Annotated in this window: 37 protein-coding genes and 13 pseudogenes (1 of these 50 running past the window's edge); 28 read left to right on the top strand and 22 right to left on the bottom strand. The window is 43.0% G+C overall.

The window, feature by feature from the left end; all coding sequences use genetic code 11:
- From TT12_RS12155 to TT12_RS17660, 8 genes and pseudogenes are all read right to left on the bottom strand, one after another.
- Positions 1–327: the beginning of a formate dehydrogenase accessory sulfurtransferase FdhD gene (locus tag TT12_RS12155; RefSeq protein ID WP_201605264.1), read on the bottom strand. It extends 771 nt beyond the left edge of the window; the window shows 327 of its 1098 coding nt (coding positions 1–327); it begins with the start codon at positions 325–327; its stop codon lies beyond the left edge, outside the window.
- 85 nt (positions 328–412) lie between these two features.
- A pseudogene (locus tag TT12_RS19455) lies at positions 413–2783 on the bottom strand (FdhF/YdeP family oxidoreductase).
- Between the two features lie 144 nt (positions 2784–2927).
- Positions 2928–4234 (bottom strand): annotated as a pseudogene (locus tag TT12_RS12145) (RNA-guided endonuclease InsQ/TnpB family protein).
- Positions 4235–4521: 287 nt separating this feature from the next.
- On the bottom strand, positions 4522–4683 hold the full coding sequence (locus tag TT12_RS17675; protein ID WP_243443668.1) for a hypothetical protein: 162 nt from the start codon (positions 4681–4683) through the stop codon (positions 4522–4524).
- Positions 4684–4697: 14 nt separating this feature from the next.
- Complete coding sequence (locus TT12_RS12140; protein WP_243443667.1) at positions 4698–5489, bottom strand: c-type cytochrome; 792 nt, start codon at positions 5487–5489, stop codon at positions 4698–4700.
- Complete coding sequence (locus TT12_RS17670) at positions 5489–6157, bottom strand: c-type cytochrome (RefSeq protein WP_243443666.1); 669 nt, start codon at positions 6155–6157, stop codon at positions 5489–5491. Before TT12_RS17670 ends, TT12_RS12140 begins: the two co-directional genes overlap by 1 nt.
- Complete coding sequence (locus TT12_RS17665) at positions 6094–6474, bottom strand: cytochrome c (RefSeq protein ID WP_243443665.1); 381 nt, start codon at positions 6472–6474, stop codon at positions 6094–6096. Before TT12_RS17665 ends, TT12_RS17670 begins: the two co-directional genes overlap by 64 nt.
- A complete protein-coding gene (locus tag TT12_RS17660; RefSeq protein WP_243443664.1) occupies positions 6456–6863 on the bottom strand; it encodes a hypothetical protein in 408 nt (135 codons plus the stop codon). The genes TT12_RS17665 and TT12_RS17660 overlap by 19 nt, the downstream gene beginning before the upstream one ends.
- 254 nt (positions 6864–7117) lie before the next feature.
- Here TT12_RS17660 and TT12_RS12130 point away from each other — a divergent pair, with 254 nt between their 5' ends.
- The 3 genes from TT12_RS12130 to TT12_RS12120 are packed head-to-tail and all read left to right on the top strand — an operon-like array spanning position 7118 to position 9936.
- Positions 7118–8860: a PhnD/SsuA/transferrin family substrate-binding protein gene (locus tag TT12_RS12130; RefSeq protein WP_045455218.1), complete on the top strand. Its 1743-nt coding sequence runs from the start codon at positions 7118–7120 to the stop codon at positions 8858–8860.
- A complete protein-coding gene (locus TT12_RS12125; RefSeq protein WP_045455215.1) occupies positions 8842–9222 on the top strand; it encodes an ATP-binding protein in 381 nt (126 codons plus the stop codon). The genes TT12_RS12130 and TT12_RS12125 overlap by 19 nt, the downstream gene beginning before the upstream one ends.
- A gap of 36 nt (positions 9223–9258) precedes the next feature.
- Positions 9259–9936 (top strand): response regulator transcription factor, encoded by a 678-nt coding sequence (locus tag TT12_RS12120; protein ID WP_201605258.1) that lies wholly within the window; start codon positions 9259–9261, stop codon positions 9934–9936.
- 100 nt (positions 9937–10036) lie between these two features.
- Here the strand turns inward: TT12_RS12120 and TT12_RS12115 are convergent.
- The 6 genes and pseudogenes from TT12_RS12115 to TT12_RS12090 form a co-directional block, all read right to left on the bottom strand.
- Positions 10037–10830 (bottom strand): annotated as a pseudogene (locus TT12_RS12115) (ABC transporter ATP-binding protein).
- Between the two features lie 31 nt (positions 10831–10861).
- On the bottom strand, positions 10862–11761 hold the full coding sequence (locus TT12_RS12110; protein ID WP_045446789.1) for an ABC transporter permease: 900 nt from the start codon (positions 11759–11761) through the stop codon (positions 10862–10864).
- 430 nt (positions 11762–12191) lie between these two features.
- Positions 12192–13232, bottom strand: a complete 1041-nt coding sequence (locus TT12_RS12105; RefSeq protein ID WP_045455214.1) for an ABC transporter substrate-binding protein — start codon at positions 13230–13232, stop codon at positions 12192–12194.
- 146 nt (positions 13233–13378) lie between these two features.
- A pseudogene (locus TT12_RS12100) lies at positions 13379–14430 on the bottom strand (ABC transporter substrate-binding protein).
- Between the two features lie 313 nt (positions 14431–14743).
- Positions 14744–16854, bottom strand: a pseudogene (gene metG, locus TT12_RS12095) (methionine--tRNA ligase).
- A 399-nt stretch (positions 16855–17253) separates the two neighbouring features.
- Positions 17254–18667: pseudogene (locus TT12_RS12090) on the bottom strand (GntP family permease).
- A gap of 347 nt (positions 18668–19014) precedes the next feature.
- Here TT12_RS12090 and TT12_RS12085 point away from each other — a divergent pair.
- The 8 genes and pseudogenes from TT12_RS12085 to dcd all read left to right on the top strand — a co-directional run bounded on the left by TT12_RS12085 (position 19015) and on the right by dcd (position 26703).
- Positions 19015–19728 carry a CoA transferase subunit A gene (locus TT12_RS12085; RefSeq protein WP_045455211.1) on the top strand — a complete coding sequence of 238 codons (714 nt, stop codon included), beginning with the start codon at positions 19015–19017 and terminating at the stop codon, positions 19726–19728.
- A 177-nt stretch (positions 19729–19905) separates the two neighbouring features.
- Entirely contained in the window at positions 19906–20535 is a 630-nt protein-coding gene (locus TT12_RS12080) for a CoA transferase subunit B (RefSeq protein WP_045455208.1), read from the top strand.
- A gap of 60 nt (positions 20536–20595) precedes the next feature.
- Positions 20596–21396 carry a 3-hydroxybutyrate dehydrogenase gene (locus TT12_RS12075; protein ID WP_045455205.1) on the top strand — a complete coding sequence of 267 codons (801 nt, stop codon included), beginning with the start codon at positions 20596–20598 and terminating at the stop codon, positions 21394–21396.
- Positions 21397–21567: 171 nt separating this feature from the next.
- Positions 21568–22918 (top strand): annotated as a pseudogene (gene mgtE / locus TT12_RS12070) (magnesium transporter).
- 171 nt (positions 22919–23089) lie between these two features.
- A pseudogene (gene apbC / locus TT12_RS12065) lies at positions 23090–24308 on the top strand (iron-sulfur cluster carrier protein ApbC).
- An 83-nt stretch (positions 24309–24391) separates the two neighbouring features.
- A complete protein-coding gene (locus TT12_RS12060) occupies positions 24392–24829 on the top strand; it encodes a hypothetical protein (protein ID WP_045455202.1) in 438 nt (145 codons plus the stop codon).
- Positions 24830–24851: 22 nt separating this feature from the next.
- Entirely contained in the window at positions 24852–25991 is a 1140-nt protein-coding gene (locus TT12_RS12055; protein WP_045455200.1) for a DUF2804 domain-containing protein, read from the top strand.
- Positions 25992–26127: 136 nt separating this feature from the next.
- The gene (gene dcd / locus TT12_RS12050) at positions 26128–26703 is read left to right on the top strand and encodes a dCTP deaminase (RefSeq protein ID WP_045455197.1); all 576 of its coding nucleotides are present in this window, start codon (positions 26128–26130) and stop codon (positions 26701–26703) included.
- A gap of 107 nt (positions 26704–26810) precedes the next feature.
- Here the strand turns inward: dcd and TT12_RS12045 are convergent, their stop codons facing one another.
- The 6 genes and pseudogenes from TT12_RS12045 to TT12_RS12020 form a co-directional block, all read right to left on the bottom strand.
- Entirely contained in the window at positions 26811–27248 is a 438-nt protein-coding gene (locus TT12_RS12045; RefSeq protein ID WP_045455194.1) for a ClpXP protease specificity-enhancing factor, read from the bottom strand.
- Between the two features lie 254 nt (positions 27249–27502).
- Positions 27503–28117, bottom strand: a complete 615-nt coding sequence (locus tag TT12_RS12040; RefSeq protein ID WP_045455191.1) for a glutathione S-transferase N-terminal domain-containing protein — start codon at positions 28115–28117, stop codon at positions 27503–27505.
- Positions 28118–28312: 195 nt separating this feature from the next.
- Positions 28313–29029: a cytochrome c1 gene (locus TT12_RS12035; RefSeq protein ID WP_045455189.1), complete on the bottom strand. Its 717-nt coding sequence runs from the start codon at positions 29027–29029 to the stop codon at positions 28313–28315.
- Positions 29013–30233 carry a cytochrome b gene (locus TT12_RS12030; protein WP_207804072.1) on the bottom strand — a complete coding sequence of 407 codons (1221 nt, stop codon included), beginning with the start codon at positions 30231–30233 and terminating at the stop codon, positions 29013–29015. The genes TT12_RS12035 and TT12_RS12030 overlap by 17 nt, the downstream gene beginning before the upstream one ends.
- Positions 30234–30255: 22 nt before the next feature.
- The gene (petA, locus tag TT12_RS12025; protein WP_045446807.1) at positions 30256–30840 is read right to left on the bottom strand and encodes a ubiquinol-cytochrome c reductase iron-sulfur subunit; all 585 of its coding nucleotides are present in this window, start codon (positions 30838–30840) and stop codon (positions 30256–30258) included.
- Positions 30841–31294: 454 nt separating this feature from the next.
- Positions 31295–33236 (bottom strand): annotated as a pseudogene (locus TT12_RS12020) (ATP-binding cassette domain-containing protein).
- A 241-nt stretch (positions 33237–33477) separates the two neighbouring features.
- On the opposite strand from TT12_RS12020, the gene TT12_RS12015 reads away from it, so the two are divergent.
- The 11 genes and pseudogenes from TT12_RS12015 (at position 33478) to TT12_RS11980 (ending at position 47712) form a co-directional block, all read left to right on the top strand.
- Positions 33478–33750 (top strand): SlyX family protein, encoded by a 273-nt coding sequence (locus TT12_RS12015; RefSeq protein WP_045455183.1) that lies wholly within the window; start codon positions 33478–33480, stop codon positions 33748–33750.
- A gap of 206 nt (positions 33751–33956) precedes the next feature.
- Positions 33957–35351, top strand: a complete 1395-nt coding sequence (locus tag TT12_RS12010; protein WP_045455179.1) for an outer membrane protein transport protein — start codon at positions 33957–33959, stop codon at positions 35349–35351.
- A gap of 406 nt (positions 35352–35757) precedes the next feature.
- Positions 35758–37137 (top strand): hypothetical protein, encoded by a 1380-nt coding sequence (locus TT12_RS12005; protein ID WP_502685185.1) that lies wholly within the window; start codon positions 35758–35760, stop codon positions 37135–37137.
- 530 nt (positions 37138–37667) lie between these two features.
- Positions 37668–37982, top strand: coding sequence for a hypothetical protein (locus tag TT12_RS18905; protein WP_306304349.1), 315 nt, complete (start codon positions 37668–37670; stop codon positions 37980–37982).
- On the top strand, positions 37967–39055 hold the full coding sequence (locus tag TT12_RS12000) for an outer membrane protein transport protein (RefSeq protein ID WP_306304348.1): 1089 nt from the start codon (positions 37967–37969) through the stop codon (positions 39053–39055). The genes TT12_RS18905 and TT12_RS12000 overlap by 16 nt, the downstream gene beginning before the upstream one ends.
- Before the next feature lie 190 nt (positions 39056–39245).
- The gene (locus tag TT12_RS11995; RefSeq protein WP_045455176.1) at positions 39246–41384 is read left to right on the top strand and encodes a transferrin-binding protein-like solute binding protein; all 2139 of its coding nucleotides are present in this window, start codon (positions 39246–39248) and stop codon (positions 41382–41384) included.
- Positions 41385–42061: 677 nt separating this feature from the next.
- Positions 42062–44932: a HupA family protein gene (locus tag TT12_RS15680; RefSeq protein ID WP_207804068.1), complete on the top strand. Its 2871-nt coding sequence runs from the start codon at positions 42062–42064 to the stop codon at positions 44930–44932.
- Positions 44929–45054 (top strand): annotated as a pseudogene (locus TT12_RS19140) (hypothetical protein); the annotation flags it as partial. The gene TT12_RS15680 and the pseudogene TT12_RS19140, both read left to right, overlap by 4 nt.
- Positions 45055–45159: 105 nt before the next feature.
- A complete protein-coding gene (locus TT12_RS11985; RefSeq protein WP_045455172.1) occupies positions 45160–46023 on the top strand; it encodes a transferrin-binding protein-like solute binding protein in 864 nt (287 codons plus the stop codon).
- A gap of 139 nt (positions 46024–46162) precedes the next feature.
- On the top strand, positions 46163–46420 hold the full coding sequence (locus tag TT12_RS17655) for a hypothetical protein (protein WP_243443663.1): 258 nt from the start codon (positions 46163–46165) through the stop codon (positions 46418–46420).
- A gap of 50 nt (positions 46421–46470) precedes the next feature.
- The gene (locus TT12_RS11980; RefSeq protein ID WP_243443662.1) at positions 46471–47712 is read left to right on the top strand and encodes a porin family protein; all 1242 of its coding nucleotides are present in this window, start codon (positions 46471–46473) and stop codon (positions 47710–47712) included.
- Between the two features lie 85 nt (positions 47713–47797).
- Here TT12_RS11980 and putP read toward each other — a convergent pair whose 3' ends face one another.
- Positions 47798–49297: a sodium/proline symporter PutP gene (gene putP / locus TT12_RS11975; RefSeq protein WP_045446819.1), complete on the bottom strand. Its 1500-nt coding sequence runs from the start codon at positions 49295–49297 to the stop codon at positions 47798–47800.
- Positions 49298–49769: 472 nt separating this feature from the next.
- On the bottom strand, positions 49770–50642 hold the full coding sequence (locus tag TT12_RS11970) for a LysR family transcriptional regulator (RefSeq protein ID WP_045446822.1): 873 nt from the start codon (positions 50640–50642) through the stop codon (positions 49770–49772).
- Positions 50643–51128: 486 nt separating this feature from the next.
- Between TT12_RS11970 and leuC the strand changes: the two are divergent.
- The 6 genes and pseudogenes from leuC (at position 51129) to TT12_RS11940 (ending at position 57651) form a co-directional block, all read left to right on the top strand.
- Positions 51129–52546, top strand: a pseudogene (leuC, locus tag TT12_RS11965) (3-isopropylmalate dehydratase large subunit).
- Positions 52547–52571: 25 nt separating this feature from the next.
- Positions 52572–53036 (top strand): hypothetical protein, encoded by a 465-nt coding sequence (locus tag TT12_RS11960; protein WP_045455168.1) that lies wholly within the window; start codon positions 52572–52574, stop codon positions 53034–53036.
- 47 nt (positions 53037–53083) lie between these two features.
- A pseudogene (leuD, locus tag TT12_RS11955) lies at positions 53084–53733 on the top strand (3-isopropylmalate dehydratase small subunit).
- Positions 53734–53874: 141 nt separating this feature from the next.
- The gene (locus TT12_RS11950; RefSeq protein WP_045455165.1) at positions 53875–54636 is read left to right on the top strand and encodes a hypothetical protein; all 762 of its coding nucleotides are present in this window, start codon (positions 53875–53877) and stop codon (positions 54634–54636) included.
- 311 nt (positions 54637–54947) lie between these two features.
- Positions 54948–56050 (top strand): annotated as a pseudogene (leuB, locus tag TT12_RS11945) (3-isopropylmalate dehydrogenase).
- Between the two features lie 467 nt (positions 56051–56517).
- Complete coding sequence (locus TT12_RS11940; RefSeq protein ID WP_045455162.1) at positions 56518–57651, top strand: L,D-transpeptidase family protein; 1134 nt, start codon at positions 56518–56520, stop codon at positions 57649–57651.
- Positions 57652–57671 lie beyond the last annotated feature (20 nt).

Here is a 57671-nt window from a genome sequence, read left to right as displayed (position 1 = left end):
CTGATGAGGGCTTGCCATCAATACCGCATAGTGAATACCGTTGATAACGATAGCAACCGCCGCTTCCACTGCTAAGCTCGCTGATTGGCAGTCGATACTGATTTTCTGCATATTGGTCTGTGCAATATTAGTCTTAGCAACACGGGTCTCAATAATGTTGTTATGATTATATTTATCTGTCGGATAATGATGCTTTTGCGCCCAATGATTACGTGCAAGCGGCGTTGCAGATGACTTTAGAGTTTCTGATGTTTTATTTGTTAGGGTATTTACCAAAAAATTATCGCTATATTTTGCGTCAGTTTCAGTATCACTTTGGGCAATCATAATACCTCGTTATATCGTATGGTCATTACCAAAATTATCATCTCCTTTAAATATATGCATCATTCAATGATTCGCCCGTTGCTGACTATGCATGATCGGTCGTAACAGCATTTGCCTCAACGCGTTGCAAAACAACGGTCGTCGATTTATACGCTGGTATGTGAGAGTCTGGTGCATGCGTGTCTAAATCAAATAAATCATTACATTCAGGATAATAAGTTGCGACAGCGTTAGCGGCGATATCCATCTCAGTCAATACTAACGGCCCTAGCGTGCGTGGCTGAGCGGTACCGTCTGTGTTATTTGAACCATTTGAGCTGGCATGGCGAGATACCATTACTCGGTCACCTGCTTGCCAACCCAAACGAGTCATTTCATCTGGGTGCATAAACAACACATCACGGCGAGTGGTTTGGCGATAGCGATCTTCAAATCCGAAAATCATGGTATTAAATTGGTCATGGCTACGGACACTGGTCAATTGCCAAATTTTTTGTTCATTGTTTGGCGCACTATTAGTATTATCATTGGGTTTTTTGTCATGGTGAAAGGCTAAAGAGGTCTCTGCCATTTGTGCTGCGACGTAGGTGATAGGGTATTGTGGTACTTCAAATTGCGCTTTGCCACTGTCAGTATTCCACACACGATGCCGCGCAGAATGGTACAAATGAAAGCCACGCTCGGTTTCGCGAATACGCTGATTAAAGTCTTCAAAACCGTCAATCGCTTGGGCGATATAATCACGAACGATGTCAAAGTCTTCACTCATTGCTTGCCAAGGAATGGACGAATCAGCACCAAGCACATGAGTGGCGATATCTGCCACAATTTGTGCTTCAGACTTCAACGTATCGCTGACAGGTTTCAGGTTGCCTCGAGTGGGTACAATCTGACACATGGAATCTTCGATAGTGGCAAATTGCTCACCTTTGGCAGTAATAATACGTTCGGTACGACCTAAGCAAGGCAGAATAAGATTATTCGCGCCGGATACAGCATAGTTTCATTAAGTTTAGTACCGACAAAAATATTGAGCTGAGTGGTGGTTAAAGCTTGTTGAATCGCACTAGTATCAGGTGCTGCCACGGCATAATTACCGCCCATACTCATAAATACTTTTAGCTTACCGGTAATCAATGCTTTCGCACCAGAGACCACATCAAAGCCATTTTCTTGCGGCATCGGACGTTCAAACACACGCTCAAGGCTGTCTAGTAGCTTTTGTGCAGGGCGCTCATGGATGCCCATGGTACGGTCGCCCTGTACGTTAGAGTGACCACGAACGGGAGACGCGCCTGCGCCATCAATACCAATCATCCCCATCAATAATAATAGGTTGGTAATCATCGCTACATTATCATCGCCTTGGACGTGCTGAGTGATGCCCATACCCCACGTGCAAATGGTCGCAGGACTCGCCGCTACCAGTTTTGCTATATTAATGATTTCCTCTTTACTGATACCAGACCCACGTTCCACATCCGGCCATGATTGTTGGCGGAGCCATGCGTCGAGTGCCTCATATCCTGACGTATGCTCATCGATAAAGCTTTGATCGATTTTATTGTTTTTAGTCAGCCACTTAGCGATACCGGTCAAGAGTGCTGCATCGCCGCCGATCTGAATTTGAATGACCTCATCGACCATCTCATCACTTTGACCAGCTGCCATATGCGTGGGCTTTTGCGGATTTCTAAATTTACGTAAGCCTTGTTCGCGCATAGGTTGATTGAGAGGATTCGACAGCCTTGCTCGTGAGCATGAGCAAGCATTTCAAGCATGCGTGGATGATTGGTCGCAGGATTTTGTCCAAACATCAATATCAGTTTGGCTTGCTCAAAGTCTTCCAATTTCACGGTCGCTTTGCCAATACCCAACTGTCTACCGAGCATTACCGACGTTGGTTCGTGACACATATTGGAGCAATCTGGTAAATTATTGGTGCCAAAACAGCGCACAAACAGCTGATACATAAAGGCGGGCTCGTTGGTCACACGGCCTGAGGTATAAAATAGCGCCTCATCTGGCGAATCAAGCTGTCCTAACTGCTCAGCGATACATTGATAAGCAGCTTCCCAAGAGATTGGTAAGTAGCGGTCTTGCGCGGCATCATAATATACAGGCTCTGATAAACGACCACTATGCTCAAGCTCATAGCCCGACCAGCCTTGTAATTCAGTGACGCTATGTCGCGCAAAAAACTGCGCATCGGCTTTTTTTGTCATGGTCTCACTAGCAATGACTTTGATACCATTTTCACAGACGTCGATGGCTTTATGTGATTTGTGGTCAGGCCAAGCGCAGCCCGGACAGTCGAATCCGCCTTTAGGTTGGTTGCTTTTTAGCACACTTACGCTACCCCGTAAAAAAGTCTGATAATCCATCAGCTTACGAGTAGAGGAAATCAGCGCAGGCCAACCGGCAGCAGGGTGGGAGTAGACAGGAATTTTGCGCATGACAGACCTCATAGTAAATGGCGGTAGCGAACTTTGATATACAGCAACTATATAGTGACGAGCGAGAAGTTTGTAGAAGCATTAACTTTGACATACTCCCACCACTCGCCAAGCTCAAGTGGGGGATTCTAAAAGCAGATGCTCTTAGGCGACTTTCTCACGAAGGTCGCTTGTTTTCTGTTTCAACGGGCGACCCTTACTGCATCCTCCCTCCGCAGACAAAACGGCATGTCCTGCCGCTAATATATTACGAGCCGCATTAAAATCAGCGTTCGCAACATACCTACATTTGACGCACTCAAATTTAGACTGAGTTTGTCTATTCTCTTTAGCAATATGCTGACATTGAGAACAGGTTTGACTGGTGTAGTGTGGGTTTACCTTGATCAGTAACCCACCGCGCCATTGCTGTTTGTACTCAAGCATATTAACCATCATGCCCCAGCCTTGATCTAGGATTGATTTGTTTAATCCCGACTTGGCTTTAACATGACGACCTTTGTTCTCCACCGACCCGCTGGCTGATTTCGACATATTAGCGACCTTTAAATCCTCACAAGCAATCATGGCGTGGTTTTTGCTGATGCGGGTGGTGACTTTATGCAAGTAGTCATGGCGAATATTAGCAATGTGGCTGTGTAGCTTTTGAATCTTGCGGTTTTGCTTTTTCCAGTTTTCACTGAATTTTACTTTCTTTGCTAACCTCGTTGCAATTTGGCAAGTTTGAGTTGATTGGTTTTAAAACTGTTTTTCGGTTTGATGTACTGACCGTTTGAAGTGGTGAGTAGTTTGCTGATACCCATGTCCAAGCCAATGGCGCTTGTGGCAGGGTGACGAGGGTTCTCATCCAGTTCTCGCTCCGTACCAAAAGACACGTACCAGTGCCCTGATTTCTTGCTGATGGTGACATTTTTAATTGTACCAATGATGTCTTGCGACTTCCTAAACTTCACCAGGCCAATGCCATTAGGCAGTTTTACTCGATTACCTTCAACACGGCAATATTTATCAAACTGAACCAAGCGAATTGAGTCGCAGCCATCGGATTTGCGCTTAAATCTTGGCATCAACGAGCGTAGCTGGATTTCTGTGCCGTCAGCCAGTTTAAAGAACTTGGGTTTGCGAGGTTTCTTTTTATTGTCTTTTAATCTGGCATGTACTTTAGGATCAAAGAACCGCGACCAAGCCGATGCCAGATCGCGTACTTTTTGTTGTAAAGACACAGCGTTTGAGCTGCTTTTTAGGAAGTTAAAATCAGGATTACTTTTTAAATCTATAATTTTATTAACCAGATTGGTGGCATTAATAAACTCATCTTTAGCAAACATCTCAAATGAGATTGCCAGCATTTGATTCCAAACAAAACGTGCAGAGCCGACAAGATTATTTAAAATAACCTCTTGCTCCGTATTAGGCTCAAGCCTAAATTTATACGCTTTGTTGATTTTCATAAATGCTCGTGGTGAGTTATAAGTATTACAATAATTAATTATTATACTGGATTCAGGCGCATATTATGTAATTTAAACATTGAAAATGATGCGAAATTCACCGCCACCCTAATGTCGGATGGCGTCCTCTTTCGCGGGTTTGATAGATAACAAAAAAACCTTTAAGAAAAATGCATTTTCTTAAAGGTTTATCGTGTCAATGCTCACTCACAAGCGAGCATAGAATGATGTCTGCTAAGTGAAGTCCTCTTAAGTAAAGTCTTTATAAATACCGTCTTCTTAAGATATCAGTAACGCGCGTCTTTAGGTTTTTTACCATTTGGCCAATCATTGACCTTACCAGCAAAGTCAGGGCGCGGCTGATGAGTAAAGAAGTGCGCCACATCGACGGCATCTTGATCGCTCAGCACATTTCCGTGACCCCATAAGCCTTTGGTCTGAATACCCATGGGCATGTTGTATTTTACAAAGCTGCCGCCTTGTAAGTACGTGCCATACCAGCACCGATATTAAAGGATTCATCGCCCCACAGTGGCGGGAACACGATATCGCCGCGACTGTCTTTGATGCCTTCGCCATTATCACCATGACAAGTTGCACATTGAGCTTTATAAATTTGTTCGCCGCGGACAGGGTCTGGGGTTAATGATTCATCCACTTTACCCGTATTTTGGATATCGACTTTTTGCTCTTTTGGGGTGTTTTGCGATAGCCACTTCATATAAGCCAACATTGCCAGCATTTCAGGGGATTCAGGTTTCAACGGTTTGCCATTCATTGAGCGCTGGAAGCAGCCATTAATACGTTTGGTTAAATCAACTTCCTTACCAGATCGTGGCATCACGCGCGGATAGAAGTTATAACTATTGATGTACGGATCACCCAGTGGAATTTTACCTTGTGAAATATGGCAGCTGTTACAGTTCATTTGCGCGCCCACATGCTCTGGCAGTAAGCGCTTAGTTTCGTTTAATAAGCGTTTACCATAAAATATCTCATCAGCATTTGGTTCATCCAAGATAGCCGTATCTTGCGGCAGCACATAAGTGTCGATATCTTCGTTGGCATCATCAGTGGTGACTAAGCCGTACTCAGGTGCATTCTGCTCGATAGGCTCGGGCTGCGAGCAACCACTACTGATAGCGGCGATACTAAGCGCTGAAGCAGTAAGGATAGCGGTGGTTAAGTTGCCTATGGTCATTTTTTGAGAGATAACGCGAGCAATAGTAGGCAAGTTGAGTGGAGATTTTTTCATTATTTTGCTCCTTTTGTTTGCGCGTCAATACTTAAGTCTGGAGCAATATCCGTACTGGTTTTTGGTTTTTTGGCGAGGAAAGCCCGCATTTTTACCACGTCATTGACATCGATTTCAGGCGCTTGGTTGGTCCAGCTATTGCGGACATAATTGACCACTTCTGCCACATCTGCATCGCTAAGATTGCTGAATTCAGGCATAGTAAATGCCATACGGTCATGTGGAGTTTCAGGCATACGACCACCGCTCAAGGTAATCTGTAAGACCGAATCGGCATTGTTAGAATAAACCGCACTATTGCCATCAAGCGCTGGGAAAATACGCGCGACTCCTTTACCATCGACACGGTGACAAATTTGGCAATATTCGGCGTACAAAATCGAACCGCGCGAATCATAGTCACCATCTAGTAATTTTTGCGTAGTGATGTCTTTTTTCGCAGGCAGTGTGGCTTCTTTGTTTGGTGCTGGCGTTAATGTTTTTAGATAAGATGACATGGCGTTGATGTCGTAGTCGGTCATATACTGGGTGCTATGCTCAACCACTTCGGCCATGGCACCAAAGGCAGCAGTGGTATCAGTACGACCAGTTTTGAAGAAGTCATTTAATTCTGCAACCGTCCAAGTGCCAAGTCCGCGATGCTCACCGCGGATACTTTTGGCGCGCAACCATCGATGATGGCACCGCTCAAATACTTGTTAGAATCTGCATTACTTAGAGCGATTTCTTGAAAGCCAATACCGCGCCCAGTATGACAAGAGCCGCAGTGCCCAGGACCTTCGACTAAGTATTGACCACGAGTCAATAGTGCGTCGTCTGTCTCAGGGACAAAGTCACGCTTGCGATCAAATAAGACCTGCCAGTATGCCAAAGGCCAGCGCCAGTTTGCTATCGGAGGTAGCTCGCTTTTTAGATTGGCTTGCTTGACGGCTTTGATATCGGACATAAAGAAAGCGTACATCGCGGCTAAGTCTTCGTCAGGCATGAGCTGGTAAGAAGGATACGGCATAGCAGGTATAAGGCTTTATTATCACTGCGTACCCCATGCTTAACGGCGTTTTTAAAGTCGTCGAAACTATAGTTGCCGATGCCAGTTTCTTGATCGGGTGTGATATTGGTCGAATAAATTGCCCCAAGTGGCGTTAGCATAGGCAGACCGCCTGCATAAGTCTCGCCATCGAGCGTGGTATGACACGCGACACAGTCAGCAGTGCGCGCGATATATTCGCCCTGCTTGATGAGAGCAGGATCAGTGATATTGACCTCGATATCGCTACTGCTGGTGCGCATATTTGGCAGTAATTGCCCAATAATAAAGGCAACCACCAGCCCGATGATGGCTGCTATTATTATAATCAGTGGCCATTTTTTCATAAGCCCGCCCTCCATAAGATATTTTTACCAAGCTTATAATTCATCACCCATATTTCATGAGGTGTATTAACCATTCTTATTGAAATCAAAATTGAAATCGAATATTTGTGATTTAAGCTCAGCGAATTAAAAGTTACACGACTGTCATATAGTATAGGGTAGCGGGTAATATTGTGATATTGTGGAAAACCACATTATAATTAAGGTTTTTACTTATAATGTGCGTTTGCTAGGTCAAATACAAGGCTAGATGTATGCATGAAAAGTCTAAAATTTGGACTATCTTAAAGGCTTGTTTTATTACCGTTGTGGCATCGGCTGCTTGGTTGCCGCTATCTAAGGCAACCGCCCAGACTTACTATTTAGGTGTGTTGGCACCGCAAGGCGAAACAGCCGCACAAAATCGCTGGCAGCCCTGGCTTGACGAGCTTAATGATCAGTTATCAGATGACACCGTGATATTGGTACCTTTGGCGCTGGAGAATTGGCAACAGCAAATAGAAGCACAGCAGTTTGCGCTAGTGCTTGGCCCGCAAGTACAGTTTATAAAAATGAATACCATCAGGTGGCGCTGGCTGGCTACCTTACAAACAGAGACGGCTCAATTAAATAGCAATGCGCAAAACGCTCGTGATAAAAGTCCTCGTGATAAAATTTTTAGCAATCAAGGATTTGATGCTGAGGGTGTTAATGGGCAACAATCGCAAAATCAGCTATCGACGACAGTCACCCTCGCCAATGAATTTAATAAGCTAAATGAATATACGCCATTAAAACAGCCGAGTGCGATGGAAGAGGTCGCCAGTGCTTTATGGGTCGCTGCCGACAGTGATATTTATCGTTTGCAGGATTTAGAGCAACGGCATATTGCTGCCGTCGACACTGACGCATTTGGCGGTTATTTATTGGGCGCGCATTTATTACAGCAAAATGGCATCACGCCAACTCACTATCAAACACAGTTTGTCGGTTATCCGATAGAGCGCACTTTGCATGCCTTGGCTAGCGGCAAGGTAGACGCTGCCATTACGCCGCTTTGTCTGATGGAGGAGATGGCAAGGCGCGGTCAAATCAATGACAAGCAATACCGTCTCATTCATCCAGTCGCCACTGTATCCAGCTGCCACTCTTCAACGAAAATATATCCAAATTGGACACTGGCAGCGACCGAGCAAGCGCCAGATGCTTTGGTGCGCCAGATCAATCAACATCTATTTGGCAAGAGTCAATTAGAGCAGCGCTGGTTGCCAGCAGAATCAAGTAGCGATGCTGAGCGCATCCTTTATGAGATGAATCGTCATCCCGCCCAAAAGCCGCTGAGCGCGCATATGATCGACTGGATAAAGGCGCATCGATTATGGATGGCTGTGATTATTTTGGTTATCCTGATATCGACAGTAAATTATGCTTGGATGAGCTGGCTGGCATGGCGGCGGCAAAAAAAGATAGTGCGGCAAAATAGACTAATCCGTGATTATGATCAGCAGTTACACCAATCAGAGCGCTTTGCGGTCATCGGTGAGATGAGCGGTGCTATCGCTCATGAAATCAATCAGCCGCTAGCAACCATTCAAAATTATGCGCAAGGATTATTGATACGCAGTCAACACGCAAGGTTGTCTAAAAATGCTATCGACATAGCGCCACTTGATAATGCGGCAACAGAGAATGCTCTACAGCAGATTGTCAATGAAACAGAACGCGTCGCTGCTGTAGTGACTAATATTCGCCGCTGGGCTGGACGGTCGCAAGCGAATGAAACTCGTGTCGATATCGCAGCTATCTATCAACAGTGCATCTTATTATTGGGTGAGCAAGCAGTAGATGTCAATTTTTGGCTGGCAAGTGATTATCAGCATTTAACTTTGCCAAATTTGCTATTAGATCAGTTACTGATAAATAGCATGACCAATGCTACGCAGCAAGGGGCGACCAATATCATGCTACGCTGTCAGGCAGAGGAACACGATGGCAAGCAATGTTGGTACTGCATCTAAGCGATGATGCTGGCGGCTTTGATCAAGCTCAGTTGCAGGGGCAGTATTTACCAGAGAACCTACCCAGTCAGTATGCTACTCAATCAACGAAAGCAGGCGGTCTAGGATTAGGACTGATGATATGTCAGCGCTTATGCAAGTCGCTGGGCGGTATGATGCAGCTAAACAATATTGACACCGAGCATGAAATTGAGCAAGTTTACCAAGTAATGAGCAGCGAGCAGCACCGCTTTAAACGTAGCTTAAATGGTAAAATTCAGCTGCTACAAACCAATACTAACTATCAGCTGTCAAACATGGTGGGCGCACAAATATCTTTTTATCTGCCATTATCTTTAGCGAATAATGACGAAAAACTCTAATGAATATCAATAATATATTTAGCCATAAGGTCACATATGACGTCTAATCAACTCTCAAATGAGTCTACGTGCTGTCAAGATAAAAGCAGTCATCTGTCTGATGATTCATCAGGCATTACGCCAGAATCGCTTATCATTCATATCATTGATGATGAAGAAAGTGTGCGCATGTCCTGTGGTTTTTTAATTAGCAGCTTAGGGCTATCGACCCAAGTGTGGGCAAGTGCACTGACGTTTTTGCAACAAGTTAATATCTATCGTCCAGCAGTGATTGTGAGTGATTTGATGATGCCAGAGATGAGTGGTCAAGCGTTACAAGTGCATCTTAGTCAACAGGATAGCTCTATGGCATTGATAGCACTAACGGGAAATGGCGAGATTGCTGATGCTGTCAATATGCTGAAACAAGGTGCGGCTGATTATCTGGAAAAACCGATTAATAGCCGCCGTCTACAAGAAGCGCTTGCATGTGCGCAAGACCTCACTCTAAAACGCGCCACGCTTTATGATATTAAAAAGCTATATGCGCAGCTGACCGATAAAGAAAAGCAGGTTGCCAATGAATTGTTAGAAGGCAATTTGAATAAAAATATCGCTGATCATTTAGACGTTTCCGTCCGTACGGTAGAGGTGCATCGTTCACAAGTGATGAAAAAAATGCAGTCACAACATGTCAGTGAGTTGATTCAAAAGTTAGTATTGCTTGATGCTTAAAAATTAAGACAGTCGTACCAATTAAAGCAGTCATAAAAAAACGCCTGATATTAAACAGACGTTCTATTTTTTCAAGATTTGAAGAATTTTGCTAAGTTATTTAACTCAATATCAAGCTATCATCTTCGACTTTTTCGCCGCGAGTTTGCTCAAACATATCAAGTAAGTCATGTACAGTCATGCCTTGACGTTTATCGCCAGCCACATCTAATACCACTTGTCCTTGATGTAACATCACTGTTCTGGTGCCATGCGCCAATGCCTGCTGCATCGAGTGGGTAACCATCATCGTTGTAAGCTGATTGTCCGTCACAATTTTATCGGTCAATTCTAAAACGAAAGCAGCAGTCTTAGGGTCGAGGGCAGCAGTGTGCTCATCAAGCAATAAAATTTTGGAGGGCTGTAATGACGCATCAGTAGACTGACTGCTTGACGTTGACCACCGGATAACAGACCCATACGGTCGGTCAGACGATTTTCTAGCCCCAATTTTAATACTGATAATTTTTCGCGAAATAAATCACGGTTATTTTGGTTAAGTGCAAAGCTTAAACCACGTTTGCCGCCGCGCTTATAAGCCAGCGCCATATTTTCTTCAATGGTTAATGCTTCACAAGTCCCCGCCATCGGGTCTTGGAAGACACGAGCCACCCAGTGGGCGCGTTGGTGCGCGGTCTTTTTGGTGACATCGATGCCATTTAATAAGATTGAGCCGCTATCGACGCGCGTGGTACCACTGACCGCATTTAAAAAGGTTGATTTACCCGCGCCATTGGTACCGATGACGGTGACAAATTCACCATCAGCGATATTAAGATTGATACCGCGTAGGGCAGGGTTTTCAATGGGCGTTCCAGGATTAAAGGTCAACCGCAAATCTGTAGCTTGCATCATAATAATTATTCCTTATGGTTGCACATTGACATTAAGCCCGAACTTTACGACTTAAAAATTTATTTTTAGCTTTTGGCAAGACCAAGGCAAATACGACGAGTAGCGCTGTAATCAAGTTTAAATCTTGCGGGCCAAAGCCGATACTACGTAGCGTATCGCTCGATAGCGCCACCTGAATAAATAGCTTATATAGCACCGCACCGACGACCACGGCAAAGGTAATTAGCCAAATACGCTTGGCAGGAATGATGGTTTCACCAATGATGACCGCTGCTAAACCGATGACAATGGTACCAATACCAATCGAGATATCTGCGCCACCTTGAGTCTGCACAAACAATGCACCTGCTAGAGCAATCAAACCGTTAGAAATCGCCATACCAATGATGGTCATCCATGAGGTGTTAATGCCTTGCGCCTGTGCCATGCGGAGGTTGGAACCCGTCGCCCGCATCGAAAGACCCGTTTCGGTACTATAGAACCAGTTTAAAAATAACATGGCAGCTATCACCACGACACCAATAATCAGACAGCGCATCCAATAACCGTTGCCATCCGTGACCAAGGTGCTAAAGACCGTGGTTTCACCCAATAGTGGCAAGTTCGGCGCACCCATAATCCGTAAATTGATAGAATATAGTGCGACCATCACCAAGATACTGGCAAGTAGTTGCAGGATGCCAAGTTTGACGTGTAGCCATGCCGTAACAATACCAGCGACAGAACCTGCCAACATACCAAAAGCACAGGCAAGCCATGGGTTGACACCAGCGATGATAGAAATACCGGCGACAGCGCCACCTAGTGGAAAACTACCGTCAGCGGTCAAGTCGGGAAAGTCGAGGGTGCGAAATGAGATCAGCACACCAAGTGCTACTAGGCCATAAATCAGACCGCTTTCAAGTGCACCAAAAAAAGCAATTAAAGACATAAGAGATCAGTAAGTCATAACCAAGCGTTTAGCAACTAACGTTCTAATATCGATTCATAGAATGAGTGCGCGATATAGATCAGCGCTGTCTCATCTATACGTTAATTTTAGCTAAACGACTAAGCGGTGAATTTAACAGATTAAACAATCTGCGGTTAGGGTAAACCAAAACATATCACGATCAACAGCTATCATAAGCTACCTAGGTTCAAAGCTTTGATTAAAAAAAGGGCAAATTTAGAAACGACGCAAATACTTTATATTTAATCAATGTGGTTTAAATAAGAAGCCCAGCCTACTGATTCATAGCTGGGTTTCTGATGTTAAATATTTAGCCTCATCGCATAACGGTAGATGACGGCTGACACCAAATCCATCAAACTCGGTATCTACCTTATGATAGCTGTAATGAGCTAGCTATAAAAGTGCGTTATTCTACCACTTCTTTTGCTTTATCGATAACCGCTTGTGACAAAGTAATACCTTCTTCTTTGGCATGCTTTGGACTAACGTATAGATCCAACATTTGCGGGGTGTAGACAGGTATAGCGCCTGCTTTTTCACCATTTAAAATACGTACCACGATTTTGCCTGTTTCGCGACCAAGCTCGTAGTAATTCACGCCCAATGCAGCAACGGCACCACGCTCAACTGAGCTAGTGTCAGACGCAATCAGTGGAATTTTGCTCTCTTTAGCGACTTGATATAGTGATTCGTAAGCCGATACGACGTTATTATCGGTTGAGGTGTAGATCATATCGACCTTACCTTCGAGGCTACGTGCTGCCATCGCAATATCAGTACTACGCTGGGCAGGCGCTTCGAGTACATTAATACCTAGTGGTGTCAGTTTTTCTTTTAAGTTTTTCAAGATAATCGTTGAGTTGACTTCGCCTGGGCTATAAACGTAGCCGACATTTTTCAGACTAGGAATGATTTGACGCATCAGCTCAATTTGTGGCTCATAAGGAAGCGCATCAGAGCCACCAGTGACATTGGTGCCAGAGCCATCTAGTTTTGTCACTAGTTTGGCGGCAACTGGGTCAGTGACTGCTGAGAATACTAAAGGGATACTGCTAGTAGCAGCAGCTACTGACTGCGCTGATGGAGTACCAATCGCAACGATAACGTCTGAATTGTCTGCGACGAATTGCTTAGCAATCTGTCCAGCAGTGGCAGTGTTACCCTGTGCGCTTTGGAAATTAACCGTTAAGTTTTCACCATCCTTAAAGCCTGCTTCATTAAGCTCGTCGATAACGCCCTTACGGACGTCATCAAGCGCTGGATGTTCGACGATAGCCGTAATAGCGACGGTCTTCATCGCTGTGGCTGCATCGCCAGTAGCAGCTGCATCAGTGGTACTGGTATCTTGTGCTGATTGATTACAGCCAGTCAAGATGGCAGTACAAACGCCACCTAATAATAGTGCTTTACTAAAGTTAAAATGACCAAAACGATTTTGATACAACATGGGTCTCACTCCTGAAAATAATAATGTGTCCGTACATTATTTAATTTATAGATAAAAGGTATAGATGGATAAAGGGTAAAGCGAGCCATCGATATAGAAGCTAAATGTTATTTGTCAGTGCTACTTGTCAAAACTATTTATCCGTATTATTTATCCGAACTCTGCGCTTGTTTGTCGACATTAATGGCATTTTTTAGCAGCTCATCAGTCAGACTGACGCCTTGCTCAGCCGCATGTTTCGGGCTTGCATATAAGGTTAAAGTATTCATCACTTCAGGCTTAATGCTGCTAACTGCTTCGCCATTTAACACACGATACACCATTTTACCTGTGGTACGACCGAAATCATAATCATTGACACCCAGCGCCGCAGTCGCACCACGTCGCACACTAAACTCGTCCGAGGCAATGACAGGAATATCAAGCTCATTGGCAGCACCTGCCATCGCTTCAAAGGCGGATACCACATTATTATCTAGTGAGGTATAAATCACATCAACACGACCAGCAAGGCTACGAGTCGCCATCGCCACATCCGTTGGGCGATTGGCGGTGACGTCTAATATCTTAAGCCCACGCGCAGGCGCAGCTTTTTTAAGTTGATTGAGTACCACCACCGAATTGACTTCACCTGGACTATAAACATAGCCAATGGTTTTTGCATTGGGCGCAATTTTTTGAATATTGTCTAGTTGCGGCTCAATAGGTAGCTCACTAGACAGTCCTGTCACATTAGATTGGATAGGCGTATTGTTCTCATTAATGAGCTTTGCCGCTACGGGGTCTGAAATAGCCGTATAAATAACCGGAACCGTCTTAGTTGACGCAACGATAGACTGAGCTGATGGCGTCGAGATTGCCACGATGGCATCTGGGTTGTCTCCTGCAAACTGCTTAGCAATCTGACCTGCTGTCGCTGTATTGCCTTGAGCACTTTGAAAATTAATGGTTAGATTTTGGCCTTCAACATAGCATTATCCGCCAACTCATCAATAATGCCGCGGCGCATCGCATCTAATGAAGGATGTTCGACGATTTGAGTGATGGCTAATGTCTTGGCAGGCTTATCAGAATCTGCGGCGGCACTGGTATCTGTCGTTGCAGCAGTGTCGGTCGTGTTTGAGCAGCCAATTAATCCAAGCGCGGCGCTCATAGCAGTACCGAATAGGCTGAAGCGTAAAGTAGTAGCAAAGGTCATTTTATTGGGGCTCATAGGTTAGAGAGTGCAGGTTACCCGAGTCAATGTTATGTGCATGCTGAGATAACGGGCTAACATCAAAGTAATCAATCCATTGATCATTACGTCCATATTATGACAGTAATGTAACTTATGGCAATAAGAAATTAAAACACGTTTGTCATTACCTCTATAAAGAACGTGCTGAATCAATATTCATCGATATTATCTTCTATATAAGCACTGATTTTGGCGATTGACCAGCGATAGTTTTGGGACAATAAAAAAGATGCCCAGCTGGACATCTTTTTTGTTTGTTGAGTAAGCCTAACTATTAAGCAAGGACATCGCCAATCACGCAGTTGTCAGGCAAGGTAACCACCGTCAGCTGGGTTTTGGGATTGCCAGTAGATAGCACCATACCTTCTGAGACACCAAACTTCATTTTGCGCGGGGCAAGATTGGTCACGCAAATGACCTTTTTATCAAGCAACTGCTCCGGCTCATAAAACTTACGGATGCCGCTAAACACATTGCGCGGTTTGTCTTCGCCAACGTCCAAGGTAAATTGTAAAAGCTTATCTGCGCCTTCGACATGATTGCAGGCTAAAACGTGAGCGACTTTCATCTCAACTTTGGCAAAGTCTTCGATACCGATATAGTCAGTTTGCTCAGTATTTGTCTCAGCATCTATATCAGTACCAGCTTCTTTTACTGGCTTGTTATCTTTTTTAGCAACGGCTTTGCTAGCCACTGGAGCAGCCGTTTGAGCCAAAGATTCTTTTGAGGCCTCAACCATCGCGGTAACATCTTTTTCTTCGATACGCTGCATCAAAGGCTTGAACTTATTGATTTTATGGCCCAGTAGCCACTCATTACGGCTGGCAAAGCTTAAGTCGTCAATGTTCAAAAACTCTTTGGCATTGGCGGTTAGCTCAGGCAATACTGGCGCAAGATAAACCATTAATTGACGGAAGATATTAATCGCGACCGAGCAAACATCTTGAACTTCTTGCTCTGCGCCTTCAACCTTAGCAAGCGCCCATGGTTTTTTCTCATCGATATATTCATTGGCTTTATCAGCACATTGCATAATCAAACGCATGGCACGTGAAAACTCACGGTTCTCGTAAGCGGCAGCAATCTCATCGCCCGTTTTGGTGATATCTTCTAATAAACTTGGTTCAGCGCAGATCTCTGTGAGCATGCCGTCGTACTTTTTGACCAAGAATCCAGCGCTGCGACTGGCGATATTGACCACTTTACCAACTAGATCAGAGTTGACCTTTTGCATAAAGTCTTCTAAATCAAGGTTGATATCTTCGACTTTATCAGACAGTTTACTAGCAAAATAATAACGCAAGTATTCAGGATGTAAGTGATCAGCATACGTTTCGGCTTTAATAAAAGTACCGCGTGACTTACTCATTTTTTCGCCATTGACCATCAAGAAGCCATGAGCAAAAACACCCGTTGGTGTACGGAACTCACTACCGGCAAGCATGGCAGGCCAAAATAGCGCATGGAAATAAACGATGTCTTTACCGATGAAGTGATACACCTCGGTTTTATGCTCGTTTTCTTGCATCCAATAACGGTCGAAATCAAGCGCCTCGTCTGTACCTGCGCGTTTATCGCACAGATTTTTGAAGCTCGCCATGTAACCGACTGGCGCATCGAGCCAAACATAAAAATATTTGTCTGGCTCATCGCTTGGGGTATCTGGAATCTGAAAACCAAAGTAGGGCGCATCACGGGAAATGTCCCACGTTGCCAGACCTGCTTCAAACCATTCTTGTAGTTTATTGGCGACCGATGTTTGCAAGCGATTGTCACTACGCGTCCAATCTTTCAAGAATTGCTCAAATTCAGGCAAATTAAAGAAGTAATGCTTGGACGTTTTTAGAATAGGCGTGGCATCTGATAGCGTTGAATGCGGGTCTTTAAGATCCGTTGCATCATAGGTGGTACCGCAAACTTCACAGTTATCGCCGTATTGGTCTGGCGCTGCGCATTCAGGGCAAGTACCCTTGACAAAACGATCGGCTAAAAACAACTGTTTTTCAGGGTCAAATAGTTGTTCGACATCTTTTGTACTAATATGCCCAGCATCATTCAAGCGACGATAAATCAGCTCAGAGAAATGCTTGTTTTCTTCTGAGTGGGTGGAGTGATAATTGTCAAAGTTAATCAAAAATTTAGCAAAATCTGCTTCATGCGACGCTTTCACCGAGCAATTTGCTCCTCTGGCGTGACGCCATTGGCTTTTGCTTTGAGCATGATTGCCGTACCGTGTGCATCGTCTGCGCAGACATAAGTGACCTGATGGCCTTGCGCTTTCATGGCACGCGCCCAAATGTCGGTCTGAATATATTCTACAAGATGCCCCAAATGGATATAGCCATTGGCGTAGGGCAGCGCACTGGTTACTAGAATCTCACGCACTTTTATCACCTATATTTTTATATAAACGGGTTGGTTATCAAACGTCTTAAGCGGTTTTGAGCTATTAGACGCGATACTATTAATATCAAACTATCAATGCTAAAACATATTAAGCAAATAAAAATTTAAAAAAAGTGTGCCTATGATACCGTAATTCGGCCAAATTTGTGACATTACCTGAGTAATTAATATAGTCGCTAATAAAGCGATTAACTCTATATGGTATATAGAGTGTCAATCAATTCTGAGAGATAAATAGTCGGTTGTATTTATAGGTAGTAATGAGAAAGTGCCCATAAAAAACCCACCAAGCAATCGCTCAGTGGGCTCTTTGGTATCAAGCAATAATCGTTAAATTTAATTATCTTTAAGGTTTAATAAATGCATCATTCTAGGACATTAGAACGAGCCAAACATTGTCCCTAAAATGATAACGGCGACCACAGCAATAAGTGGAATCACCATCGTTACCATGGCGACGTTTAGATAAGACTGCTTATGGGTCAAACCACAAATCGCAAGTAAGGTGATGACCGCACCACTATGCGGTAACGTATCCAAACCACCTGCTGCCATCACAGCAACACGGTGCATGAGCTCTGGGTCAATACCCGCTGCGACCGCCATTCTTAAATAGTCTTCACCCAACGTCGATAAGGCAATACTCAAACCTCCAGACGATGAGCCAGTAATACCAGCAAGCGTAGTCATCGCCACTGCTTCTGAGATTAAAGGGTTGTCAGGCGTTAGATTTAAGATACTATCACGAATGATAAGGAAGCCTGCTAACGAGGCGATAACCGCGCCGTAACCAACTTCTGAGGCGGTATTAAAAATCGGCAACATCGAATCATAAGTACCACGGTTGATGGTTTTTTGCAGATTATTCCAATGACCGATACGTAGCAAAATTAACACCGCACAAGCCACGACTAACGAGATGATAATTGACCATAAACAGTGAGCCTGCGATATTTAGATCAGGAAACTGAGCTTGTAAGCCGCTAAAATCCACTGATGGAAAGACAGCGTAAGTTAATAAAGCATTTAAGCCAATGACCAACACCAGTGGAATCATAGCAATAGTAAATGAGGTGTGATGCGTATTTAATCCCTCAGTTTCTTTTTTGGTTGCGCCAACGCCGCCCACATCCTCTTCGTCATGCTGACCATAGCCTTCGCCTGCTGCATTGGCTTTTCTGGCGCGTGATTGTAGCCATAACCAACCACAAATAAACATGATGGTACCGCCGATAATACCCAAGATAGGCGCGGCAAAAACGTTGGTATTATAATAAGGAATCGGAATGGCGTTTTGAATGGCAGGCGTACCTGGCAATGCCGTCATCGTAAAGGTGAATGAGCCTAAGGCAATCGCTGCTGGAATCAAGCGCTTAGGAATATCAGCGGCTTTAAACAAGTCTTTGGCGATTGGGTAAATAGCAAATGCCACGACAAATAAAGAGACGCCACCATAGGTTAAAATGGCACAAACTAAGATAACGGCTAAGATGGCTTTGCTGGCACCAAGCTTTTCGACCACGGTTTTGGCAATCGCGGTCGCCGCACCAGAGTCTGCCATCAAACGCCCAAATAATGCACCCAGCAAGAATATAGGAAAAAACTTAAGTAAAAATCCACTCAATGCGCCCATAAACACATCGGTATAGGCCGGAATCGTGCTTAAAAAATCACCTGATAATAGTACGGCTAATGTCGCCATAATCGGTGCTAATATGAGCACGGAATAACCGCGATAAGCAAAAAACATCAATAATAATAAAGTAATGACAATAGCAAAGGTACTAAACATGATCGCCCTCCTTGGCAAAGTTCAATCAGCGAGTATGCAGAGCATAGTGATATTGGTCAATAAAATTACTTAAAATAGCCAATATTTGATATTTTATTAAACATAAATCCTGTCTTAATGAGATATTGACCCATCATATATACCGCTACAGCGCTGGCTTGTATATTCCTATGGTTATTCTCTTCTCGCTACGAGAATAATATGGTAAGTTAGCACAAGATTTTTAATTATGATATATCGATAGAAATTGTATTAATATAAATATGGAAATATTGAGTGATGTCAGTCACTAATAATCATTGATGATAGAAGTTAATAACAAAAAATAGACTTGCAAGGAGATAAGCATGAGTCAATCAAAAGTATATAGCAGTGCCGAAGAAGCGCTAAAAGGTATTGTCAGCGATGGACAAACGCTCGCTATCGGGGGTTTTGGTCTGTGCGGTATTCCTGAAGCGCTCATCGAAGCGTTACGTGATAGCGGGGTTAAGGATTTGACCTGTATCAGTAATAACGCAGGCGTCGATGATTTTGGCTTAGGATTGCTATTGCAAACGCGCCAGATTAAAAAAATGATTTCATCCTATGTCGGTGAAAATAAAGAATTTGAGCGTCAATACTTGGCAGGCGAGTTAGAAGTTGAGCTGACGCCGCAAGGGACTTTAGCGGAAAAACTACGTTCGGGCGGTGCTGGTATTCCTGCTTTCTACACCGCCACTGGTGTTGGCACACTAGTCGCTGAAGGTAAAGAAACCCGTGATTTTGATGGTCGTACTTATATACTTGAGCACTCATTACGCGCTGATGTGTCATTAATCAAAGCACAAAAAGCGGACAAAGCGGGCAATTTAATTTTTAACAAGACGGCGCGTAACTTCAATCCAGATTGCGCCATGGCAGGAAAAATTACCATTGCTGAAGTCGAAGAAATCGTAGAGACAGGCACCTTTGATCCTGATTATGTGCATCTGCCGGGTATCTTTGTGCAGCGTATCGTCTTGAATAGTAATCCTGAAAAGCGTATTGAAAAGACCACGACCAAAGCAGTCGAAGGCACTTAGTTAAAGGCTTTATAGGGTTTTTTCAAAGTGTTAAATTAATAATAGAATATTGTAATACTATTCCTAGAAATTTGAGTGGCAAGGAAAACGAGTGAAAGTGCTACATTTAGTAGACTAAGCGAATTTGACACCGCTCATCATATTTTTTGGGGTCGTTATAAAAATAAGGAAGTTATCATGGCATGGACAAGAGAGCAGATGGCACAGCGTGCCGCACAAGAGCTACAAGACGGCTATTATGTCAACTTAGGCATTGGACTACCAACCCTAGTCGCCAATTATATCCCTAAAGATGTCGATGTTTGGCTACAGTCTGAAAATGGTCTATTAGGTATCGGCGAGTTTCCAACGGCAGAAAATGTCGATGCAGATTTGATTAATGCGGGTAAACAAACCGTCACTGCCGAAGCGGGTGCCAGTTATTTTAGTAGCTCAGAGTCGTTTGCGATGATTCGCGGTGGTCATGTTAATCTTGCGATATTGGGTGCGATGGAAGTGTCAGAAAAAGGTGATTTGGCCAACTGGATGATTCCCAAAAAAATGGTTAAAGGCATGGGCGGTGCGATGGATTTAGTCGCTGGCGTGCAGCGCGTGATTGTCTTGATGGAACAAGTCAATAAACACGGCGAGCCAAAAATCCTTGCCAATTGCGAGCTACCATTGACGGGCAAAGGGGTGGTTGATCGGATTATTACCGAACTTGCTGTACTAGACGTCACTGACAACGGTCTAAAGCTAGTTGAGCTGGCAGAAGGTGTTAGCTTTGATGAGCTACAAGAAAAAACGCCAGTGAGCATTGCTCAATAAGCTTGTTAGATATATTTGGCACAAACCTCTAAAAAACCTATTTATAATGGACTATAAAATATGGCGACCACATTACAACAAGATTTAACCGGCAAAGTGGCATTGGTCACCGGCGCTGCCAGCGGTATCGGACGTGATATCGCTGAGACTTATGCGAAGGCAGGTGCGGCAGTTGGTATTGCTGATATTAATCTTGAAGCCGCTCAGAAAACCGTTGATGCTATTGAAGCGGCAGGCGGACGCGCATTTGCCATTGCCATGGATGTGACTTCAGAGGAGGCGGTAAACGCTGGTGTGCAGCAGCTTGTCGATACCTTTGGTGCTATTGATATTCTCGTCTCCAATGCTGGTATTCAGATCATCGATCCGATCCATAAAATGGCGTTTGAGGATTGGAAAAAAATGCTTGCCATTCATTTGGATGGGGCATTTTTGACCACCAAAGCGGCGATACAGCATATGTATAAAGATGACAAAGGCGGTACCGTCATCTATATGGGCTCAGTACACTCGCACGAAGCCTCACTTTATAAAGCGCCTTACGTCACAGCGAAACATGGGTTACTTGGGCTGTGCCGTGTATTGGCCAAAGAAGGCGCTGAGCATAATGTACGCGCGCATGTGATTTGCCCAGGGTTTGTTAAAACGCCATTGGTCGAAAAGCAAATTCCGCAACAAGCGGCTGAAAAAGGTATCAGTGAAGAATCTGTAGTCAATGATATTATGCTAGTTAATACGGTAGATAAAGAATTCACGACCGTCGATGATATTGCCCAATTGGCATTGTTTTTAGCAGCCTTTCCAAGCAATGTCTTCACAGGTCAGTCTATCGTTGCCAGTCATGGTTGGTTTATGAATTAACTGAGTGGTGAATTAATGGGTTTGCGGGCTGTTTGATTGGTTTAAGAATCATGGGCTTGCTAATAAAAGACCAATCCATTAGCATCTAGTTTTATATTAATTTGAGCCAATTAGATTGGCTCTTTTTTATGAGCGCTTGAATAGCGTTTCGGGTTGCACGGAGTAAGTATAATGAATGATAAGGATTTTGCAAAAACGCTTGCAGTAACAGTAAGCCGTGCTATCGAGCAACAGCAGTTTGAGCAATCAATCAATCAACTTCAAAATTTGCGCCCGATTGATATTGCCGATGTTCTGGCACTCATGGAGCCAAATCTTGCGTGGCAGCTACTTGAGCATCTGCCCAATCGTTCTACCGTGTTCTCCTATTTAGAAACGGATATTCAGGTTGCACTTGCCTATGTATTTCCTCGGGCTGTATTAGCAAAGATAGTAGCGAGATGCCCGCAGATGAGCGTACCGACTTATATAAGCACCTCAATCAGGAGCAGCGGGATGCTTTGTTACCCGCATTGGCACAGGCACAACGTGAAGATATTCGTAAGTTATCTGCCTATGAGGAGCGCACTGCTGGTGCATTGATGACGTCTGATTATGCGACTTTAGCTGCTCATATGACTGTCTCTGAGGCATTGGCAGCACTGCGCCTAGAAGCACCTGATGCCGAAACTATTTATCATGCTTATGTGATTGATGACGAGCGTAAGTTATTAGGCGTTGTCTCTTTACGAGTACTTATTTTAGCGGCTCCTGAGCAGCTGATTAATGACATTATGATGAGCACAGTAGTGTCTTGTAATGTCAATGATGATCAAGAAGACGTTGCGAAAGTCGTGGCTCGCTATGATTTAATTGCGCTGCTATTACCGATGATAGTGGTGCTTTAGTCGGTATTGTTACCCACGATGATGCGATGGATGTGGTGAGTGATGAGGCAACCGATGATTTCCATAAGTCGGGCGGTGTCTCGACCATGGTTGGCAAATTAAAAGACGTCAGCGTTCGAGTGTTATACCGTAAGCGCGTATTCTGGCTAGTGTTTTTGGTATTTGGCAACTTGCTCTCAGGCTTTAGTATTTCCAGTTTTGAAGATGTGATTGCCGCCAATTTGGTATTGGTGTTCTTTTTGCCTTTATTGGTCGACAGTGGCGGTAACGCTGGCTCGCAGTCAGCGACCTTGATGGTGCGAGCTTTGGCGACTGGCGATGTGGTCATGCGTGACTGGTTTTCATTATTGGGTCGAGAGGCGGTGGTTGCGTTGATGCTTGGGGCGACGATGGCGGTGGCTATCTCAATCATCGGTTATGTACGTGGTGATGCAGTGGTGTCGTTAGTGCTGGCACTGAGTATGATGTCGGTGGTGATGATTGGTTGTGTGATTGGTATGAGCTTACCTTTTGTGCTTAATAAACTGGGTTTTGACCCTGCCACTGCCAGTGCGCCTTTGATTACCTCTGTCTGTGATGCCTCGGGTGTACTTATTTATTTGTTTATTGCTTCACAGTTTTTGTCTATCGGTTAATGCTGCTATAAAGCCTAGTCCCACTAGCGTTGTGGTTTTTTTATAGTGGTAATTCAGCTACACTGTCACTATAAAAGGTCTGGCTAACACGTTCACGAGCGGTATTGGTCACGACAGTATTCGCTGAGTTTTTGCCATGCCCACCCACTTGTATAGGCAGTAATAGTCGCTATGTTTAACTTTATGAAGAAAACCTCCACCAAAAAATCAGAAACACCAGAGCAGCGGGCAGAGCGCGATAGTGCCGTGGACAAGGTGCTGCTTGGTTATGAGGTAGGTACTGTCAGTATTGCCACCATGGTAACGGGGCTCGAGCGTGATGGTGACCAGCTCACCTTAGACTTGCGTCTACCCGTAAATAGTAACCCTGAAATCATCCAACAAGAGCTTGGGCAGCTGCTACATCCGCACGGTATCAAAGCGATTCACATGAATGTCCGTCTACCAGCGCCAGCGAAAGGGACAGGATCAAGCTTACCGAAGGCAATGCCCAAGACCACCAATGCAATGGACAGCCAAAGTCAGTCTTCAGTTAATAATAAGACAACTGATGCCGAACCGCCGATTACCAAAGCCGCACCGACACAAGCATCATTGACAGCGCATCCGCGCATTCGTCATATTATCGTGGTGGCGTCAGGTAAAGGCGGTGTTGGTAAATCAACACTACTGTCAATATCGCCTTGGCATTACAAAAGCTCGGCAACCGTGTTGGCGTGCTCGATGCCGATATCTACGGCCCTAGTATGCCAACCATGCTGGGCGTCGATAATGTCAGACCTGAGCTAGAAAATGAGCAGTTCGTTCCTATCAATGCGCATGGCATGGCGATGTTATCGATTGGTAGCTTGCTCGATGGTGACAATACGCCTGTCGCATGGCGTGGACCAAAAGCACTGGTGCATTGATGCAGCTCTATAACCAAACCAATTGGCCGCAGCTAGATTACTTAGTGATTGATATGCCACCAGGTACGGGTGATATCCAGTTGACGCTAGCACAGCGCATTCCCGTAACGGGCGCCGTGATTGTCACGACGCCGCAGCATATTGCCTTACTTGATGCGCAGAAAGGCGTTGAGATGTTTAACAAAACCAATATACCAGTGCTTGGCGTAGTCGAAAACATGGCGCTGCATACATGTAGCAATTGTAATCATACAGAAGCTATCTTTGGCACAGGTGGCGGCGAAAAAATCGCTGAGCAATATCAGGTGCCGCTATTAGGTCAGTTGCCATTGGCGAGCGGTATTCGTGCACAAGTGGATAAAGGTGAGCCAAGTGTCTTAGCCGATGATGAATTTGCACCTTACTATATGAGCATTGCTAAAAATATCGAAGCCAATATTAATAAATTTGCCAAGCCTATCGATGATAAGCGTATTTTTTAATGGTTTTTAATGGCTTCTAGTAATAGTTAAATAGCCTAAGTAAGTAAAGTTTGAAGGGCTTGTATTTTTAAAAAGGGAATATTGTGAGCTTATCGATTTATCAACGTCATTTAGACAATATTCCCAAACAGTATAGGTTACTGAAATTATTCCGCCCACCGATATATGTGATTGAACTCTCAAACAATCAATTGATTGCCGTTTGCTACTATAAAGATGGGAGTAGCAAACGTTATGAAATTCATGCTGATTTTAGCAATCGCCGTCTGCTATTTATAGATTTTTCTACTGCTACACAAGCGATAGTAGACTTACTATATAAATTTCCCAAACACTCTTATGGGGTCAGTGGTATTGCGGTAGTTAATGTGAGCGAAGAGCTATGGGATGGATTAACGCCTGTTGAAACTAGGATGATAATAGAATTGACTCATGTAGCCTCCAGTAAAGCAAGAAGAAGTATTCTATGTACTGAAGTTCGCTATCAAGGACAGTTAATGCTTCTAAAGGAATTTGGCTAAAATAGACAGGGATGGCGAGACTATGAATAAAAGCAATCAATATGGCAGCGAACGAGGCGACCTACAAGCAGTCAATGAATCGAAACCTAAGCTTATCGAAAACGGTCAACCCACTTTTGGTGTTTTCTCTCAAGTCAAAAGCATCAATTATCTGGATTATTACAGTCATCTTATTTCGCAAAAGTCCTTACCCAATTGGCGCAAAGAATTAAAGGCCAATCAATTCTGCTTTATCCAAATTATTCAGCCACCTTATCGAATCTGTCTAGCATTGGCGACGATTAAGCTGGCAACCAGTGCTTTTGTTTATCTTTACGAGGATGAGACGGATGAGTTGGAGGTTTGTGAAGCATTGCAGCCATTGACTCGGCGAACGCAATTAGAAGGCGATTGCTATCAAGGGCAAATGGCATTTACACATAGTAATCTCACATTAACATTGGGTTTTACGCCTTCACAAATCGCAGTAGCATTGGACAGTAAACACATTACGCTTGATGCGACGCTACAGCGGCAAGCAGCGCCATTAGCAGTCTGCACACCAACGGGCAGGCGCGGCTGGACCTTTACTCAAAAAGAACCGTTGTCGGTTATATCTGGTCATTTACTGATTAAAGCCCATTCAAAATTTAACACTGATGCTCAAGCCAAACAAATCCACTTTTCCAAAACGACTATTGCCAATCTCGATTGGACGCTTGGTTATATGCGTCACAAGACCAATTGGTTTTGGAGTTGTATCAATAGTTATTTGCCAAACGGTCGTCATTTTGCCCTAAATCTAGCGATGGGCGTCAATGAGACCGGTGTTAGCGAAAATGCGTGCTGGCTGGATGGGCAGATTTATTATTTACCGCCTGTGATGTTTGTCCGTGATGGTTTGAATTTGCCAGCTAATGGGCAAGATGATACTGCTAAAACCATAGATAATACGCGACAGCCTTGGCGCATCTATCATCAAAATCTAGGCTGGAGCAATGTTGATATTGACTTAACCTTCACGCCGATAACCGTTTATAAAAAGACGGATAACTTTGGTGTGCTTGCCAGTATATTTGAGCAATGGCTTGGCTTCTATAGTGGTGAGATTCGTCTAAAAGATGACGTGATTAAAATCGATAAGATAATGGGCTTAGCAGAAGATCATTTCGCAAAATGGTAGGCGGTTGTCATGTTGATTGTAGATTTATATTAAACGCAGGCAAGCCTATAAATTAAGCGCTCAATTCCGTATAATCGTCGCTATCAAAATACACTTCATATCGTAAATTTTATTTTATAGCTGCTAAGGAACAACAATGTCTATCAAGTCTGACCGCTGGATTCGTAAAATGGCTGAAGAACACGGCATGATTGAGCCGTTTGAAGCGGGTCAAGTACGTTTTAATGATACAGGCGAGCGTTTGGTTAGCTACGGTACGTCAAGCTATGGTTATGATGTACGCTGCGCGCCTGAATTTAAAGTTTTTACCAATGTTCATTCAGTGATTGTAGATCCAAAAAACTTTGATGAAAAAAGCTTTATTGATGTCATCGGTGACGAGTGCATTATTCCACCAAACTCGTTTGCGCTAGCACGCACCATGGAATATTTCCGTATTCCACGCGATGTATTGACGATCTGTCTTGGTAAATCAACGTATGCCCGTTGCGGAATTATCGTCAATGTGACGCCGCTGGAGCCTGAATGGGAAGGGCATGTCACTTTGGAATTTAGCAACACCACCAATCTACCAGCGCGTATTTATGCAGGCGAAGGAGTGGCACAAATGCTATTTTTCCAAAGCGATGCTGATGACGTATGTGAAACCAGCTATAAAGATCGCGGCGGTAAGTATCAAGGTCAACGCGGCGTGACATTGCCAAGAACCTAGTAATCTTATATGCTAACTGAAAGTGCACAATGATAAATCTTTTAGATTAATCACAAAAAGGCTGACCGTATATAATACGACCAGCCTTTTTTATACCGAAAAATTGACTATTTCAACACTTTTAAACCTGCTTTATTATCACGTTTGGCTTTAGGTGTCGCAGTAGGGCTCTTCTGTGAGCTTACTATCGCATCATCTTCAGGTTGATAGTTGTCATATTCATTGGGGTCAAAAAACATCCCTTGCGAGTTTTCTTTCGCATAAATACCTAATACCGACGTCATTGGTACCCAAATCTCTTGTGACACGCCGCCAAAACGCGCACTAAAATGAATATAATCATTTTCCATACTCATATTACCAGTCGCACGGCTGGCAATATTCAATACGATACGACCATCTTGCACGTGTTCCCTTGGAATCTGTACGTTTTCGGCATTGGCATCAACCATCAGGTAAGGCGTTAGTTGATTGTCTTCTATCCACTGATAAAGCGCGCGCACCATATAGGGACGTGTTGGGGTAATAGAGGTGGTTTCGCTCATCTAAGGGTTTCCTATACTGATAATTTAAAGATAATAACTTACAGATATTTTGTTGTTTTCTATTTTAAGACAGCGGTTAAGTATTGTCTAGGGCGTGTCCTGATTTTGAAAATGGTGATAAAAATTGCAGCCAAACAAGGAAAATAGTACTGATAATATCTAAATATAAGCAAGCTATTTGACACAGTTTGACAAAGATTTAGTCATTTTTGACCCATTTAAGGTTTAATGCTCAGATTGAGGATACACCCTAATTAACGCACACTTTTTTGAAAGCTAGTACGCTCAAAGATCCGCTGTTGATAATCAAATAAGGGGCGACTAATCGCGCGTGGCAGCTCAATTCCCATTTCTTCAAGTCGCCACAGCAGTGGTGCTAACAATACATCACACCAGCCAAACTCGTCTGCCATAAAATAAGGTTTATGAGCAAACAGTGGTGACAACGTAATCAAAGAATCGCTTAACTGTTTTTTCGCAATAGCAGCTTGTGCTTTATTAAAGCTATTAGGGTGCATGAGTAGACGCTTACCGAGTACCAGCCAATCATGCTGAATACGCCAGGCCAGCTGGCGAAATTGGGCACGCTCTTGCGGGGTATCCGGCAGTAGCTTGTTTGTATGGTAACGCTCTTCAAGATACTCAAAGATAACGTTGATCTCATACAGTGCGATTTCACGTTGTTGCAGAACAGGTAAGGTGTGATAGGGATTCAGCTCGGTTAAATCTTCAGGCCGTTCGGAGTGCAAGCGTGATAGATAATAGGCAAGCTTTTTTTCCTCAAGCAATAGGCGCACTACATGACTGTCGTAGCCGTCATCAGCGTATAAAATCAGCTGACTACTTGGAATGTCGTTCGCATCAATCATGAAAGCCTAATGTTAATAGTAAAGCCTATCATCGTAAACAAAGTTGCCCTGATTATCAAGGCAAGGTACGTAAACATTGCGGGTGAGCCTTGTTTTAAATAATGGTTCAGTGTTTTATGGTCTTTTAAGAGACAAAAAAAAGCACTACCAGAGTAGTGCCTTTTTTTCGATAAAAATATATTTTTTAATACTTAATTATTTTACATCTTTCCAGAATTCTTTGTTCAATAAGTAAACTGGAATGAGTAATACTAATAAGAATAAAATCACAAAGAAGCCAATCACTTGACGGTCATGACGGTTAGGCTCTGCCATCCACGCCATAAAGTTAACCAAATCACCCACTTCAGATTCAAACTCTTCAGCACTCAGCTCTTCTTGCATATTATGCAAGACATGAGGCATCGCCGCATTGGCAAGTACTAAGTTATTGGCACCCCAAGGACGGCTTGGGTCTTCATAAAACGATAACAGGTAAGTATATACCCAGTCATCGCCACGTAGTCTGGTCTCAAGTGATAAGTCTGGTGGTGCTGCGCCAAACCATGATGCTTGTACTTCAGGATCAATTTCAGCATTGATATGATCACCGATTTGATCGGTGGTGACCATCAAATACTTTTCGACCAACTCAGGTGGTATCTCTAAATCTTTAGCAATGCGCGAGTGACGAACATACTGTGCAGAGTGACAACCAGCACAGTAGTTCATAAAGATTTTCGCACCGTTTTGTAGTGAGCCCTTATTGGTAAAATCAATAGGAGCAGTACTACAAGCTAAGTGTTCTTCAACACCTTCAGCATTGGTGAATGTACCACATCCACCGCCACCAGCTGCCAGTGCAGAACCAGCCGTCAAGGTTAATGCCGCGCCTAAGCCTAGACCCGCTAGGGATTTAATTAGCGTGTTCATCAGTGCCTCCGGTAACGCGTTCTGGTGGCTGTTTACACTTCTCAATAGAGGTATAAATTGGCATCAGTAAGAAAAACAAGAAATACAAGACAGTGAAGATACGAGCCATCAATGTTGCTGTTGGTGTCGTTGGCGTCGCGCCTAAGTAACCCAAAACTAAGAAACTAATCGCAAACACGGTTAAAGCAATTTTAGATAAAATGCCTTTATAACGTATAGAGCGTACAGGCGATCTGTCTAGCCATGGTATCAAGAATAGTACGGCAATCGCACCACCCATCGCAATCACACCACCCAACTTGTCAGGAACCGCACGTAAAATGGCATAGAATGGCGTGTAATACCATACTGGTGCAATGTGTGCTGGTGTTTTCAATGAATTCGCTGTCTCAAAATTTGGTGGCTCAAGGAAGAATCCGCCGCCTTCTGGGAAGAAGAATACCACTGCAAAGAACAAGATAAAGAAGACCACGATACCAATCATATCATGCACTGTGTAGTACGGATGGAATTCAATACCATCTAACGGCACACCATTTTTATCTTTTAGCTTCTTGATATCAATACCATCAGGGTTGTTCGAACCCACATGGTGTAGCGCTACAATATGCATGAATACTAAGCCCACAAGTACGAGCGGGATAGCAACCACATGTAGAGCAAAGAAGCGGTTTAGGGTGATACCTGAGATAATATAATCACCACGTACCCATTCTGCAAGCCCATCACCAATCACAGGTAGAGCAGCAGGAAGGTTCAAGATAACCTGTGCACCCCAAAATGACATGTTGCCCCAAGGAAGTAGGTAACCGAAGAAACCTTCTGCCATCAATGCTAAGTAAATACCCATACCGATGAGCCAAATAAGCTCACGTGGTTTCTGGTATGAACCATATAGCAGTGCTCTGAACATATGCAGATAGACGACCACAAAGAACGCAGATGCGCCAGTTGAGTGCATATAACGGATGAGCCAACCACCTTTGACATCGCGCATGATGTATTCAACAGACGCAAATGCCCCTTCGGCACTTGGGTTGTACATCATGGTTAGCCAAATACCTGTTACCAATTGGTTAACCAATACCACCATTGATAACACGCCAAAAAAGTACCAAAAGTTAAAGTTTTTTGGTGCATAGTACTTTGACATATGGTATTCATAGGTTTCGGTCGCTGGAAAGCGTGCGTCCACCCAATGCATTAACTTTTTACCCATGCTCATATTAAGCCTCCCCAATCGTCAAGATGGTACCATCCATGTTGTAATCTGGGACAGGTAAGTTAAGCGGTGCAGGAACGCCACTATAAACGCGACCCGCCAAGTCATATTTAGACCCGTGGCATGGGCAGAAAAATCCGCCATACCAATCATTACCACCCAAGTCAGCCGCGCCAACATCAGGACGGTAGTTTGGTGCACAACCTAAATGTGTACAGACGCCTTCTACTACCAATACTTCTGGCGAGATAGAGCGTTCTGGATTTTTACAGTATTCAGGTTGTAATGATGCATCAGATTCAGGGTCAGACAGTAAAGGTTTTACTGACGCTAAAGTCGCTAGCATGTCTTCTGTGCGTTTGACCACAAAAATGGGTTTACCGCGATATTTGACAACGATCATCTGTCCTGCTTCGATAGAACCAATATCTTGGGTCACTGCAGCCCCTGCAGCCTCAGCTTTAGCGCTTGGGTACCAAGAACGGACAAAAGGTGTTGCCACAGCAGCTACCCCAGCTGCACCAATCGCGGCAGTCGAGGCAATAAGAACTCTACGGCGTTGTACGTTAACGCCTTCGGCTTGGCTCATTAATACTTCCTCCAGGTGAATGAAATGGGATTATCCCACACTGGGTTTGTGGCTTAGAAAATGTACAATATCAAGCCACTTTGGCTGTGCCTAATTTTGCTAATTGTTGCTATTCTAAGCTATTTCGGTGATAAAATAAATTATTGCGTTAAAAATAAAGCAACCTTGATAGAACATACTCTAAGGTTGAATAGGAGAATTGATGCAAAATAGCTGCATTATCAATGTCTCACATAGATTTTTTGGCAAGGATTATAAGCGTGATGACCTTATAATTAATAAGGATATTTTGCAATAGCGAATGATACTCGAAATTAAGGTAATGTTCACTAACTTTCAGTACCTAACTACTATGTAAGTAGTCGTAAACCAATAATCACCGCTTTATAAGAACAAAACGGTGATTATTTTATTACTTTTTATGTTTTATAAAACATGGCTTTATTCGCTAACGTTAGCTCTCAAGCTCACTCCAACGCTCAAGCTTACTCATCATCTCATCTTCAATCGTCAGTAGGCGCTCACTGGCAGCAGTCGCTGCATTAACGTCAGTGGTGAACCATGAGCCATCTGCTAATTTCTCTTGCAATTGGGCTTGTTCAGCTTCTAATGCAGCGATTTCTTTTGGTAAATTGTCCAGTTCACGCTGTTCATTGAAGTTGAGCTTTTTGGCAGCTTTGTTAGGTTTTGCTGCGGTTGTCTTATTGGTAACTTTACTGGCAGTATTTGCATTATTGGCTGGTGCTCTAGCGCGTGTGCGGCTTGCTCACGGTTTTTTTGTACCAAATACTCTTGATAACCACCGACATACTCTTTGACGATACCTTTGCCGTCTTCATCTTGGTCAAATACCCAAGTAGAAGTAACGACATTGTCCATAAATGAGCGGTCATGGCTGATTAGCAAAATCGTACCGCCAAAGCTGGCGACTGACTCTTCTAGTAGCTCAAGTGTCGCCATATCCAAGTCGTTGGTTGGCTCATCGAGTACCAGAATGTTGGCAGGCTTTAATAGCTGCTTGGCAAGTAGTACGCGGTTACGCTCACCACCTGATAGTGCTTTGACAGGGGTACGCGCGCGCTCTGGGGCAAATAAGAAATCTTGTAGATAGCTCATGATGTGCGTCTTGCGACCGCCCACTTCTACGAAGTCTGAGCCTTCAGAGACGTTTTGCGCCACACTGGCTTCAAGGTCTAACTGATCGCGCAACTGGTCAAAGAAGGCAATTTTTAAGTTAGTGCCTAATTCAACACTACCAGTTTTGGTGACTTCATCATCAGACATATCGAGTAGGGCTTTAATCAGTGTGGTTTTGCCCGCACCGTTGGGTCCGACAATACCGATTTTATCGCCGCGCATGATAGTGGTGGTAAAGTCATCAACCAATACGTTGCCATCATACTCAAGATGTAAGTTTTTAACTTTACAGACAAGTTTACCGCTTTTCTCGCCTTGACCCATCGTAATGTTCACATTACCCACTTGCTCACGGCGATCACTACGTTCTTCACGCAGTGCTTTTAGCTCGCGGACACGGCCTTCATTACGGGTACGACGGGCTTTGATACCTTGGCGAATCCAACTTCTTCTTGTGCCAGTTTTTTATCAAAGTTGGCGTTATTTTTTTCTTCAGCGAGTAACTGTAGCTCTTTGAGCTCTTGATAGCGTGCATAGCCACCTTCGCCTTGAGTAACGTCATAGCTGGTTAATTGACCACGATCTAGCTCAATGATGCGAGTCGATAGTTTATTGACGAATGCTCTATCATGGGTGACAAACAACAATGTTAGACCTTGCCAATCCAATAAAAAGCGCTCTAGCCATTCAATACTATCAACGTCTAAATGGTTGGTTGGTTCATCAAGCAGCAGTACATCAGGTTTGGTGACCAATGAGCGTGCTAGTAGTACACGGCGCTTACGACCACCTGATAATGAAGATAAATCATCATCTGGATCCAGACCCATGGTTTTGATAAGGCGGGTGGCTTCGCGCTCTAAATCCCAACCGTGTACTGCATCGATATCATGCTGCAAATCGGCCATACGCTCACAAGCATCCATGTCGCCATTGGCGCATAAGTCTGTTTGGGCATTGTAGTTGATAAGCAGCTCAGCCGTGCGGCTGCTACCACCCATAACAATGTCTAGGATACGTCCGCTTGTCTCGGGAACGTCTTGTTCTAGCATCGCCACGCGCACGCTGCTATTGATAATGACTTCGCCGCTATCAGGTTGTAAGGTGCCGTTAATTAGCTTAAATAAGGTGGATTTGCCTTCGCCATTACGGCCAATTAAACAGACACGTTCACCTGCTTCAATAGCAAAATCAATGCCATCAAGAACAGGAGCGACGCCAAAAGCAAGGTGGATATCTTTTAAATGTATCAGAGCCATAGAATATCTTAAGCTTATATAATAGTGAGGTAGGGGTTGCTGCAAAATTGCGAGCAGTATAACATGCCATCACGTGACTGTAGTGAGCGTAAATGATTTTATCCGCACTATTTATGGCTTTTATTAACGGCTGCTATTTTATAAAGAGCATCGTCGTCTAATTGCTACTTTTTATCGGTCATCGAGCCATTTTATTAATGAATCCTACCAGTCTTATGTTTATGATAATTCAGAGAAAAACATGAATCAATTTAATCCTCAAGATAAAGCTCAGAACGAAGCTTTAGCTGTGCATGCTGACCTACAAACGCAACAAGTCATTGATTTACAGATGAGTATGGCGCATCTAGAGATGACAGTAGAGCGACTCGATGAGGTGATTGCGCGGCAAGATAAAGATATTCAGACATTACAACGACAGTTGCAGCTGATCTATAAACAAGTGGAAAGTCAGGATCCTGAAGGCGGCATTGCACCTTTTGATGTAATGGCAGAAAGACCCCCTCATTATTAATATCTGCAAAAACTAAATGGTTGAAAATTTATAACTATTATATCCGCATTGTGAGATACAGATACTGTTCAGTCATAATCAGGAAATAATGTGTTTTTGCAGTTGTTTTAATGTTCGAAAATCATTACTATCCTCCACCTCGGATGCTGCTTGCTTATTAAAATTAAGTAAAGTAGTAAAACAATGCGGACGTTTGGAGATACATAATGCGCGCAAATTTTCATTTGAAAACTCTCACAGTAGCTGTCGCTGCTCTTTCTATTGCTAGCGTTGCTAGTGCTGCTGGTCTTGATCGTTCAGGTCAAGATATCACTGCATTCTTACAAGATGGCACCTACGCCGAATCTGTTTATACTTATATCGATGCCGATGTGAGTGGTAAAGACTTGTCAGGCAATAAGCTCAATGATATCGCAGAGTCTTATGATTTTTTCCGTTATGGTGTAAAAGCAGATATTAACGACACGTTTAGCATCGGTATTTTATATGATGAGCCTTTTGGTGCCGCCGCTGATTATAACGGTCAAAACGATTTCGTTACCGACAGTGATCGTGACGCTATCATTCAAGACTTTACAAAAAACCCTAATATTACCGAAGCTTATGTCGATAACGTATTAATACCACAATTGCAAGGGGCGCTTGCTCCAGGTAATCCAGGTGGTTTAACTGCTGAGCAGTTACAAGCCGCTCAAGGTCAGCTTATTGGCTTGGAAGCTGCTAAAGGTCTTGCAGCAGTGGCGGGTGAAGCAACGCAAGTAGAAGTACGTACTGAGAGTATTACTGGTATTCTTGGTGCTAAATTTGGTGCTAACAAAGAGTTTCAAGCTTATGGTGGTCCAGTGGCTCAGCGCGTAAAGGCAGATGTAAAATTGCGCGGTGATGCATACAGTTCAGCCAAGGGTTATACCACTCACATCAGCAATGACCAAGACTATGGCTGGATCGCTGGTATGGCTTATAGCAAGCCTGAAATTGCACTTAAAGCTGCTTTGACGTATCGCTCTGAAATCAAGCACAATGCAAAAGCTTTTGAGACTTTTCCAATTGCTACAGCTGCAGGTGCTACCGCTGGTCTAGCGTTGCCGACTACCAGACATTCTGATATTGAAATCAATACGCCAGAATCAGTCAACTTTGATTTCCAGACGGGTATCAATCCTACCATGCTAGCTACTGCTAAAGTCCGTTGGGTGCCTTGGAGTGATTTTGCTATCGTACCGTCACTATATAATGATGTCAGTAAAGTATCGACAAAAGATGATGAAGGCTTGGCATTAGTTAGTTACGATGAAGATCAATGGCAAGTTGAGCTGGGTCTCGCTAAGCGCATGACGCCAGCATTAGCAGTGACAGGTACTGTCGGTTGGGATAGTGGTGCTGGTAACCCTGTAACCTCGCTAGGTCCTATCGAAGGCTACTACAGTGCTGGTTTGGGTGCCAAGTACAATGTGACTGAAAACTGGGCAGTATCAGCTGGTGGTAAATATCTATGGTTCGGTGATGCTAAAGGCCAAATTCCGACTAAAGCCGTGGTTAGTAACTTTGAAGACAACGATGGTTTTGCACTTGGCGTGAAGCTTTCTTACCAAGCAAACTAATATAAGTTGTAATTTGCTAACTTATAAATCCATAGCCTAGATAATAAAAAGCGATCCTGATTGGGTCGCTTTTTTTTGCTTAAAATAAAGCAATTTCGACTTAGAGAGTTTTTTATTGAATATATTGGGCATTCTCAGAGGCTAAAATTAATGAACTAGAGTTTAATTATTGTATATAAGTATTTATGCCTCGGCTTATAGTAAAACAATTGTTTAGATAATTGCTAATAAGATAAAACGATAACGTTATAAAAGATAAAATAATTTCTTTTAAATATTGTTTTACGATTGAAAAGTCATTACTATCGAAAGCAGGACACCTTTTATGTAAAGCAATCTTGCGATTATTAATGTCGCTTATAGTTTATGTAAATGGTTAAACAACTGGGATGTTTGGAGATAAACAATGCGCGCTACTTTTCACTTAAAAACTCTTGCCGTAGCTATTGCTACTATTTCTGTAGCCACTATGACCAATGCTGCAGGTCTTGATCGTTCAGGTCAAGATGTCACAGCCTTCCTCCAAGATGGCACCTATGCTGAAGCTGTTTACACCTATATCGATGCTGACGTTAGTGGTTATGATAGTGCCAATAACGTTCCTAGCAACAATACCTATGTTAGAGGTGATAAGACTGGCGATATCGCTGAGTATTATGACTTTTTTCGTTATGGTGTAAAAACAGATATCAATGAAACCTTTAGTGTTGGTATCTTATATGATGAGCCCTTTGGCGCAGCAGCGCAATATACTGGCGACAACAATTTTGTGTCGAAAGGCGATCTTGATGCTTCTGTCGCTGCCATTACTAACAATCAAGCTCCCACTTATGCCGCAGCTTTGGCTGGAATAGGTGCGCTCACGCCAGGAGAAACGGCTGGAGTCTTGACAGATGAACAGCAAGCGCAGTTAGATGGTTTGCGTGGAGCAGTAGGTATCGCAAATGCTGAAGCAGCTAATGCAGGGGAAGGTACTAATGTTGAAGTACGTAGTAACAGCCTGACAGCTATTCTTGGGGCAAAATTTGGTGCCAATAAAGAGTTTCAAGTATACGGTGGTCCAGTTGCTCAGCGTATTGAGTCTGAAGTGAAATTACGAGGTTTGGCTTATGGTCCTGCTACTGGCTATACCTCACGTAACAGCCCTGATATGGACTATGGTTATATAGCTGGTATTGCCTATAGCAAACCTGAAATTGCCTTAAAAGCAGCGCTGACCTATCGCTCTGAAATCGACCACAACATGAAGATTGCTGAAAACTACCCGATTGCAGGTGCTTTAGCTGGTGATCCAGCTGCAGCCAATCGTACCAGTAATATGGAAATTACTACTCCTAAATCCGTAAACTTTGATTTTCAAACGGGTATTAACCCTACAACGTTAGCAACTGCAAAAGTGCGCTGGGTACCTTGGGGTGACTTTAAGATTACGCCACCATTATATAATGAAGTTAGTAAAAGATCTTATGGACCTGATGGTTTGAACTTGGTTGAGTACGAAGAGGATCAATGGCAAGTTGAGCTTGGTCTTGCCAAACGTGTTGCACCAGCACTTGCAATTAGTGGTACCGTTGGTTGGGATAGTGGTGCTGGCAACCCTGTCACTTCGTTAGGTCCTATCGAAGGTTATTACAGCGCTGGTTTGGGTGCAAAGTATAACGTGACAGAAAACTGGGCAGTATCAGCGGGTGGCAAATACTTATGGTTCGGCGATGCCAAGGTGTGTTGCCAAGTGGTAAGATTGTTGGTGATTTTCAGGATAATGATGGATACATATTTGGTGTGAAATTGTCCTATCAAGATGTTAAATAGTGAGAAAATATTGCATATTAAGTGAACACTTGTTTTAATAAAATTGTATTCAGTACGATTGAAAAAGAGCAGCCCTTTGAGGCTGCTTTTTTTTAATTTTGTTTTTTATCAAAAAATACTACTGTTAATCAATGCTTTATATAGATTTCGAGAACTAAACGCAAGTTCTTTTAATGACTGATCATAAAAAATAATGGTTTACATAGTCCAAATCATTATAATTTTTATAATAAATTAGTTAACATAAATCTATCTTCACAAAAAATTAAAAAGGGTGTTGCTATAGTGCTGAACTTTAATTATGATACTGAAATCAGTTACGTTATCTTACATAGTAGTAATGTCTGATAACAACGAAAGTGTAATCGTGTAAGCGATAGTTACATTCAATCGTTAAGTATAAAAGTCGTTTGGCAAAGGATTGCTCAGCATAAGCTTTAGTGACTAGTCGTTATATAGCAACTAAGCTACTTGCCAGTTATTTTATTCATGGAGGATATCTAAGTGTCTCATCAGTTCCCTATCTCTAAACTCACTCTCGCTCTTATTACCTTATCGGCTGCATCGTTGACGCAGGCGGCTGGTCTTGATCGTTCAGGTCAAGATATTAAGGGCTTTTTTAACTCTGGCACTTATGCCGAAATTGATTACGCTTATATTGATAGTGATGTTTCTGGTAACGATAATGCAGGTGCTATTCGTACCTCTCCCACTACAGAAATACGAAATGGCATAACGTCAGATGAAGCTTCATATGAGAAAGGTGCGCTACTGGTAATATTACTGGTGATACCTATTCTTTTATGCGCTACGGTGTAAAAACGGATATCAATGACAACGTTAGTATCGGTGTGTTTTATGATGAACCTTGGGGTGCAGAAGTAGAATATACTGGAAATAGCACTTTTGTATCTCAAGCAGGAAAAGATACCATAGCGGACTCATCTTCAGGTATTTCAGTGCCAAATGAAGTTATCAATCCTTCAGTACTAGATCCTGACTACGATAAAAATACTAATGTTCGCGTCCATACCGAGACATGGACAGGCTTGGTTGGTTTTAAATCTAATGGCTTCCAAGTATATGGTGGTCCAGTATTGCAAAAAGCGGAAGCGGAAGTACACTTGCGTGGTCAGGCGTATGGACCATTGACTGGCTATGATGCGAATGTAAATAACGATACTGCTTATGGTTGGGCAGCTGGTCTTGCTTATAGTAAACCTGAGATTGCATTAAAGGCCGCACTAACGTATCGCTCTGAAATCGAGCATGAGACACCAATAGGTGAAAGAGTGCCACTATTAGGGTCACCTCTAAAAGGCGTAGTACTAGATAAGCTTGGAATTGATCCAAATTCTGATCTTGGAAAATCGATTGGTGAGTATGCTACGACTGATGCTACTGTCACTACGCCAGAATCTGTCAATTTAAATATTGAAACTGGATTAAGTCAAAAGTATCAGTTATTAGGTACTTTAGATGTACGTTGGGTGCCGTGGAGTGATTTTTCTATTGTGCCGCCACTTTACAATGCCTATTCAAAAGCAGCTGTTCCAGAGGGACTACCTCTACTATCTTATGATAAAGACCAATGGAAAGTGGATGTTGGCTTAGCTAAACGTTTTAATGAGAAGCTGGCTGGCTCAGTGGTCGTTGGTTATGACTCTGGTGCAGGTGACCCTATAAGCTCACTTGGTACTATTGATGGATATTACAGTCTTGGTGGTGGTGTTAAGTACAACGTGACACCTGAATGGGCAGTTTCAGTGGGCGGAAAATATTTAAAATTTGGCGATGCCACAGGACAGCTACCTAACGGTAGTATCGTTAGCAAGTTTCAAGATAACGATGGCTACATCGCTGGTGTAAAACTCTCTTATCAGAGCCAGTAATTTAGCACCAAACTATTATGGCTTAAACGATAAAGACTAGAAAAACTTACTTAACCAATAGGTTAGGTAAGTCCTGTAAAAAACAATTATTTTGTACGCTAAGTTTGGTTATCTATATACATTGCTCAAACACTGATGTAGCAATGTGTGGATAAAGGAATATCTATCAATCATCCATGGAGGAAGAAGAATGTCACCTAACCGTCATTCAATATCAGCTGTACCTACAGCCAAGAAACTAAAAACCCCCTTAAAAGCCAGTGTTGTCATACTAACTTCTGTCATCTTGTCCGCATGCGGAAGCAGTGGAAGCGATTCATATACCTTAAATGATATTTTTGATGGTAGTAGCCCAGTAATCACACCGACTCCAACGCCAACACCAACACCAACGCCAACACCAACACCAACACCAACACCAACACCAACACCAACACCAACACCAACGCCAACGCCAACGCCTGAAGACACAAGAACTGGCGTTCAGTCACTAAATATCAACGCAGGCTCACTCGGTGTATTTAACACAACTACCCGAGACTTCACCATTAATGAAGATGGCTCTACTGTCGATGCAAGAGCAGATATTGCTTCACAAAATCCAGCCACACCAGACCAACCTGGTTTACTACCGAAAGTTGCTATTAACACATCAGGCTCAAATGACACCGAGCTTCAAAATGGTTTTAAAGCTCATAAAGACAGTACCGATATAGTTGTTGCTGCTCTTGGTCAAACGCTACCGTTAGACTATACCTCAACGTATAAAGACTTTGGCGATGACCTGCGCATCGGTCATATCGATGGTAAAGCAGAAGTCGTTGCTTTAGGTTCAACATTACCCGTAAATGGCGTTATCGTCACAGGCAATGCGACCACAGCTGAAAACATGCCAATGGATGGTACGGTCAACTACACTGGAGACGCAACTTATCGTGAGCTTGGTCTAGACAAAGCTATTGAATATGGCACCTCAGCATTCACCGCAGACTTTGTTGCTAAGAACGTCAAAGGCGCTCTCACTTTTAGTGATAAAAACATTGGTTTATCCGCTGATATCACAGGCAATGAGTTCTCAGGCACAGCAGCAGCTAATAACGGTTATAAGACCGAAGGTGGTTTTTTCGGTGGTGATGCCCAATACCTAGGCGGTGTTTACGAAGGTAACGGTGCTCAAGGTACATATGGGGCAGAAAAAGATAAGGTTGTAACGCCGACTCCAACGCCGACTCCGACTCCGACTCCGACTCCAACGCCGACTCCAACGCCGACTCCAACGCCGACTCCGACTCCAACTCCAACGCCAACGCCAACGCCAACGCCAACTCCAACTCCAACTCCAACGCCAACTCCAACGCCAACTCCAACTCCAACGCCTATTAATCCAGATGCTAAAGTGGATACTGAGTTTACTGGCTTCCAAAGCAATACGTTAAGTAGTAAAAAAGGTAACTTTACAGCTGACGCCATTGGTTATGCAGAAATACGTGATGACAAGTCTGACTTTAAAGAAACGGTAGATGTAGACGGTTCTAAGGTGACAGTAGATAATCGTGCTGGAAATAATTTCACTGGTTATGATAAATTCATAGCTCGTGCTGACATGACCAAACCTGACTCTGTGAAAGAGCAAGTTTTAATCAATATAAGTGGAGACGCAGACACAGATTACGGTAATGGATTTAAGTTGCATACTGAGTCTACTAAAGTTCAAGGTCCTGTAGCATTAGACCTCAATTACTCATCTGTTTATAAGAACTTTGATTCGCAAATGCAGATCGGTCATGTTTATGGTGATCCTAGAACTGACCTATTTGGTTTAGGTGACCTAGCTCGTGTTTCTACTGTTTACGTACAGGGTAACGGTACCAATCTTGACGACATGCAGTACATGAAAGACTTAGCACAATACAATATCGATAATAATATCAATGACGGTATGGTGGCTTATGGCGGTGTTGCTACCTACATGGAAAATCTACATCTAAAAGATGGTGTTCGTGGTGGACCAGTAGTTGATGGTACTTCAGCATTTGACGTAGACTTTGTTGGTGGTAAAGTTGCAGGTACGCTGTCTTTTGCAGCAGGTGATTATAGTTACATGCCTACTGGTAACAAGATTGATATCAATGCAGATATTACAGGAAATACTTTCGCTGGTAATAAGAATGGTATCGATACAGCAGGTGGTTTCTACGGTGAGGATGCTAACTTCTTAGGTGGCGTTTATCAAGAGGCTCTAACTCAAGGGGGTAAAGGTGCTCAGCCAGGTGAAGGTACTACTTTCCAAGGTACTTTTGGTGCTGAGAAGCAGCCTAATTCCAAATAAAGATCATATAAATTCTTAATTCAGACATAAAAAAAGTACCTTAGGGTGCTTTTTTTTATGTCTGAATCTATATACCTGATATTGTGACTGTGAAGATGAGCAGAGGGTTCTTCTAAAATGATAAGAATTTTATTGATTAACTAATGTTTGTCTATATAGTCAGATTTTAGTTATATTATATAAATAATAATAATAAAATTTAAGGATATTATTTTTGAAGTAGTTGTTTTTAATAATCAATATAACTTTTTAATGTATTTATTGGCTGATATTCTATTTTTATCTATTTTAACAAATTAGCGCTATCTGTCGCTGGTATCAACCTTTTTAAGATGAAATAAATTTTTAGTGCTATTTATAGTTAAAATGATGATTTTATTAAAGATTAAGTGTGGTTTTTTAGGGTTTTACTTAAAGATAAGTCATTTTGTTTTTTCTAAAATATGACTTTATCGTTATATGTTATATTAAAATTTTGTTGTTTATGTAATACGATTTATATCATTTAAAATATTTATTAAATTTATTTAGTAACTAAAAGTTACTGACATTAATATTTGAATAATATTAATTGACTTTTCATATTACATTTGTTTATCTATTCAAGGCACTGAATATATGTTGTGTCTAAGTTAGTAAATAATGGAATATTACCAGTTCTTCATGGAGGAAGACGAATGTCATTTAATCATCATTCAATACCAGCGATATCTGCCGTAAAAAAACTACAGACACCGGTCAAAGCCAGCGTGGTTATTTTAACCACTGTCATTTTAGCTTCGTGTTCAACGAGCGGTAGTGATAGCACGGTTACGCCTAAGTCGTCACCTGTAATAGGATCAGAAAGTGGCGAAAATATTGATAGTGGAGGCAATGTCAGCAATGCTGACGCAGTAAAGGCAATCAAAGCTGCAGAAGCAAAAACTAAAGCTGCACAAGAAGCGCTCAAGGTTGCAGAAGCAAAAACCAAAGCTGCGCAAGATGCTCTTAAAGCAGCCCAAGAGAGTTTTGGAAAAGAGTCAGAGAAGGTAATGGCGGCATCTAAAACAGCGATAGATGCTGCAAAAGATGAAGCTGCAAAGGCCAAGCTCGCTGCAGAAGCCGCTCGAGTAGAGGCGGTAACAAAAATTGAAGCGGCTGCAAAAGCTTCTAAAACGGAAATAACAGCCGCTAAAAAATCCGCCGCCGATGCAGTTGCCAAAGTGAAAGCGGCTGAAGAAAAGGCTAAAGCCGCAGATAATCGTGCAACCGTAGCAGAGGCCAAGGCTAAAGAGATTGAGACATCTTTGAAAGCTGCAGAAGAAGCCAAAACTCAAGCAGAAAAACAAGCCACAGCTGCCAAAATCCAAGCTGCGCTTGAGAAACAAAAAGCAGATAAAGCCCAAGGCGAAGCAGACAAAGCTAAAGCTGATTTATTGAAAGCAACAGATGATCTAGCAGCTGCAGAGAAAGCTTTAGCCGCCGCACTTGCCTCAGGTGGCAACACCGAAGCTTTACAAGCAGAAGTTGACCGTCGCCAAGTCGCTCTTGACGCCGCTAATGCCCAAGCCGCTGCAGCTCAGCAAGCTCAAGCCGCTGCCTCTGCTCAAGCTTCCGCCCAAGTAACTGCGGCTCAAGCTGCCGCCCAAGCGGCTAAAGATGCCTTAGCTGCCGCCATCATTAAGAATGCCCCTGAAGCAGAGAAATCTGGCGTGCAGTCGCTGAATATCAACGCTGGATCATTGGGTGTATTTAATACCACCACCCGCGACTTTGACATCAGCGCAGATGGTTCCACAGTAGATGCTAGAGCTGACATCGCTTCACAAGATCCCTCCACGCCAGATCAACCTGGTCTACTACCTAAAGTCGCTATCGTAACATCAGGGGCCAACGATACTGAAACTCAGAGCGGGTTTAAAACCTATGAAGGCGATACTGAAATTATCGTCGCAGCAATTGGTCAAACCTTACCACTTAACTACACCTCAACTTATAAAGACTTTGGCGATGACATGCGCATCGGTCATATCGATGGTGCCGCTGAAGTAGCATTGTTAGGCTCAACCCTACCTGTGAATGGCGTTGTCGTTACTGGTAATGCTACTCAAGCTGCCAATATACCAACCGAAGGTAAAGTAGGTTATACAGGTGATGCTACTTATCGTGAACTTGGTTTAGGTAATGATATCGAATTTGGCAAATCAGTATTCACCGCAGACTTTGTGGCTAAAAACGTAAAAGGGGATCTCACATTTAATAAAGCCGGTAAAATTGGTTTAACCGCCAGCATTAATGGCAACCAATTCTCAGGGACTGCTGCTAACAATGCAGGCTATACAACCGAAGGTGGATTCTTTGGTGGTGATGCCCAGTACCTAGGCGGTGTTTACGCTGGCAATAATGCCCAAGGAACTTATGGCGCGACCAGCGATAAACAAACCGCTGCTGAGCAGTCTGCCAAAAACGCTCAAGCAGCCGCAGCTGCTGCTAATGCTGCCATCGCTAATGCTCAGGCACAGGCAAATGCTGCTAAAGCTGCTGCTGATAAAGCCAAAGCTGATGCTGTTAAAGCGCAAGAAGCCTTACAAAGAGCAGAAGACGCTCTAGCCAATGCTGGTAATGGTGAAAAGCAATTAGCTGCTGCCCTAGAACGTGCATCCGCAGCAGAAATGGCTGAAGCCGCTGCATTACAAGCCTTGTCGACGGCAGAAGCTGCCAGAAAAGCTGCGGAGACTGCAAAAGACGCCGCATTACAAGCTGCACAAGCAGCACAAAATGCTGCAGACAAAGCGATTGGTGAGGCCAAAGTGGAAGCGGATAAAAAAGTCGCAGAAGCCAATCAGCAAGCCGCAGATGCGACAGCACAAGCTGCTGCTGCTCAAACGCGCGCTGATGAAGCTTTACAAGCGAAAGCAGATGCAGAAGCTAGAGCAAAAGCTGCAGAAGAGGCTCTTGAAGCATCGCAGCAGTTACCACCAGCACCAACCAATCCACAGTCTCCAGTGAATGCAACAATAAGTGGTTTCCAAAATACGATCTCAGGTAGTGACAATAGCGCTATCAATACCAATACTTCTGCTAACTACGATACGCTCAACGTTAATTTATTAGAAACTGGGTCTGGACGTTTTGATAAAAATACTACTACTAACTTTAAGTTACGAGATGCAGGTGATGAGGACTACGAAGCAGGATTTAAAAAGAGTGCTTTATATTCATTGCCAGCAGGATATTTGAACAGACGTTTCAAATATACGTCTGTTTATAAAAACTACAATGATCAGATGCAAATCGGTCATTTATACGGTGATCTCAAAACGACAAACAATGGAATTCGATTAGACACCTTATCTAATGTCTACGTACAAGGTAACAGTACAAGCACTGACGATATGCAGTACATGAAAGGCTTGTCACAATACAATATTGATAATGGTATTAATGATGGCAAAGTAGCTTATAAAGGTGATGCCACTTATATTGGTAATAGTGAGCAAGAAATCATTGGTGTTAATCCGATTATAGGTACCTCTGAGTTTGATGTGACTTTGTCGACAGTCAAATAGATGGTACGTTATCATTTGAAGGTTCTAATGTCAGTGAGAAGAAAATCAAAGCCGAGATTATTGGAAATACCTTTGCTGGTAATTGGAATGGGGTTGATACTAAAGGGGGTTTCTTTGGTGAAGATGCAGGTCTATTAGGTGGTGTTTATCAAGTTTCTGGTGGTAAAGGCACTTATGGCGCTAGCAAAGTAGATCCAAGCGCTGCTCCTGCTCCAGTAGAGTCTACAATGACAGGCTTCCAATCTACCGCCTTAAGTAGCAAAAATAAAACATTACCATTGGGTCAAGGTCAACTGGTAGACGCGATTGGTTATGTGGAAATCAGAGATGATAAATCGGCATGGACAGAAACGAACGTTAAGGATGGTTCTAATGTCCCAATAGACAATCGCAAAGGCAACAATTTCAATAGCTTTAGTAAAGGCAAAGTACTTGCTGATATGGTTAAGCCAGACACGGTCCTTAAACCAATAGAGGTGTCTTTGACCAATGCAACTGGCGCAGTCACAGTTGATGTAGGGAGAGGTAACCTCAATCCAAGTTATCAATACAGCGCTGTTTATGAGAACTTTGACAATCAAATGCAGATTGGTCATGTATATGGCAATCTTAACTCATCGTTTGCAGGCGATGTCTCACGTGCAGCCAATGTATATGTACAAGGCTACTTAACCTCGCAAGCAGGTATGGACAGTCTGAAAGGTGTTAATGATGGTAAGGCTCAATATACAGGCAGTGCGACTTATATTGAAAATATCCATTTAGCGGATAATGCTTCGACAGCCCCAGTTAATGGTACTTCTGCTTTCAACGTTGATTTTGTCAATGGCTCAGTTGATGGCACATTATCATTTACTGGTACGGACTATAAATATATGCCTGCTGGCAATCAGATCAAAATTGATGCAGATATTGCGGGCAATACTTTTGTGGGTAATAAAAATGGCATCGATACCGCAGGTGGTTTCTATGGTGAAGGTGCGAAGTTCTTAGGCGGTATTTATCAAGATGTATCTGATCAAGGTGGAAAAGGAACTGCAGCTGGTACGGGGACTAAATTCCAAGGAACGTTCGGTGCGGCAAAGCAATAAGATAATATGACTGTATGATACAAAAGAGAAAGCGTCCTAGGGCGCTTTTTTGCTCGATTAAAACATCAAAATCCCTTAGGATGATTAAAGTTGGAAAAGTGTTTGGAAAGTTAATGATCGTACTTAGGTAAGGATACCCATGAATAATCAATATATACGCAAACCGCTCACCGCTTCTGTTTTACTATCGATGATGGCGATCTCTCTACCCGTTATGGCAGCACCAGAATTACCAGAAATAAAACCCGATCTTGATCAAGCTGCGGAGTTGCTTAGACGCGAAAATCAGACTTCTGTGTCAGATCCTACTGCACCCTCTACCGCTATATCAGATTCTGAAGCACAAGATGCTATTAGAAGTCGTCAGCAACTTGCCAAGCAACGGCTTATAATCTAGAAGCGCTAAAAGCCAATCCAGCAGCGTTTAGCAAGTATTTAAATGATGCATTGTCTGCACAAGATATGGTAACGGTTAAAGAGTTATTGCCGCATTACAAAGCGTTAAAAACCAATGATCCAATGCTGATCAAATTCGCTGATGCGCTCATATATCGCAGTGAAGCCAAAAACAAACAAGCCATTGCCATTTATCGTGACATGCTTGCAACTGATCCAGACTTTCATCCGGTACGTTTGAATATGGCCATTGCCATGCAAGCAGACAAGCAGTATGTGGCGGCAAAGGAGCAGTTTCTAAAATTGCAGGCAGTTGAGTTACCAGCACCCGTCATGGCTAGGGTGCAAAACTCATTGGCGCAGATCAATAGTTCAGAAAAATGGCAATTCAATGCCTCTGCCAGTTATGTAAGAGAGAATAATATTAATGACGCGCCATCGTCATCTATTCAATCTGACTTAGGGCGCTCGATTGAGCAAAAATCAGCCAATGGCCTTCAGGTGTCTGCTAGCGCGAATAAACGCTTTAACTTACCGAATAATTTCTATGCTACAGTGGGTGGTAATGCATCCCTAAAAGGATATTGGGATGAGCCTGACTATAACGATTATCTATTCACTGCCTCTACGGGAGTCGGCTACGATGATGCCAAAAACGACGTTTCTTTGACCCCATTTATCACCAAGCGTTATTATGATGAAGCGCCCTATAGTTTGCGTAAAGGCGCAACTGTCAGCGGCTCACGCTGGGTTAAGCCCAAGCTAAAACTGTCAGCGACTGGTATTTTGTCCAAAGAAACTTTTGAAGATGATAGCAATGCAAATCGCGAAACAGATGGCAGATTCCTTGGTTTAAATGCTTTTTATATTAAGGATGCCAAAGAATACTTTTATGGGGGTGTAGGTAATTATCGAAACGATGTACCCAAATCGAGTATTATTAGCTATGATCGTAATTCTGTAAATGCTGGTTGGGGTCGTGAATGGAGGCGTGGACTCTCCACATTAGCAACAGTAGGTTATGGTATCAAGGACTATGACGATCCTGCAGATGCTTATCCAGCAGGAAGTGGAGCATGGAAAGGCTATTATAATGCGGTAGGCGGCGTGCCGGGCTCAACCAGAGAAGACAAATCCACTTCATTAGGTTTGCAAGTCTGGAAACGTGACTTTACCTTGTATGGTTTGACACCGCGTTTGGTCTTTGATTATGAAACAACTTCAAGTAACTTTGCTTACTATGATGATCGGGATGAAAAGTCTGCAACGGTGTTATTAACAAAGACCTTTTGACGTAACCTATTTGACGCTTTGAGCCAGTAATAAAAACTCGCCAATGATGGCGAGGTTTTTTATAGTGATAATTATATCGATAAGCTTATTTATTTAAATTGAGTTCCATTTCTTTAAATTTCGCAGTAACAGAGGCTTTTGGACCGCCTGTCATGATACTTACCGCAAAAATGGCGATTGTACTTAAGATAAAGCCTGGAACGATAGCATATAACCAGCTATTGAGTGCCATGCCGTTCATCTGGAAAGGACCATAAATCCATAGAATAACCGTCAATGCACCGACCACCATACCAGCAACTGCACCATTACGGTTCATACCGCGCCAGATTAGGCTGAAAATAACCAACGGTCCAAATGCTGCACCAAACCCTGCCCAAGCGTTAGAAACCAAATTCAATACTGAGCTTTCTGGATTAGACGCCAGTAAAATGGCAACAACGGCGACAATGATTACGGAAATGCGGCCGACCAATACTTGACGCGCCTCAGGTGCATCTTGATCAAAAAACAACTTATAGACATCTTTAGTCAATGAGCTTGATACTACCAATAGCTGTGATGAGATGGTACTCATAATCGCAGCTAAAATTGCAGCTAATAAGAAGCCTGAAACCAATGGATGGAATAAAAACTGCGTAAATACTAAAAAGATGGTTTCAGGATCATCTAAAGTCATCGCTGTCTTTTGCACATACGCACGACCAGCAAAACCTGTCATCAGTGCCCCGATAAGGCTGACAATCATCCAGCTCATACCGATGTTACGGGCAGTAGGAACATCTTTGACTGAGCGAATGGCCATAAAACGTACAATGATATGTGGCTGACCAAAATAACCTAAACCCCATGCCATCAATGACACAATGCCAAGGATACTCATCCCATTAGTAATGTTAAGCAAGCTTGGATCAATATTTCTAACCGCTTGTGTGGTGGCTGAAATACCACCCAGATCAGTGAAAGCGACGACAGGAACAATGACCATCGCAAACAGCATGATGATACCCTGTACAAAGTCAGTCATCGAAACGGCTAAGAAACCACCGAATAACGTATAAGCAACGACAACGCCAGCGGTGACCCATAGACCAGTGCTATAAGAAAGATTTAGTGAGCTTTCGAAGAGTTTACCACCGCCTACTAGGCTTGCAGCAGTATAAACCGTGAAGAATAAAATGATAACCACGGCTGAGATAACACGCAGCATGTGCGACTTATCTTCAAAGCGGTTGGCGAAATAATCGGGTAGAGTGATGGCATTGTCAGCCACTTCGGTATAAACGCGAAGGCGAGGTGCCACGATAAGGTAGTTTAAAAATGCACCAAGTGTCAAACCAAGTGCGATCCATATACTCACGACACCGTCAGCATACATATAGCCGGGCAAGCCAAGTAGTAACCAACCTGACATATCTGATGCACCTGCCGATAGTGCAGTGACTGCGGGACCTAAACTGCGTCCTCCTAACATATAGCCTTCAGTATCATTGGCTTGCTTAAAGTAAGCGTAAATGCCAATACCAATCATCACTAAAAAATAGGCGCCAAGTGATACCAGCACGCCACTAGAAACTCCGTTCATATAAATTGTCCTTAACCAACATGGTTGGCGGTAATTATTTTAACTATAAAGATTAAGTGTTATAGGACGATGTCCCAAACAATATCTAAAGACGAAAAAAGCCATTAAGTAGGACATAATGGCTTTTATTCAATATCTGCTGTTAGTTTTATATGATTGATGCTGTTCTAGGGCTAATACGAATTCGCAGTGCTTAGAGATCAATAAGAATGCCATATTACATCGACTGCTCGCATTTGCGACTCATTTATCAGTATTGGCCACCTATATAACCAATCATTTAAAACCATTAAACCTACTGTTAACCATCATATATTACTCGAAGTGTTCAATATATGACTATCAGTGTTCTTATAGTAAATTTTTGTTATAAAAACAACGTCAAGCGTATTATAACGCATGAGGGTTGTAAATGCGAATAGCGTGCTTTTTAGATTCCATAGCACGCTCTAATCCTCATTTAGCGAGAGTCTTATTCAATAGGCGCTAACAAGTCTAACAAAGCAGTAACGCTGCTAGATTGCGTCAATTTCGGATTGATAACCACACCCAAATAGCGTTGTAACTCTATATTGTCTGCCATATCGATACGTTCTAAATCTTGACTAATCATGGTTTGCGGTAATACAGACCATCCCAGACCAACAGAAACCAGCATGCGAATAGACTCAAGAGGATTGGTGCTCATCGTGGCATAGGGTTTCAGATTGTGCTTAGCGAATTCAGCCAAGGTAATTTGACTGGTAAAAGTGTTAGCAGACGGTAAAATAGCAGGATAGCGCGCCAATTGCTCTAGTGTCACATTAGATTTGGTCGCTAAAGGCGATAGCGTACCTGTCATAAAGTAAAGAGGGTCTGACCATAGCGTATGATAGGTCAAGCGCTTATCATAAACGGGCGGCAGTGTTAAAAATGCTAATGATAAATCGCCATCGAGTACGGCTTTGTGCGCTTTTTCTGAATCAACAAAATGTACTTCTAGTTGTACGGCAGGATAAGCTTGGATAAAATGCTTAAGTACAGGCGCTAAATGGTGCAAGCCAATATGATGACTGGTGCCGATCACTAATTTACCAGATACGATATGCTGAGAGTGTTGCAGATTAATCTTAAAATTCTCATAATCTTCTAGCCACCGCTTGGCATGCGGCAGCATTTCATTGGCTGCTTGGGTTGGTACAATGCCGCGTCCCACCGTATCAAACAAAGTAATGTTGAATTCATCTTCCAAATTTTTGATGCGTTTACTGACGGCAGGCTGTGTGATAAACAGTTTTTCTGCGGCACCTGAGATGCTGCCAGTGTGCATAACGGTAACGAATGTCGTCAAGTTTGTGGTGTTCAAACGGATGTCCTTAGCTACTTTGCGAGCTATAAATAAAAGTTGGCTGACCCAATCACAATGTATTAGAAATAAAAGTTTGCGTCTGGGCAAAAATCATCAATTATTATTATAGGATTAGCCTGCTATAATCACAAGACATCGAGACGTATTGTGACATATTTATTCTATTAAATTGACTATTCGCAGCTCATCGCACGTTTTAAGCGCTGATAATGGTCATCAATGTAAAATCACCAATATAAAAATATCGATTTTGATACAAGCGCCGCTGACGATGCCGCTGATAATAAAGTATCGCGACGTATAAAATTCAAAGAAAATTTTTACCATAGACTATAGTCGAGTCAACTTAAAAGTAGTACAAGGCAACCGAGTGTAGATGTATATTTAATGCTTCAAGCGAGGTTAACGCAGCAATACTTTTATAGTGGAATGACTATAAGCAAGTAAAAAACCAGTAATTAGCAACCAATAAAGGATAGCAACATGGCCGGTCAAACGTTATATGACAAACTTTGGAATGCTCACGAAGTCACCAAGCGTGACGATGGTTCGAGCCTGATTTATATCGACCGCCATCTGTTGCATGAAGTGACCAGTCCGCAAGCATTTGAAGGCTTGGAGCTGGCCAATAGAGCACCGTGGCGCCTGTCGGCTAACATCGCCAGTCCTGACCATAACGTACCCACAGTCACTAAAGAGCGTTTAGAAGGCGTGCTTGGTATCAAGGACAAGGTATCACGCTTGCAGGTAGTGACATTGGATGAAAATTGCGCCAAATTTGATATCGCTGAGTTTACGATTAATGATGCTCGTCAAGGCATTTTACACGTCGTTGGCCCTGAGCAAGGTTTGGTGTTACCGGGTATGACGGTTGTTTGTGGTGATTCGCATACTGCTACTCATGGCGCGCTGGGCTGCTTAGCGCACGGTATCGGCACATCAGAGGTTGAGCATGTATTGGCAACTCAGTGCTTGATTCAGAAAAAATCAAAAAATATGCAAATTCGTGTCACTGGTAAGCTTGGTGCTGGCGTGACCTCAAAAGACGTGGTATTGGCTATTATCGCCAAAATTGGCACGGCTGGCGGGACAGGCCATGCTATCGAATTTGCTGGGCAAGTATTTGAAGACATGAGTATGGAAGGTCGCATGACCGTTTGTAACATGGCGATCGAAGCGGGTGCTCGCGTGGGTATGGTTGCGGTCGATGACACAACCATCGAGTACGTCAAAGGTCGTCCTTATGCGCCAACCTCTGAGCAATGGGCGCAAGCGGAATCTTACTGGCGTACCTTATATTCAGATGATGACGCTGTATTTGATACTGTTGTTGAGTTGGATGGTAGCAAGATTGCGCCGCAGGTTTCTTGGGGCACCTCACCTGAAATGGTGGTTGATATTACTCAATCGGTACCAACGCCTGACCAAGCACTTGATGAAGCGCAAGAAGAGGGCTGGTTACGCGCTTACACCTATATGGGTTTAGACGCTGGGCAAAAAATTACGGATATCCAGCTTGATCGCATTTTTATTGGTTCATGTACCAACTCGCGTATCGAAGATTTGCGTGATGCCGCCGCAGTCATTAAAGGTCGTAAAGTCGCGGACAATATCAAAGAAGCCATCGTTGTGGCAGGTTCTGGGCAAGTGAAATTGCAGGCTGAAGCAGAAGGCTTAGATGCCTTGTTTACTGAGGCGGGTTTTGAGTGGCGTGAGCGGGTTGTTCGATGTGTCTTGCCATGAATGCTGATAAGCTTGAGCCACAAGAGCATTGTGCTTCAACGTCTAACCGTAACTTTGAAGGTCGTCAGGGCAATGGTGGTCGTACGCATTTGGTCAGCCCAGCAATGGCAGCAGCAGCAGCATTGGCCGGTCACTTTGTCGATGTGCGGACGTTTTAGCTTTGCATTTCTATAGAGCATAAAAATGAAAATGCTGTTTGTTTTATTTTGTTTATTGGGTAGCTCTCAGCTAGCGATGGCTCGTGATTACTGTAATGGAAGATTTGCCTATTGTGTCGATGTGCCAAATCAATTGACATGGTTGCCTGAGGCAGATAATGGTGATGGTCGTCATTTTAAGTTACCCAATTCTAATGCCACTATTTTGGTCTTTGGGAGTAATACACCAACTGTTTTCTTTTATACAGATAGTGATTATCTAAAAGAGAAGCAGCATCGATATAAAACAGGCATGACAGTTACTTACGAGCTGTTAAAAGATAAAACCTATACAGCAAGCGGCTATAGAAAAGACGGTCAAGTTTTCTATCATGTTATTAAAGTTAAGGATGGTCAGGAAGCAGTATTACATCTGAACTATCCTGAAAGTGAAAAAACTAAAATGACCAGTATTGTTAAACAAATGGCACGCTCTTTTAAGATTCATTAGACCGCCAAAAAAATTTACGTTAGTAATCGATATTTTAAGGAAAACTCATGCAAGCTTATAACACTCAAACGGGTATCGTTTGCCCATTAGATCGCGCAAACGTCGATACCGATCAAATTATTGCAAAACAGTTTTTAAAGTCTATTAAACGCACAGGATTTGGCGTCAATTTGTTTGATGATTGGCGTTATCTTGACGAAGGATATCCGGGGCAAGACAATAGCACACGCGTTATCAATCCAGAATTTGTGCTAAATAAGCCGCGTTATCAAGCGCGACTATTTTGCTGGCACGCCGCAACTTTGGCTGTGGCTCGAGCCGTGAGCATGCGCCTTGGGCGTTGTCTGAATATGGCTTTCGTACGGTAATCGCGCCAAGCTTTGCAGATATTTTTTATAACAATTGCTTTAAAAATGGCATGCTACCAATTGTCTTGGACGAGGCAATTGTAGATACATTAATGAAAGACACGCTTGCTAATGAAGGCTATGAGCTAAGCGCAGATCTTGAACGCCAAGTCGTCGTCACCTCAACAGGTGAAGAATATGCATTTGACGTAGATGCGTTTCGCAAACACTGCTTGTTAAATGGCCTTGATGATATTGGTTTAACTTTGCAGCAAAGCGATGCCATTAAAGATTATGAGCATAAGATGATGCAAAAAACACCATGGATATTTAACGATGTACGAGCATAAATCATGAATCTGCAAGCCATTACTTATAAAACTGCTGAACAGTAATAATGTAGCGTTGAGTTATGGCGGTGAACTGGCTAAAATGAAGGGTAGTTTTTTTACGATATTTTATTATTTCTCTCATAAATAGTAGCCGCCATTATGAATAAAAAACGTTATGTTTTATGGACAAGTACGGTTGTTGCCGCAAGCTTATTGTTGTCAGGCTGTCAGCTATTGACTGGGTATCAGAAAATAGATGAGGCAGAAAACGCTAAAGCATGGGCAGGTAAGATTCAACCGATTGCGGGTGAAGTCAATATTGCCTGTATAGGAACTTATCATTGTGAAATTGCACGGATAGATAAGACACGAGTGATAGGGGCTGATACGCATGAGCCTATCAATCCTGCCATGCTAGTCGCGATGAAAGATATGAGTGCAAAAGGCAAAAGTCATATCAGCAGTCATACCAACAATAAGCATCCACAAACATCAATGCATGCAAACATAGATATGATACCACTCGCTCATAAAAATGAGATTAAAATTGTACCTTTGTCTGCCTCAGGCATGCCGGGTCTAACCAATTATTATGCGCGGGTAAAACCTGCAAAACGCGAAGTACAGGTGAATTTCTATCCAGAAAACAATCTGGGCTATGTTGAGCGTTTTACTTTAATTCACGATTTTATTGAGGCGGACACTTATCAATTACGGGCTTATCAGAAAAAGTCTAACGATAATTCTGGTAGTTTATTAGACACCGCTTCACCGCAGCCGCTATGTGTTGATCTGTATCAAGGCAACACTGTACAGCGCCGATTTTGTAAAGAGCTGTCTGCTGAGCATCAAGGAGAGTTTGTAGAAACTCGTATCGTAAAAGCATTGCCTGCATCATCGAAAGTAAAAGCCAAAGCTTAAAGCCTATTTGAGTTTCAAAAATAGTAAATTGACCACGATTTTTTTGTGCTATTGAAGGCACTAAAAATCGTTTTTAGGAAAATATCGTAAATTTGTATTATTAAGGCGTGTCCTCAATTCAATCGACTATCCTCTAAATGAGTTAGAAATGGCTAAATTTTGCCAAACATTGTTAAATAGCGTATCAATATCTCGATATTATTTGCGCTACTTTCCTTGTTTGACGGCAATTTATCTCATTTTTATCACCATTTTTAAAATGAGGACATGCCCTAACATAAATAAAAAACTACCTACCCACAAGGATTAGTATGGCAACGATTTTAACATTAGCGGGCGATGGTATCGGTCCCGAAATCATGACTCAAGCCATTGACGTACTGAATGCGGTCAATAAGAAATTTGCGTTAGATTTGACACTTGAATCTGGATTGATTGGCGGTGTGGCCATTGACGCAACGGGTGAGCCTTTGCCAGATGAGACGCTAGACCGTGCCCGTGCAGCAGATGCGGTATTGTTAGGAGCGGTCGGTGGCCTAAGTGGGATGGTATTGAACGCAGCAAGCGCCCTGAACGTGGTTTACTTAAAATACGTGGTGAGCTTGGTTTGTTCGCTAATCTACGTGTGGCAAAGCTTTACCCGCAGTTGGTCAATGCGTCTAGTATCAAACCTGAGATTATTTCAGGCTTGGATTTGCTTATCGTTCGTGAGTTGACTGGTGGTATCTATTTTGGTGAGCCACGTGGAATCCGCACACTAGAGAATGGTGAACAGCAAGGCTACAACACCATGGTCTATAGCACAAGCGAGATTCAGCGTATCGGCAAAGTTGCTTTTGAATTGGCAAAAACGCGTGCGCAAGCAGCAGACACAGCAGCTAAAGTTTGCTCAGTGGACAAGGCAAACGTATTAGAAGTCACCGAGCTGTGGAAGCAAACGATGACCCAAATGCAGCAAGCAGATTATAGCGACGTGGCGTTATCGCACATGTATGCTGACAATGCTTGTATGCAATTGATCAAGAATCCTAAGCAGTTTGATGTCATGGTGACAGGCAATATGTTCGGTGATATCTTGTCTGATGAGGCTGCTATGCTCACTGGATCTATCGGTATGCTGCCATCAGCCAGTCTTGATGAAGCAGGCAAAGGGATGTATGAGCCGTGTCATGGTTCAGCGCCTGATATTGCTGGGCAGGACAAAGCCAACCCATTGGCGACTATTTTATCGGTTGCGATGATGCTGCGTTATACCTTTAAGCAAGAAGCAGCGGCACAAGCGATTGAGCAAGCAGTGAGTGATGTCCTTGATGATGGTTTGCGTACGCTGGATATCTTGGACAGTAGTGAAGCTGGATTGAAGCAAGTAGGGTGCCAAGAGATGGGGCAAGCAGTATTGGCTAAATTACTCTAATCCCACTATAGTGATATAGATTGAATTTTCCCCTGTTTTATTTCGATAGGGAAAAATTCTCATCTTTATCGTTTATCGTCGTTCTAAACCCATAGTTTGCTCAGCAAATTATGGGTTTTTTTATGTTCATTTTAATCACTTTCCAGCGGTAACACACTAAACCAGATAGTTGTAAAAAAGTACTTGTTTTAACACAGACACCGCAGGACAAGGGCTTTATTAACATAAAGCTGTTATATGCTCACAAGGTAATATGACATTATTAACAGCCTACAAACCACTAGAATCTCAGACTTTCACGTTAGAAGAGAGATGATGAAAAGGTGTTTGAGCAAAGTTGGTTATGAAGGCGTTACAACTCAAAATAACAAGCCTTGATGACAACATAACAAAATAAAAATTATTATTTTTATAAAAAATTAGGAGCATGAGGTGTATCAATTAAAAAAATCAGCACGGCAGTAGCGATGATTGGTTTTTCTACGGCAGTTTTCATGGGGCAAAGCGTTGCAGCACCACTGGATAGTGTAAATGCTAACAATCAAGCACCGACCAATAACGATGAAGCCAGTATTAGCAAAAATAATGTTAATAAGGCGAATACTGCTGAAGAGGTCAGCCCTGTGACCAATGGCATTAACCAAAAGTCAGCAGGTGATAGCAAAACCGCAAATGCTTCGAACAAATTTTTACCTACCATCAAGTATACGACAAACAATTTATCAATTGCTGCGCAAAAGGTGAATGATGCCACTTGGAAAGAGGGTATGAATATCGACCGTATCATCGGTACTAAATTGCAAGCCTTATTAAATTGGCATCATAATGGTGTGGGTCCTGTTGATGGTTATTGGGGCAAAAATACCCGCAAGGCCATGCAAGCGTTTCAACAAGCAAATGGTTTGGCAGTCACTGACACGCTAAACAATGAAACATGGCAAGCACTGACAAAGATTGAAAAACTCACGGTGCAGCCAGTGCTAGTCAGTTATCAGATAACTGATGCGGATGTTAATATTAAAATGACAGAAATACCAGCTGGTGCTGAAGCCAAATCCAAACTTGAGGGATTGTATTACGAGAGCATCACAGAAGGGCTAGCAGAAAAATTCCATATTAGTGAAAGCTATCTTAAAGCGTTAAACCCTAAGGCTAGCTTTACGGCGGGTGAAACCATCACAGTTTATAATCCTGGCAACCCAAATACCAAGCCTGTCAGTCGAGTCGTTGCTGATAAAGCCACTGAAACGCTATATGCCTATGATGATAAAAACAACTTAGTTGCCAGCTATCCAACCACAGTAGGTAGTACGGCAACACCGTCACCAACAGGGACACATACGGTAGAGGTGAAGGTACATGAGCCTAATTATACTTATACTGCTAAAGACGGTAGCAAATCTATTCTTCCACCTGGCCCTAATAATCCAGTGGGCTCGGTATGGATTGGGCTTAGTAAGCCTTCTTATGGTATTCATGGCTCACCAGATCCTGACCGTATCAGCCGTCAAGCCTCAGCGGGTTGTATACGCCTGACAAATTGGGATGCACTTGCTTTGCTGGGGGTGATTCAAAACGGTGCGACTGTTGAGTTTAAATAGTGCCTCACTATTTCTTAACC

It is taken from the genome of Psychrobacter sp. JCM 18903 (assembly GCF_000586475.1).
GTDB lineage: Bacteria > Pseudomonadota > Gammaproteobacteria > Pseudomonadales > Moraxellaceae > Psychrobacter.
The sequence above is the reverse complement of the archived record's forward strand: the minus strand, read 5'-3'. Positions and strand labels throughout refer to the sequence as shown.

Bases quoted from the DNA above. Each gene is read 5' to 3' on its own strand.
- TT12_RS17675 (WP_243443668.1), bottom strand. From the start codon at position 4,683: ATGGGTATTCAGACCAAAGGCTTATGGGGTCACGGAAATGTGCTGAGC.
- TT12_RS12140 (WP_243443667.1), bottom strand. From the start codon at position 5,489: ATGAAAAAATCTCCACTCAACTTGCCTACTATTGCTCGCGTTATCTCT.
- TT12_RS17665 (WP_243443665.1), bottom strand. From the start codon at position 6,474: ATGCCTGACGAAGACTTAGCCGCGATGTACGCTTTCTTTATGTCCGAT.
- TT12_RS17660 (WP_243443664.1), bottom strand. From the start codon at position 6,863: ATGAAAAAATGGCCACTGATTATAATAATAGCAGCCATCATCGGGCTG.
- TT12_RS12130 (WP_045455218.1), top strand. From the start codon at position 7,118: ATGCATGAAAAGTCTAAAATTTGGACTATCTTAAAGGCTTGTTTTATT.
- TT12_RS12125 (WP_045455215.1), top strand. From the start codon at position 8,842: ATGTTGGTACTGCATCTAAGCGATGATGCTGGCGGCTTTGATCAAGCT.
- TT12_RS12120 (WP_201605258.1), top strand. From the start codon at position 9,259: ATGACGTCTAATCAACTCTCAAATGAGTCTACGTGCTGTCAAGATAAA.
- TT12_RS12110 (WP_045446789.1), bottom strand. From the start codon at position 11,761: ATGTCTTTAATTGCTTTTTTTGGTGCACTTGAAAGCGGTCTGATTTAT.
- TT12_RS12105 (WP_045455214.1), bottom strand. From the start codon at position 13,232: ATGTTGTATCAAAATCGTTTTGGTCATTTTAACTTTAGTAAAGCACTA.
- TT12_RS12085 (WP_045455211.1), top strand. From the start codon at position 19,015: ATGAGTCAATCAAAAGTATATAGCAGTGCCGAAGAAGCGCTAAAAGGT.
- TT12_RS12080 (WP_045455208.1), top strand. From the start codon at position 19,906: ATGGCATGGACAAGAGAGCAGATGGCACAGCGTGCCGCACAAGAGCTA.
- TT12_RS12075 (WP_045455205.1), top strand. From the start codon at position 20,596: ATGGCGACCACATTACAACAAGATTTAACCGGCAAAGTGGCATTGGTC.
- TT12_RS12055 (WP_045455200.1), top strand. From the start codon at position 24,852: ATGAATAAAAGCAATCAATATGGCAGCGAACGAGGCGACCTACAAGCA.
- dcd (WP_045455197.1), top strand. From the start codon at position 26,128: ATGTCTATCAAGTCTGACCGCTGGATTCGTAAAATGGCTGAAGAACAC.
- TT12_RS12045 (WP_045455194.1), bottom strand. From the start codon at position 27,248: ATGAGCGAAACCACCTCTATTACCCCAACACGTCCCTATATGGTGCGC.
- TT12_RS12040 (WP_045455191.1), bottom strand. From the start codon at position 28,117: ATGATTGATGCGAACGACATTCCAAGTAGTCAGCTGATTTTATACGCT.
- TT12_RS12035 (WP_045455189.1), bottom strand. From the start codon at position 29,029: ATGAACACGCTAATTAAATCCCTAGCGGGTCTAGGCTTAGGCGCGGCA.
- TT12_RS12030 (WP_207804072.1), bottom strand. From the start codon at position 30,233: ATGCATTGGGTGGACGCACGCTTTCCAGCGACCGAAACCTATGAATAC.
- petA (WP_045446807.1), bottom strand. From the start codon at position 30,840: ATGAGCCAAGCCGAAGGCGTTAACGTACAACGCCGTAGAGTTCTTATT.
- TT12_RS12015 (WP_045455183.1), top strand. From the start codon at position 33,478: ATGAATCAATTTAATCCTCAAGATAAAGCTCAGAACGAAGCTTTAGCT.
- TT12_RS12010 (WP_045455179.1), top strand. From the start codon at position 33,957: ATGCGCGCAAATTTTCATTTGAAAACTCTCACAGTAGCTGTCGCTGCT.
- TT12_RS12005 (WP_502685185.1), top strand. From the start codon at position 35,758: ATGCGCGCTACTTTTCACTTAAAAACTCTTGCCGTAGCTATTGCTACT.
- TT12_RS12000 (WP_306304348.1), top strand. From the start codon at position 37,967: ATGCGCTACGGTGTAAAAACGGATATCAATGACAACGTTAGTATCGGT.
- TT12_RS11995 (WP_045455176.1), top strand. From the start codon at position 39,246: ATGTCACCTAACCGTCATTCAATATCAGCTGTACCTACAGCCAAGAAA.
- TT12_RS15680 (WP_207804068.1), top strand. From the start codon at position 42,062: ATGTCATTTAATCATCATTCAATACCAGCGATATCTGCCGTAAAAAAA.
- TT12_RS11985 (WP_045455172.1), top strand. From the start codon at position 45,160: ATGACAGGCTTCCAATCTACCGCCTTAAGTAGCAAAAATAAAACATTA.
- TT12_RS17655 (WP_243443663.1), top strand. From the start codon at position 46,163: ATGAATAATCAATATATACGCAAACCGCTCACCGCTTCTGTTTTACTA.
- putP (WP_045446819.1), bottom strand. From the start codon at position 49,297: ATGAACGGAGTTTCTAGTGGCGTGCTGGTATCACTTGGCGCCTATTTT.
- TT12_RS11960 (WP_045455168.1), top strand. From the start codon at position 52,572: ATGAAAATGCTGTTTGTTTTATTTTGTTTATTGGGTAGCTCTCAGCTA.
- TT12_RS11950 (WP_045455165.1), top strand. From the start codon at position 53,875: ATGAATAAAAAACGTTATGTTTTATGGACAAGTACGGTTGTTGCCGCA.
- TT12_RS11940 (WP_045455162.1), top strand. From the start codon at position 56,518: ATGATTGGTTTTTCTACGGCAGTTTTCATGGGGCAAAGCGTTGCAGCA.